The 57671-nt window shown below is 31.6% G+C and carries 53 protein-coding genes and 1 tRNA gene (2 of these 54 only partly in view); 38 read left to right on the top strand and 16 right to left on the bottom strand.

Annotation, left to right across the window (positions count from 1 at the left end; translation table 11 throughout):
* The 3 genes in view from MPF19_RS01060 to MPF19_RS01050 are tightly spaced (at most 56 nt apart) and all read left to right on the top strand, a layout consistent with a single transcriptional unit that may run on beyond the window.
* A protein-coding gene (locus tag MPF19_RS01060) for a LysE family transporter (RefSeq protein ID WP_249986800.1) crosses the window boundary here: on the top strand, positions 1-62 show its 3' portion. Its footprint begins 559 nt before the window's first position; 62 of the gene's 621 nt are visible here — the last part of the coding sequence; its start codon lies off the left edge, out of view; it ends in the stop codon at positions 60-62.
* A 56-nt stretch (positions 63-118) separates the two neighbouring features.
* A complete protein-coding gene (locus MPF19_RS01055) occupies positions 119-724 on the top strand; it encodes a LysE family transporter (protein ID WP_203395121.1) in 606 nt (201 codons plus the stop codon).
* 10 nt (positions 725-734) lie between these two features.
* Complete coding sequence (locus MPF19_RS01050; protein ID WP_249986425.1) at positions 735-1577, top strand: alpha/beta hydrolase family protein; 843 nt, start codon at positions 735-737, stop codon at positions 1575-1577.
* A gap of 269 nt (positions 1578-1846) precedes the next feature.
* On the opposite strand, the gene MPF19_RS01045 is transcribed toward MPF19_RS01050, so the two are convergent.
* From MPF19_RS01045 to MPF19_RS01035, 3 genes are all read right to left on the bottom strand, one after another.
* Complete coding sequence (locus tag MPF19_RS01045) at positions 1847-3418, bottom strand: S41 family peptidase (RefSeq protein ID WP_203395123.1); 1572 nt, start codon at positions 3416-3418, stop codon at positions 1847-1849.
* Positions 3408-3836 carry a deoxycytidylate deaminase gene (locus tag MPF19_RS01040; protein WP_203395124.1) on the bottom strand — a complete coding sequence of 143 codons (429 nt, stop codon included), beginning with the start codon at positions 3834-3836 and terminating at the stop codon, positions 3408-3410. The genes MPF19_RS01045 and MPF19_RS01040 overlap by 11 nt, the downstream gene beginning before the upstream one ends.
* Positions 3837-4024: 188 nt before the next feature.
* On the bottom strand, positions 4025-4606 hold the full coding sequence (locus tag MPF19_RS01035; protein WP_249986424.1) for a HupE/UreJ family protein: 582 nt from the start codon (positions 4604-4606) through the stop codon (positions 4025-4027).
* 227 nt (positions 4607-4833) lie between these two features.
* Here MPF19_RS01035 and nirB point away from each other — a divergent pair, with 227 nt between their 5' ends.
* The 10 genes from nirB (at position 4834) to MPF19_RS00985 (ending at position 20683) form a co-directional block, all read left to right on the top strand.
* The gene (nirB, locus tag MPF19_RS01030; protein WP_249986423.1) at positions 4834-7347 is read left to right on the top strand and encodes a nitrite reductase large subunit NirB; all 2514 of its coding nucleotides are present in this window, start codon (positions 4834-4836) and stop codon (positions 7345-7347) included.
* A 198-nt stretch (positions 7348-7545) separates the two neighbouring features.
* Entirely contained in the window at positions 7546-7923 is a 378-nt protein-coding gene (nirD, locus tag MPF19_RS01025; RefSeq protein WP_218759508.1) for a nitrite reductase small subunit NirD, read from the top strand.
* A gap of 9 nt (positions 7924-7932) precedes the next feature.
* Positions 7933-8517 carry a DUF4202 domain-containing protein gene (locus tag MPF19_RS01020; RefSeq protein WP_249986422.1) on the top strand — a complete coding sequence of 195 codons (585 nt, stop codon included), beginning with the start codon at positions 7933-7935 and terminating at the stop codon, positions 8515-8517.
* Between the two features lie 17 nt (positions 8518-8534).
* On the top strand, positions 8535-10343 hold the full coding sequence (locus tag MPF19_RS01015; protein WP_249986421.1) for an ATP-binding protein: 1809 nt from the start codon (positions 8535-8537) through the stop codon (positions 10341-10343).
* A gap of 324 nt (positions 10344-10667) precedes the next feature.
* Positions 10668-11327, top strand: coding sequence for a response regulator transcription factor (locus MPF19_RS01010; RefSeq protein ID WP_203393438.1), 660 nt, complete (start codon positions 10668-10670; stop codon positions 11325-11327).
* Positions 11328-11606: 279 nt separating this feature from the next.
* Positions 11607-13028: an MFS transporter gene (locus MPF19_RS01005; protein ID WP_203393437.1), complete on the top strand. Its 1422-nt coding sequence runs from the start codon at positions 11607-11609 to the stop codon at positions 13026-13028.
* Between the two features lie 195 nt (positions 13029-13223).
* The gene (locus MPF19_RS01000; RefSeq protein WP_249986420.1) at positions 13224-16745 is read left to right on the top strand and encodes a nitrate reductase; all 3522 of its coding nucleotides are present in this window, start codon (positions 13224-13226) and stop codon (positions 16743-16745) included.
* Positions 16742-18175 (top strand): rubredoxin, encoded by a 1434-nt coding sequence (locus MPF19_RS00995; protein WP_203393435.1) that lies wholly within the window; start codon positions 16742-16744, stop codon positions 18173-18175. Before MPF19_RS01000 ends, MPF19_RS00995 begins: the two co-directional genes overlap by 4 nt.
* Positions 18176-18320: 145 nt before the next feature.
* Positions 18321-19598, top strand: a complete 1278-nt coding sequence (locus MPF19_RS00990; protein ID WP_203393434.1) for an alginate export family protein — start codon at positions 18321-18323, stop codon at positions 19596-19598.
* A gap of 428 nt (positions 19599-20026) precedes the next feature.
* On the top strand, positions 20027-20683 hold the full coding sequence (locus MPF19_RS00985) for an HAD family hydrolase (protein ID WP_249986419.1): 657 nt from the start codon (positions 20027-20029) through the stop codon (positions 20681-20683).
* 498 nt (positions 20684-21181) lie between these two features.
* Here MPF19_RS00985 and MPF19_RS00980 read toward each other — a convergent pair.
* Positions 21182-21266, bottom strand: a tRNA-Leu gene (locus MPF19_RS00980).
* A 187-nt stretch (positions 21267-21453) separates the two neighbouring features.
* Here MPF19_RS00980 and MPF19_RS00975 point away from each other — a divergent pair.
* The 3 genes from MPF19_RS00975 (at position 21454) to pth (ending at position 23801) form a co-directional block, all read left to right on the top strand.
* Positions 21454-22395, top strand: a complete 942-nt coding sequence (locus tag MPF19_RS00975; RefSeq protein WP_203393391.1) for a ribose-phosphate pyrophosphokinase — start codon at positions 21454-21456, stop codon at positions 22393-22395.
* A 21-nt stretch (positions 22396-22416) separates the two neighbouring features.
* A complete protein-coding gene (locus MPF19_RS00970; RefSeq protein WP_249986418.1) occupies positions 22417-23025 on the top strand; it encodes a 50S ribosomal protein L25/general stress protein Ctc in 609 nt (202 codons plus the stop codon).
* Positions 23026-23171: 146 nt separating this feature from the next.
* Positions 23172-23801: an aminoacyl-tRNA hydrolase gene (gene pth, locus MPF19_RS00965; RefSeq protein ID WP_249986417.1), complete on the top strand. Its 630-nt coding sequence runs from the start codon at positions 23172-23174 to the stop codon at positions 23799-23801.
* 161 nt (positions 23802-23962) lie between these two features.
* Here the strand turns inward: pth and MPF19_RS00960 are convergent, their stop codons facing one another.
* The 9 genes from MPF19_RS00960 to lysM form a co-directional block, all read right to left on the bottom strand.
* Positions 23963-24490, bottom strand: coding sequence for a hypothetical protein (locus tag MPF19_RS00960; protein ID WP_249986416.1), 528 nt, complete (start codon positions 24488-24490; stop codon positions 23963-23965).
* A gap of 81 nt (positions 24491-24571) precedes the next feature.
* Positions 24572-25021, bottom strand: a complete 450-nt coding sequence (locus MPF19_RS00955; protein ID WP_249986415.1) for a 6-pyruvoyl trahydropterin synthase family protein — start codon at positions 25019-25021, stop codon at positions 24572-24574.
* Between the two features lie 204 nt (positions 25022-25225).
* Positions 25226-26725: a GH3 auxin-responsive promoter family protein gene (locus MPF19_RS00950; RefSeq protein ID WP_249986414.1), complete on the bottom strand. Its 1500-nt coding sequence runs from the start codon at positions 26723-26725 to the stop codon at positions 25226-25228.
* Positions 26725-27591: a M23 family metallopeptidase gene (locus MPF19_RS00945; protein ID WP_249986413.1), complete on the bottom strand. Its 867-nt coding sequence runs from the start codon at positions 27589-27591 to the stop codon at positions 26725-26727. The genes MPF19_RS00950 and MPF19_RS00945 overlap by 1 nt, the downstream gene beginning before the upstream one ends.
* Before the next feature lie 84 nt (positions 27592-27675).
* Entirely contained in the window at positions 27676-28257 is a 582-nt protein-coding gene (gene nadD, locus MPF19_RS00940; protein ID WP_249986412.1) for a nicotinate (nicotinamide) nucleotide adenylyltransferase, read from the bottom strand.
* 17 nt (positions 28258-28274) lie between these two features.
* Entirely contained in the window at positions 28275-28856 is a 582-nt protein-coding gene (gene gmk, locus MPF19_RS00935; protein WP_203393383.1) for a guanylate kinase, read from the bottom strand.
* 95 nt (positions 28857-28951) lie between these two features.
* Entirely contained in the window at positions 28952-29818 is an 867-nt protein-coding gene (locus tag MPF19_RS00930) for a YicC/YloC family endoribonuclease (RefSeq protein ID WP_249986411.1), read from the bottom strand.
* A gap of 36 nt (positions 29819-29854) precedes the next feature.
* Entirely contained in the window at positions 29855-30751 is an 897-nt protein-coding gene (locus tag MPF19_RS00925) for a DMT family transporter (RefSeq protein WP_249986799.1), read from the bottom strand.
* 121 nt (positions 30752-30872) lie between these two features.
* Entirely contained in the window at positions 30873-31343 is a 471-nt protein-coding gene (gene lysM, locus MPF19_RS00920) for a peptidoglycan-binding protein LysM (RefSeq protein ID WP_203393382.1), read from the bottom strand.
* Positions 31344-31441: 98 nt separating this feature from the next.
* Here lysM and upp point away from each other — a divergent pair, with 98 nt between their 5' ends.
* The gene (upp, locus tag MPF19_RS00915) at positions 31442-32095 is read left to right on the top strand and encodes a uracil phosphoribosyltransferase (protein WP_203393381.1); all 654 of its coding nucleotides are present in this window, start codon (positions 31442-31444) and stop codon (positions 32093-32095) included.
* On the opposite strand, the gene MPF19_RS00910 is transcribed toward upp, so the two are convergent.
* Positions 32090-33019 carry a DUF6427 family protein gene (locus MPF19_RS00910; protein WP_249986410.1) on the bottom strand — a complete coding sequence of 310 codons (930 nt, stop codon included), beginning with the start codon at positions 33017-33019 and terminating at the stop codon, positions 32090-32092. The two genes, upp and MPF19_RS00910, sit on opposite strands and share 6 nt — an antisense overlap.
* 41 nt (positions 33020-33060) lie before the next feature.
* On the opposite strand from MPF19_RS00910, the gene MPF19_RS00905 reads away from it, so the two are divergent.
* From MPF19_RS00905 to MPF19_RS00870, 8 genes are all read left to right on the top strand, one after another.
* On the top strand, positions 33061-33282 hold the full coding sequence (locus tag MPF19_RS00905; protein ID WP_203393379.1) for a DUF6341 family protein: 222 nt from the start codon (positions 33061-33063) through the stop codon (positions 33280-33282).
* A gap of 9 nt (positions 33283-33291) precedes the next feature.
* On the top strand, positions 33292-33963 hold the full coding sequence (gene trmB / locus MPF19_RS00900) for a tRNA (guanosine(46)-N7)-methyltransferase TrmB (RefSeq protein ID WP_249986409.1): 672 nt from the start codon (positions 33292-33294) through the stop codon (positions 33961-33963).
* A gap of 243 nt (positions 33964-34206) precedes the next feature.
* Positions 34207-34539 carry an MGMT family protein gene (locus MPF19_RS00895; RefSeq protein WP_249986408.1) on the top strand — a complete coding sequence of 111 codons (333 nt, stop codon included), beginning with the start codon at positions 34207-34209 and terminating at the stop codon, positions 34537-34539.
* Positions 34540-34699: 160 nt separating this feature from the next.
* Complete coding sequence (locus MPF19_RS00890) at positions 34700-35833, top strand: Mrp/NBP35 family ATP-binding protein (RefSeq protein WP_249986407.1); 1134 nt, start codon at positions 34700-34702, stop codon at positions 35831-35833.
* 10 nt (positions 35834-35843) lie between these two features.
* Positions 35844-36080 carry a NifU family protein gene (locus MPF19_RS00885; protein ID WP_203393375.1) on the top strand — a complete coding sequence of 79 codons (237 nt, stop codon included), beginning with the start codon at positions 35844-35846 and terminating at the stop codon, positions 36078-36080.
* Positions 36081-36322: 242 nt separating this feature from the next.
* Positions 36323-37378, top strand: coding sequence for an NAD(P)/FAD-dependent oxidoreductase (locus MPF19_RS00880; protein ID WP_203393450.1), 1056 nt, complete (start codon positions 36323-36325; stop codon positions 37376-37378).
* Positions 37379-37770: 392 nt separating this feature from the next.
* Complete coding sequence (locus MPF19_RS00875; protein ID WP_203393374.1) at positions 37771-38343, top strand: hypothetical protein; 573 nt, start codon at positions 37771-37773, stop codon at positions 38341-38343.
* Between the two features lie 12 nt (positions 38344-38355).
* Positions 38356-39804 (top strand): flotillin family protein, encoded by a 1449-nt coding sequence (locus MPF19_RS00870; protein WP_249986406.1) that lies wholly within the window; start codon positions 38356-38358, stop codon positions 39802-39804.
* Between the two features lie 839 nt (positions 39805-40643).
* Here MPF19_RS00870 and rseP read toward each other — a convergent pair.
* Positions 40644-41990, bottom strand: coding sequence for an RIP metalloprotease RseP (gene rseP / locus MPF19_RS00865; RefSeq protein WP_249986405.1), 1347 nt, complete (start codon positions 41988-41990; stop codon positions 40644-40646).
* A gap of 171 nt (positions 41991-42161) precedes the next feature.
* Here rseP and MPF19_RS00860 point away from each other — a divergent pair, with 171 nt between their 5' ends.
* From MPF19_RS00860 to MPF19_RS00840, 5 genes are all read left to right on the top strand, one after another.
* Positions 42162-42842: an SCO family protein gene (locus tag MPF19_RS00860; protein ID WP_249986404.1), complete on the top strand. Its 681-nt coding sequence runs from the start codon at positions 42162-42164 to the stop codon at positions 42840-42842.
* 51 nt (positions 42843-42893) lie between these two features.
* The gene (locus tag MPF19_RS00855; RefSeq protein ID WP_203393370.1) at positions 42894-43124 is read left to right on the top strand and encodes a FeoA family protein; all 231 of its coding nucleotides are present in this window, start codon (positions 42894-42896) and stop codon (positions 43122-43124) included.
* Positions 43124-45235 carry a ferrous iron transport protein B gene (gene feoB, locus MPF19_RS00850; protein WP_249986403.1) on the top strand — a complete coding sequence of 704 codons (2112 nt, stop codon included), beginning with the start codon at positions 43124-43126 and terminating at the stop codon, positions 45233-45235. Before MPF19_RS00855 ends, feoB begins: the two co-directional genes overlap by 1 nt.
* The gene (locus tag MPF19_RS00845; RefSeq protein ID WP_203393368.1) at positions 45235-45348 is read left to right on the top strand and encodes a FeoB-associated Cys-rich membrane protein; all 114 of its coding nucleotides are present in this window, start codon (positions 45235-45237) and stop codon (positions 45346-45348) included. Before feoB ends, MPF19_RS00845 begins: the two co-directional genes overlap by 1 nt.
* Positions 45349-45437: 89 nt before the next feature.
* Complete coding sequence (locus MPF19_RS00840) at positions 45438-46013, top strand: DUF2911 domain-containing protein (RefSeq protein WP_249986402.1); 576 nt, start codon at positions 45438-45440, stop codon at positions 46011-46013.
* Positions 46014-46171: 158 nt separating this feature from the next.
* On the opposite strand, the gene MPF19_RS00835 is transcribed toward MPF19_RS00840, so the two are convergent.
* Positions 46172-46540: an SPOR domain-containing protein gene (locus tag MPF19_RS00835; RefSeq protein ID WP_203393366.1), complete on the bottom strand. Its 369-nt coding sequence runs from the start codon at positions 46538-46540 to the stop codon at positions 46172-46174.
* A gap of 194 nt (positions 46541-46734) precedes the next feature.
* On the opposite strand from MPF19_RS00835, the gene MPF19_RS00830 reads away from it, so the two are divergent.
* From MPF19_RS00830 to MPF19_RS00795, 8 genes are all read left to right on the top strand, one after another.
* Positions 46735-48036, top strand: coding sequence for a c-type cytochrome (locus MPF19_RS00830; protein WP_203393365.1), 1302 nt, complete (start codon positions 46735-46737; stop codon positions 48034-48036).
* Positions 48037-48120: 84 nt separating this feature from the next.
* The gene (locus tag MPF19_RS00825) at positions 48121-51174 is read left to right on the top strand and encodes a TAT-variant-translocated molybdopterin oxidoreductase (RefSeq protein WP_249986401.1); all 3054 of its coding nucleotides are present in this window, start codon (positions 48121-48123) and stop codon (positions 51172-51174) included.
* A 70-nt stretch (positions 51175-51244) separates the two neighbouring features.
* Entirely contained in the window at positions 51245-52699 is a 1455-nt protein-coding gene (gene nrfD / locus MPF19_RS00820) for an NrfD/PsrC family molybdoenzyme membrane anchor subunit (protein WP_249986400.1), read from the top strand.
* A gap of 2 nt (positions 52700-52701) precedes the next feature.
* Positions 52702-53229: a DUF3341 domain-containing protein gene (locus MPF19_RS00815; protein WP_203393362.1), complete on the top strand. Its 528-nt coding sequence runs from the start codon at positions 52702-52704 to the stop codon at positions 53227-53229.
* Between the two features lie 10 nt (positions 53230-53239).
* On the top strand, positions 53240-53782 hold the full coding sequence (locus MPF19_RS00810) for a c-type cytochrome (protein WP_203393361.1): 543 nt from the start codon (positions 53240-53242) through the stop codon (positions 53780-53782).
* A gap of 27 nt (positions 53783-53809) precedes the next feature.
* Positions 53810-55246 carry a quinol:cytochrome C oxidoreductase gene (locus tag MPF19_RS00805; protein ID WP_249986399.1) on the top strand — a complete coding sequence of 479 codons (1437 nt, stop codon included), beginning with the start codon at positions 53810-53812 and terminating at the stop codon, positions 55244-55246.
* A gap of 38 nt (positions 55247-55284) precedes the next feature.
* A complete protein-coding gene (locus MPF19_RS00800) occupies positions 55285-56292 on the top strand; it encodes a cytochrome c oxidase subunit II (protein WP_249986398.1) in 1008 nt (335 codons plus the stop codon).
* A gap of 36 nt (positions 56293-56328) precedes the next feature.
* Positions 56329-57671, top strand: the 5' portion of a protein-coding gene (locus MPF19_RS00795; RefSeq protein ID WP_249986397.1) for a cytochrome c oxidase subunit I. Its footprint extends 439 nt past the window's final position; only the first 1343 of its 1782 coding nucleotides appear in the window; it begins with the start codon at positions 56329-56331; its stop codon lies off the right edge, out of view.

Raw genomic sequence — 57671 nt, 5'->3', positions numbered from 1 at the left:
TAATTTTGGCTATTTTAACAGGTTTAGTGGCTGTTTTTTCTCTTATAAAAGAGTTGTTTTAATTAGAATCGTAATTTTATACATAAATTTCGACTTAATTGTTACTAAATAAAGTAACATGATTTCTCTTTTTTTCTTTGGGTTTGTTTTTTCCTTTTTAGGATACACGTTACCAAGTGTTTTAAACATGACTGCTTTAAAAATTAGTTTAGAGACTAATAAAAGAGAGTTTACTAAGTTTACTTTAGGTGTTTCTTTGGTTGTTTTTGTACAAGTTTTTGTGTCCATTTATATTTTAGAGTACATTTTAGAAAACCCAACATTTATAGAAATATTAGAAAAAACTGGCATTGTTGTCCTTATTTTTTTATCAATTTATTTTTATAAACAGAATCAGAAAGAAAAGAAACAAGTAGAAGTTAAACAGAAAAACTCTTTTTTTACAGGTATTATTTTATCTTTATTAAACATGTTTGCAATTCCTTTTTTCTGCGGATCGGCAGCGCTTTTAATTACATTTAATGGTTTTAGTTTTAATCTTGCTTCAACATTTTTTTTTATGTTTGGTTCTGTAGTTGGTACCTATTTTATACTGTATTTATATGGTCGGTTTGCAAAATTAATTCAACAAAAAACAGGGAGTTTAACCAATAACATAAATTTGTTATTAAGTTTTATTACAGGTGGTTTTGCTTTGGTTACATTTCTTAAATTTGTAGTATAATTTACAAAAGATGAAAATAATTAAAAATATAGTTGTTAAAGGAAAACACAGTAAACCTATTGTAACAGATGTTTTTTACAAAGAAGATCATCAACCCAAAAAAATAGTAATTTTTTGTCATGGGTATAAAGGTTTTAAAGATTGGGGCGCTTGGAATTTAATGGCAAAATCGTTTGCAAAGGCAGGCTTTTTCTTTGTAAAATTTAATTTTTCTTATAATGGAGGAACTGTTGAACAACCTATAGATTTTCCTGATTTAGAAGCTTTTGGGAATAATAATTACACCAAAGAATTAGACGATTTAGAGTGTGTTTTGGATTGGATTTCATCCGAAGAAAAATATAAAAAGGAAGTTGATGTAAACGATATTTCTATAGTTGGTCATAGTAGAGGTGGTGGAATTGTACTCTTAAAAGCAAGTGAAGATGCAAGAGTAAAAAAGGTAATTACGTTGTCTGCAGTTTCAGATTTTGGCTCAAGAACTTCAACTATTGGCGATTTAGAAAATTGGAGAAAAACAGGTGTAAAATATGTTTTAAACGGACGGACAAAGCAGAATATGCCTCATTTTTATCAGTTTTATTTAGATTTTAAGGAAAACGAAGAACGCTTAAATATTCAGAAAGCTGTTGAGAATTTAAAAATACCGCAGTTAATAATTCACGGAAATAAAGATACTTCTGTTTCTATTGATGAAGGGAAAAATATACATTCTTGGAATAGGGAAAGTAAATTTGAAATTATCAAAAATGCAGATCATGTTTTTAATACTTCTCATCCTTGGAAAAAAGAAAACATGTCTAAAGAATTAGAAGAGGTAACTGAGCTTTGTATAGATTTTTTAAAGAGTTAGACTTAGTAAAGCAAATCTGTCATTTCTACGCTAGGAGAAATCCCGTAACAGTGATACCATAAGGCCGAGTAACTTTATGTAATTTCTCCCAAAAGGTCGAAAAGACAAAACTGAACGGATAAAGACACCTAATTTGTCATTTCTACGTTAGGAGAAATCTCATAACAGTAATCTCAAAACAACGAGCAACATTATGAGGTTTCTCTTTCTACATTAGAAAAGACAAGCAGCGTTAAAAAACACTGAATACTGCTACTGTAAACCGAATACTAATTACCGCTTTCTAACTCCAAAACTTTCTGAATCATCTTATCATCTTGATGCATAATTCTGTAAAAACCAACATCACCAAAAAGTGTGTTTGCAATAGCTGCGTTTAAGTATTTTTTTAAACTCTGTTTGGTTTTAAGAGACGGCTTAGAGGTTTCTTTAATGCTAGATAAAAAAGTATCAAAAACAGATTCATCTTTGTCAAAATCAGTAATAAAGCTATCTATAGTCCATTTTTGAAGTTTCTTTCTATTATTATCTACATAATCAAACGCAAAATTATTTACAGAATTAAAGTAGAAACTAGTCATGTAAGAAGTGGTGTCTATGGGTACAAAAACATCTGGAATAATACCACCACCGCCATAAACAACTTTTCCTTTTGGAGTTGTAAATTTTAATGAATCTACCACTTTTATGCTGTCTCTACTTAGCAACTCTCCGTTAGCAATTCTATTCTGAAAATCATTATAATAATTTTTATTTCCTTTATGGTTATAAGGTTTCTGAATAGATCTACCTGTTGGAGTATAATAACGAGCTGTTGTTAATCGCACTGCAGAACCATCACCTAAATCCATTTCTATTTGTACCAAACCTTTCCCAAAAGAGCGGCGCCCAATAATAGTACCTTTATCATTATCTTGTAAAGCCCCCGCAACAATTTCTGATGCAGAAGCAGAGTTTTCATCAATTAAAACATACAAACCACCTTTTTCAAAATCGCCTTTATCGGTTGCAAAAGACTCTTCAATTTTATTCTTATTGTTTTTGGTAAAAACAATGAGTTTGTCGTCTTCTAAAAATTCATCAATTATACTGGTAGCAATATCTACAAATCCACCACCATTTCCACGTAAATCTAACACCAAATCTTTCATTCCATCATCAATTAAGGAATGTAAAGAAGATTGGAATTCACGATACGTGTTTCTAGCAAAACGATCTAACTTAATATAACCAAGAGAGTCGTTAATCATATACGCTAAATCAACACTTTTAATATTTACATTGCCACGAGTAACGGAAACCGTAAACGTAGAATCGATACTTTTCCTATAAATTTTAAGAGCAACTTTGGTATCTGGTTTTCCTTTTAAATAACCAGGTACTTTATCTGTAAACATGTCTTTACCATACAAAGTATCTGCATTTGCCATTAAAATTCGATCTCCAGCCTTAATGCCTGCTTTTATACTTGGGCCACCTTTTATAGGCTGAATTACAGTAATAGAGTCATTTATCATTCTAAATTGAACTCCAATTCCCACAAAATTACCCTGCATATTTTCTGTAACCGCTTGCAAGTTTTCTTTAGGAATATACACAGAATGTGGGTCTAATTTACCTAACATTTGCGTAATAGCACCATCTAAAAGGCTCTCTGTGTTTACGGTATCTACATAATCTTTTTCAATAAAATTAATGAGTCTTTTTATCTTCAGTTCTTGAGAAGAATTCTTATTTAAAGACAGCATATTGGTAGAGCTTCCATTTAATGAAACACCAATTAGTAGGCCAAAAATAACAGCTAAAGCTAAATATATAGGTTGGTTGTTTTTATTTTTCATAAGGTAAATGCATAATTTCTACGCCTGCTTTTTCTAGAAAATCGATACCAGAAGTATCCTTGTAAGACTCTGCATACACAACACGTTTTATTCCTGCTTGGTGAATTAATTTGCTGCACTGTGTGCACGGAGATAATGTAATATATAAGGTAGCACCTTCTGCAGATTGGGTAGAAGAGGCCACTTTTAAGATGGCATTTGCTTCTGCGTGTAAAACTTCCCACTTTGTAACTCCATTACAATCTTCGCAAGAATTATCAAAACCAGTAGGAGTTCCGTTAAAGCCGTCAGAAATTATCATTCGGCCTTTTACAATTAATGCGCCTACTTGTTTACGTTTACAATGAGAGAGTTTTCCCCATTCGCGAGCCATTTTTAAATAAGCTCTATCGTATTTTAATTGTTTTTTTTCAGTCATACAGAACGAAAGTAAAAATATTTACAGAAATAGGACGTTAATAATAAGATAATTTTTTGGGCGTTACCTTGCAGGTCGGGCTTTCACTACTCGCTTTTTTTGTAAAAACAAAAAAGAGCTCAAACAGACCGTTCTATCCCTAACGCGACTAACTTGTTAACAAATATTAAAAACGGAAACTTTTTAGCTTACCAAAACACTCTATCTATCATCATTTGTATGGCAAAACCAATAACAACAGAAGAGCAAACTAAAATCCAGTCTCTTCTGGTAACTCTAAAAAAGTTTTGAAGAAGGGTCCCAATAATTAAAATCCCCAGAACAATAATAATTTGAGCAGCTTCTATTCCTAAAGCAAATTCTAATAGCGGAAACAATTTACTTTCTTCTTTGCCTACCATCATTTTAAAATAGTTAGAAAACCCCAAACCATGTATTAAACCAAAAAGAACAGCAAACAGTAAATTGATACTTTGTTTGCCAGAAGAAGCCTTTTTAGCGGTAAGCACATTTATAAGCCCGGTTATAAAAATAGTTACCGGAATAGCAAACTCAATAAGATCCATTTTTACTTTTAGAATTCCGTAAGCAGATAAAGCCAACGTAACAGAATGACCAATTGTAAATAAGGTAACCAACCATAAAACTTTTTTCCATTGGTTAAAGCTAAAAACTACAGCCAAAACAATTAAAAATAAAATATGATCGTATGCCAAAAAATCTAGCACATGGTTCAAGCCCATTTTAAAATACAGTAAAAAATCGTCCATTAATATCTAATATAGTTTGTGTAAGTGTCAAAGATATTAAAAACTGTAATTCAAATAAAGGTTAAATACACTATTAACAATTCTGATCGCTAAATTTTAAATAATATCAAATTTATAAGTATTCAATTCTTTAAATCAATAATAATTTGAATTATACGTAAATATTATAACTAAAAATACGTATAAATAAGTAATAATACTTAGTTTTGTGATTCAAATACGTAATTATGAAAACAGTTATAGTTGTCGGAAACGGAATGGTTGGTTATAAATTTTGTGAAAAATTTGCAGCAACTCCAGAAAGTAAAGATTTTAAAGTTATTGTTTTTGGTGAAGAACCAAGACCCGCTTATGATAGAGTTCATTTAAGTGAGTTTTTCGAAAATCAAGATGCAAAAGCACTAGAAATGGCGCCTGCAGAATGGTATAAAGAAAACAATATCGATTTAATTGTTGATGAAAGAGTATCTGAAATCAATAGAAAATCTAAAGTAATTACTACAGCAAACGATAGAGAGTTTTCTTATGATTATTTAGTGTTAGCAACAGGTTCTTCGGCTTTTGTTCCGCCAATTAAAGGCGTAGAAAAAGAAGGGGTTTTTGTATACAGAACTATAGAAGATTTAGAAGGAATGTTGGCGTATGCTGCAAAACTGAAAGAAAAGAATCCGAATGCGAGAGCTGCTGTTTTAGGTGGAGGATTGTTAGGTTTAGAAGCGGGTAAAGCGGTTATGGATATGGGTTTAGAGCCTCATATTGTAGAGTTTGCCTCTAAATTAATGCCAAGGCAATTAGATTCTAGAAGTAGTAATGTATTGCAATTAAAATTAGAATCTATAGGATTAAATATTCATTTAAACAAAGCAACCAATCAAATTTTAGGTGATAAAGCTATTACTGGAATGGAGTTTGGAGAAGATGATGTTTTAGACGTAGAAATGTTAGTCGTTTCTGCCGGAATTAGACCAAGAGATGAGCTAGGTAAAGTATCTGGTTTAGAAATGGGCGTTCGTGGTGGAATTGTAGTCGACAATAAAATGCAAACTTCCGATCCAAGTATTTTTGCAATTGGAGAAGTTGCCTTGTATAATCAAATGATTTTTGGTTTGGTGGCGCCTGGTTACGATATGGCGGGTGTTGCCGTAAATCAAATTATTGGAAATGTAGAAGAATTAATGCCTGCAGAAATTGACATGTCTACCAAATTAAAATTAATTGGTGTGGATGTAGCAAGTTTTGGAGAGCCTTTTATGCCGGCATCTAAAGGACATTCGGTTATTTTTGAAAACAAAACACAGCATTTATATAAAAGAATTAACGTTAGTTTAGATGGAAAGTCTTTATTAGGAGGAATCTTAGTAGGAGACGCATCAGACTATAATATGTTGCATCAAGTGTATTTAAACGGAATGCCAATTCCAGAAGATGCAGCACAATTAATATTACCAGCAACAGAAGGCGGCGCTTTTGGTAGTGCCTTAGATTTACCAGACGAAGCGCAAATTTGTTCTTGTGAGAATGTAACGAAAGGTCAGATTTGTGGCGCCATAAAAGACGGTTCTTGTGAGGATTTAGCCGGAGTTATATCATCTACAAAAGCAAGTACAAGTTGTGGTGGTTGTAAACCAATGGTTACAGATTTGGTAAACGAAACGTTGAAATCGCTTGGTAAAACGGTTAAAAATGTAATTTGTGAACATTTTGAATATAGCAGACAAGAGTTATACGGAATTATAAAAGCTAAAAAACTGACTTCCTTTAACGAGGTCTTAGATGCTTGTGGAACCGGACATGGTTGTGAAACGTGTAAGCCATTAGTTTCTTCAATTTTTGCAAGTTTATATAATGACACTCCAAATAAAGAAGATGTTACCCAAGATACAAACGATAAATTTTTAGCGAATATTCAACGTAACGGAACCTATTCTGTGGTGCCAAGAATTGCAGGTGGAGAAGTTACTCCAGAAGATTTAATTGTTTTAGGTCAGATTGGTTCAAAATATAATTTATACACCAAAATTACTGGTGGAGCGCGTATTGATTTCTTTGGAGCCGAATTAAATGATTTACCTGCCATTTGGAAAGAGTTAATTGCTGCTGGTTTTGAAAGTGGACATGCATACGGAAAATCTTTACGAACTGTTAAAAGTTGTGTCGGTTCTACATGGTGTCGTTATGGTTTAGATGAAAGTATCACGTTTGCCATCGAATTAGAAAACAGGTATAAAGGCTTGCGTTCTCCGCATAAAATTAAAGGAGGAGTTTCTGGTTGTATCCGTGAATGTGCAGAAGCAAGAGGTAAAGATTTTGGAATTATAGCTGTAGAAGGTGGTTGGAATCTTTATGTTGGTGGAAACGGTGGAGCAACACCAAGACATGCACAATTATTAGCAGAAAAAATAGATAACGAAACGGTTATAAAATATTTAGATAGATATTTAATTTATTACATACAAACGGCTGCTCCGTTAATGAGAACTGCTGCTTGGTTAGATAAATTAGAAGGTGGAATTGAGCAATTGAAAAAAGTGGTTATCGATGACAGTTTAAATATTGTCGAAGATTTAGAAAAAGAAATGCAATTCTTAGTAGATGCTTACGAATGTGAGTGGAAACAAGCAATTGAAAACGAAGAAACAGAAAAACGTTTCCAACATTTTGTTAATTCAGAAGATAGAGATGATAACTTGGTATTTGTGCCTTTACGTGATCAGAAAATGCCAGAACTATGGAAAAATTAATTTTTCAGCTATAAATGATAACGTACAGTTTTGTCATTTCGACGTAAGGAGAAATCACATAAAGTTGCTCAACATTATGTGTTCACCGTAATGCGACTTCTCTTAAAATCAAATTGACAGAACGTTTTAAAATAACATTTTAAATCTCAATTATTTTCAATAAGACCACTTAGTTGAACAGAAATAACAAATATAATTATGGATACATTACTTTTAAAATACAAAACAGTAAAAGAAGCAGATGTAAAAGTTTGGTTTAAAGCAGCTCCTATTAGTGCATTTCCAAAAGATGGTGGTGCCTGTGTAAAGTATAAAGATTTACAAATTGCAGTTTTCAATTTTTCGAGATTAGATAAATGGTATGCTTGCCAAAATTTATCACCAGAAAAACAAGAAAACGTATTGTCTAGAGGTATGTTGGGCGATCATAAAGGGATTCCTAAAATTGCATGTCCGTTGCATAAAAAAACATTTTCATTAGAAACGGGCGAAAATTTAAATGCAGATTTAGCACCTATTGCGGTCTACCCAATTAAGATTGAAGCAGAAAATGTGTATATTGGCTTCTCAGAATAAACACACAAGATGAAGCCAACAAGATTTGAAACTGCCATTGCATTAATAGATAAAAAAAACGCTGAAGATCCAAACACCTATCAAGTTTCTGGATTAGAGTATCCTAAAGAGTTATTGTACTCGCAAAGGATGACGAGAAAGTTGCTTCAGTTTGATCCAAATGCATCAAAGGCACTTCAAATTTCTGTAAGAGGTCATCATATTTGTCGTTGGAAAATTGGTAGAAAAGAATATCCTATGGATAGAGTTGGGTATTTAAAATGGCGTGAAGAACTAAAAAAGATGCACGCAAGTACTACTGGAGAAATTTTGGAAAAAGTTGGTTTTGATAAACAATTTGTAGACAGAGTAGAAAAAATTATCTTAAAAAAACTCATAAAGAAAAACGAAGAATCTCAAACTTTAGAAGACGTTATTTGTCTGGTTTTTCTAGATTATTATTTTGATGAATTTGCAGCAAAACATACCGACGAAAAAATTATTGATATTTTAAAGAAAACGTGGGTAAAAATGTCTGACAATGGACATGCAGTTGCCTTAAAAATTCCATTTTCAGAAAAAAGCTTGGCTTTGGTAAAACAAGCTATCTCATAAACAAAATGTAATTTAAAATGACTAAAAACGGCAATTCATTAGACCAAAGAACGTTTGATAAATTAAGCCGTTTATATATTATTGCATTAAGTACTATTGCACTTTCGGTTATTATAAGTCAGATTTTTGTTCGTAATCATTTAGAGACTCAAAAAAGTGATTCTACCGTAATTAATGTTGCTGGTAGACAAAGAATGCTGAGTCAGAAATTAACTAAAGAAATTGTTTCCCTTTCTGATTATTCTGATAAAAAAAATAGACTCCGACTTAAAAAGAATATCTTAGAAACCCTTTATTTATGGCAGTTATCTCATTATTCGCTTCAAAAGGGGAATGACAGTTTAGGGCTTCCTGAACAGAATAGCGATAAAATTAAAAGCAAGTTTATAGCAATTAACCCTGTTTTTGAGACTATTCAGAAAGCATCAAAATCTATTTTAAAAAAGTTAGAAAACCCTACTATTTCTATTGATGAATTATCATCAGAAATTGAAAAAGTAACCCATAATGAAGGTTCTTTTTTATTGATGATGGATGAAATTGTAAATCAGTATAATGTAGAGGCTGATAAAAAAATAGATTGGTTAAAAAAATTAGAATTTCTTTTAATGTCTTTTACATTAATAATTCTTTTAGGCGAATTTTTATTCATCTTTTGGCCAACAGCAAAATCGGTAAAAGCAACACTCTCAGAATTATTATCAGCAGAAAAAAGAGCTAAAAAAATGGCTTTTGATGCCGATGAGTTAAGTCTTTCTAAAGAAAAATCAATAAAAGAATTACGTGCTCTAAGTCATGCAATGGATGAAACGTTGTTGTTTGCAAGAATTTCTCCAAGTGGAAGTTTAATTCATATGGGAAATAAGTTTTCTCGTTTGTTTAAATTATCAAAAACGAATCAAGAAACATTGATTTGGAAGGTTTTATCTGATAATGAAAACGAACAATTATTAATTGAAAATTTGATTAATAAATATAAAAAAACAGGTTGGCAAGGAGAAGTAAAAGCAACCATAAAAGGAGCTGTAGCTGTTTGGTTAGAAATGTCTTTAGTGCCTTATAGACCAACAGAAGATAGATCTGAATTGTTAATTATTGCCTCCGAAATTACAGATAGAAAAGCAGCTCAAATTGAAGTTGAAAGACTTACAGAAGAAAGTTTTGAAGAGAAAATGAGTCAGCAAAAAATAATCTCTAGTAAGATTATTGAAAATCAAGAAAAAGAGCAAAATAGAATTGCTAAAGATGTGCATGACGGAATTGGGCAAATGCTTACTGGGTTGAAGTACAATCTAGAAAGTATCAATATGAATGATATTGAGAAAACTACATTGAAAATTGAGCACCTAAAAGAGTTAACCACCAATATTATAAAAGGTGTTAGAACCGCTACTTTTAATTTAACGCCACCAGAATTATCAGATCACGGAATTGTGCCAGCAATTACCAAGTTAACTCATGAGTTAGGTAGATTAACGGGAAAGGAAATCATATTTTTTAATAAAACAGATTTTAATGAGCGTTTAGATTCCTTAATAGAAATTAATATTTATAGAATTGTACAAGAAGCCATTAATAATGCTATTAAATATGCAGATTCTTCACATATTTTAGTATCACTTTCTCACAGCCAAAATATTTTAAGTATCAATATTGACGATGATGGAAAGGGTTTTGAACCTGCTAAGGTAAAAAAAGTTAAAAACGGAGATGGTGGTATGGGAATGACTTTTATGAAAGAACGTATTAAATATATTGAAGGCAGATTGTTTTTAAATTCTGAGTTGGGAAAAGGAACTAGAGTTACATTGAATATTCCTATTTAGAAGATTAATCACTAATTGTTAGCGCTCGTTTGTAACGAGAGCCACCAAAGATTGATGGTACAAAGTAGTTACGGTATTCGTTACAAACGAGCACTAGCGTGGCTTGGGGGCGAAAAGATAAACTGAGTTCAAAATAATCACTCTACTTGTCACTTCGAATGTAATGAGAAGTCGCATAACCGTGATAACGCAAACGGGAGTAACCTTATGTGATTTCTCCCAAAACGTCGAAAAGACAACCTCAATGTTAAAAACTCCAGGCCAGATAAATACGTAGTTTTACTTAAAAACCTTATTTTTGTAAGTATAAAAATAGTTACAAGTATGATAAATGTAGTTTTAGCAGACGACCATGTTTTGGTACGAGACGGAATAAAAGCACTTTTAGAAGATCAAACAGGAATTACTGTGATTGATGAAGCTTCTAATGGAAAAGAAGCGCTAGAAGTTATTGCTAAAAACAAACCACACGTTCTTATTGTAGATATTCGTATGCCGGAAATGAACGGAATTGAAGTAGTTGCAGAAATTACTAAAAACAAGATTGATGTGAAAACATTGGTGCTTTCTATGCACGATTCTGAAGAATACGTAGTAAAATCGATTCAAGCAGGAGCAGATGGCTATTTATTAAAAGGGGCGAGTAAAGAAGAATTTTTAAAGGCAGTAAATAATGTAGCTGCAGGAGATAAGTATTTTACCGGTGATGTTTCTACAATTATCATGAACAACTTTGTAAACGGAAATACAGCCAGAAAAGAAGAACAAAAAACAGCAATAAAAGAGCTTCCTTTTAAATTGACAAAGAGAGAAAGACAAATATTGACTTTAGTTTTAGAGTTAAAGAATAATAAAGATATTGCTGATGAGCTTTCGATTAGCAAACGTACTGCAGAAGTGCATCGTTTTAACTTAATGAAGAAACTAGAAGCTAAGAACCTTCAAGAATTAACCAATAAAGCAAAAGAATACCAGTTGATTTAGAACTAACCGCAAAGTTCGCAAAGTATTATCGCCAAGGGCGCAAAGGGAAAAGCTCTGTGTGTGTCTTCATTTCTCTTTGAATGTCAGTGAAATAACTCTTTTGTCAGTAAATTTCTATTTAACAACTTTACACTCCTTTCATTTTTTAACCCCAATTTTATCAAATTCATAAATTCGATACTACGTAATTATTAATCTAGTAAATTTTAAATAATACGTATTTTTTAGATAGTTAATTAAGTATTTATACTTAGTTTTGTGTATCTAAAAATATGTATTATGATAAATTTAGCTCAAGAAAAGTCAACAAAATTAAGTCTATTCGATTTTAAAAATGTAGCAACTCGTACATTCTGGATTACCTCAATATCATTCTTTTTATGCTTTTTTGCATGGTTTGGTATTGTCCCTTTTATGCCAGATGTTGTAAAAGATTTAGGATTAACACCAGACCAAAAATGGAACTCAATTATTTTAGCCGTTTCAGGTACTGTTTTTGCCCGTTTACTAATTGGTAAATTATGTGACAAATACGGACCAAGAATATGTTATACTTGGTTGTTAATGTTAGGTGCAATTCCTGTAATTTTATGTGGGTTGGTACAAACACCCACTCAATTTTTAGTTTGTAGACTATTTATTGGTTTTATTGGTGCATCCTTTGTAATTACACAAGTACACACTTCTTTAATGTTTGCGCCTAATATTGTAGGTACTGCAAATGCAACTTCTGCAGGTTGGGGAAATTTAGGTGGTGGAGCCAATAGATTAGGGATGCCATTAATAGCAGCAGCAGTTGTTGCTTTTGGTGTTGCAGATGGTGAGGCTTGGAGATATTCTATGGTAATTGCTGGTATTGTTTGTTTTGCAATGGGAATTGTATATTACTTCTTTACAACAGATACGCCAAAAGGAAATTTTAGCGAGTTAAAAGAAGCTGGAGAAATGGTGGTTACTAAAAAAGACCAAGTTGGTTTTTTAGAAGTATTAAAAGATTATAGGGTTTGGATTCTTTTTGTTGTCTATGCAGCAAGTTTCGGAATTGAATTAACGGTATATGGTACCATGGATGATTATTTGCAAAATACTTTTCAATTACAAAGAGTTACAGCTGGTAACATTGTATTGTCATTTGCATTGATGAATATTTTTGCAAGAACTTTAGGTGGTTTCTTTGGTGATAAATTTGGAAAGTTAAAAGGCTTAAGAGGTCGTGTTTTATTCTTATCTTTCATTTTAACATTACAAGGAGTAATGTTGATATTTTTCTCTGGAGCTACAAGTTTAGTTTTAGGAGTTGTTTTATTGATTTTATTTAGTTTAAGTGTTCAAATGGCAGAAGGAGCAACATTTTCTGTAGTGCCATTTATCAATAAAAAAGCAATAGGTTCTGTATCCGGTATTGTGGGAGCAGGAGGAAACGTAGGAGCTTTTTTAGCAGCAATGTTATTAAAATCGAAATCTGCATTGGCAGAAAAATCAGCAATTTTATCTAGTGAAGGTTTAAGTGCAGAGGTTGTGAAAGCAGCACAATCTGCCGCTTCTTCAAGTGCTGTTTCTAGCGGATATTTACTAATTGGTTTTGTCGTTGTAGTTACAGGTATTGTGGCATTAACAATAAGATTTTCTACGGAAGAGGAAGAAGAGCAAATTCCAGAAGGTGTAAATCCAGTTTTAGTTCCTATAAATGTTAAAGGATAATAAAAAGGATTAAATATTGTCATACTGAACTTGTTTTAGTATGACAATTTGTTGAAATTCAAAAGAATTTGAAATAAATTCAGATTGATAATAAATTTCCTTTTTAGATACTTTTTTTAGTGTATTCAGAATAATAAAATGGAATTTTGGTAGGTATAATTATAATGTCGTATTTAGTATAAAATATTGGTCTACATGATTAAAAATGAAATTAAAACAACGTGTTCTTATTGTGGAGTGGGTTGTGGAATTATCGTAAAAAAAGACATCAATAACAAGGTTTTTGTTGAAGGTGATAAGGATCATCCTGTAAACAAAGGAATGTTGTGTTCTAAAGGGATGAATCTTCATTACGTTGCCAATGATACTTCAGACAGAATTTTATATCCAGAAATGCGATGGTCTCGTTCGCATCCGCGTGAGCGTGTATCTTGGGATACGGCTTTAGATAGAGCTGCGAACGTTTTTAAATCCATCATAAAAAAACATGGTCCAGATTCAGTAGCATTTTATGTATCAGGACAAAGTTTAACCGAAGAATATTACATAGCAAATAAGCTAACAAAAGGGTTTTTAGGAACCAATAATATAGATACCAACTCACGTTTATGTATGAGTTCTGCGGTGGTTGGTTACAAGAAAACATTCGGAGAAGATAGTGTGCCAATTTCGTACGATGATATAGAATTAGCAGATTGTTTTTTAATAACAGGTGCAAATCCTGCTTGGTGTCATCCAATTTTATTTAGACGAATAGAAAAACACAAAGAAGAAAATCCGAAGGTAAAAGTTATAGTAATTGATCCACGTAAAACAGATTCAGCAAAATTTGCAGATTTACATTTGCAATTAACACCAGGAACCGATGTTGTTTTGCACAATGCCATTGGTAGGTGTTTGTATAAAAGTGGTTTAATTGACGAAGATTTTATCAAAAAACATACGCAAGGTTTTGATGGTTATAAAGAAGTAATCTTTGGAACATCTTTAAAACAAGCTTCCAAAATTTGTGGAGTTCCGGCAAAAGAAATTCAAAAAGCCGCAGAAATGATTGGTCTTGCAAAAGGATTTATCAGCATGTGGGCAATGGGTTTAAACCAGAGTGTAATTGGTACAGACAAAAACACCTCACTTATAAACTTATCTTTAATAACGGGGCAAGTTGGTAAACCAGGTGCTGGTCCATTTTCGTTAACAGGGCAACCAAACGCAATGGGCGGACGAGAAGTTGGCGGAATGGCAAACTTATTAGCAGTTCATAAAGATTTAGGAAACGAAGAACACAGAAGAGAAGTTGCTCAGTTTTGGGGAGTAGATAAAATATCTGCAAAACCAGGCTTAACAGCAACAGAATTATTTGATGCTTTAGAAAGCGGAAAAGTAAAAGCTGTTTGGATTGCAAGTACAAATCCGTTGGTGAGTATGCCAAACTCTCATCAGATAGAAAAAGCCATGGCAAAATCTAAATTTGTGGTGGTGCAAGAGATTTCTCACAAAGCAGATACTTTAGCTTTTGCAGACTTGGTTTTACCAGCTGCAGCTTGGTTAGAGAAAGAAGGTACCATGACAAATTCTGAACGTAGAATTTCTTATTTACCAAAAGAAATAGAAGCTCCAGGAGAAGCAAGACCAGATGTAGAAATTTTCTGTGATTTTGCACAAAGAATGGGCTTTAGAGGTTTTGATTTTAATGGAGCAGAAGAAATTTACGACGAATATGCGTCAATGACTAAAGGAACAAATATTGATGTTTCTTTTTTAAATTATGATCGATTAAAAAACGAAGGTACTTTTCAGTGGCCTGTAAATGAATATAGAAGTAAAGGAACACCGCGTCTTTTTGAAGATAAGAAGTTTTATACACCTTCTCAGAAAGCAATTTTTAATGTTCCATCTACCATAGAAAATACATCGGTAAAAACAAACGATGAATTTCCTTTAATTTTAACCACGGGTCGTATTAGAGATCAGTGGCACACCATGACAAAGACAGGGAAAGTAGCAAGATTAAAAACACATTACCCAAAACCTGTTTTAGAAATTAACCCTGTAGATGCTTTTTTAAACAAAATTAAAGAAGGAGATATTACCGAAATAAAAAGTGCAAACGGAGTTGTGAGAGTTCGTGCAAAAATTACAGAAGATATTAAGGTAGGAGTTGTTTTCTTGCCAATGCATTGGGGTAAAGTGCTAAAAAGTAATTTAAATAGAGCTAATAATTTAACAAATACACATGTAGATCCGGTTTCTAAAGAACCCGATTTTAAGTTTACATCTGTAAGTGTTTCAAAATATAAAAAACCGAAAGACAAAATTATTATTGCAGGTGCAGGTGCTGCCGCTTTTCGTTTTTTACAAAATTATAGAGATTATAATGAGGTTGATGAAATTCATGTTTTCTCTATGGAAAAGAACCTGTTTTACAACCGTGTTTTATTACCAGAATATATTATAGAAGAGCTTTCTTGGGAGCAATTATTAAAGATTAAAAATACGGAGTTAGGTAAATTAAATATCAAAATTCACCCAGAAACAATTATTTCTAAGATTGATAAAGAAACCAAAGTAGTTACAGATTCTAACGGAGAAACACATTCGTTTGATAAATTAATTTTAGCAACCGGAAGTAGACCTTTTATTCCGAAGGATGTACAAATAGATTTACCAGGTCGTTTTACCATGCGTAATAAAAGTGATGCAGATAGCTTTAAAAAATATTTAGATAATACTGGTTTGCCGCCAGAAGAACAACATGTTGTAATTGTTGGTGGTGGTTTATTAGGATTAGAGCTGGCTGCTGCCATGAAACACAAGAATGTAAAAATTACAATCATTCAACGTGCATCTCGATTAATGGAACGTCAGTTAGATAAAATTTCTAGTAAATTATTATCTCTAAATGTACAAGAAAGAGGTATTCAAATTTATTTTGATAATGAAGTAAGTACTGTTTTTGATGATGAAGATACAGGTGAGTTAACGATCAACCTAAAATCTGGAAAATATATAAACGCAAATGCAATTGTGTATGCTATTGGTACCAGACCAAATATAGAAATTGCTAAAAATAACGGAATACTTTGCGGACGAGGTGTAAAAGTAAATCAGCATTTACAATCTTCTCATCCAGATATTTTTGCCATCGGAGAAATAGCCGAATTCGAAAATAAATTATTCGGAATTACCTCTGCAGCAGAAGAGCAAGCAGGAATTTTAGCGAACTTTATTGCGGGAGATATTAGTGAAGCTTACAAAGGTTCTGTGTTGATGAATATTTTAAAATTCAGCGATTTAAACTTGTGTAGTATTGGTGAAATTAAAGTACCCGAAAATGATCCGAGTTACGAGGAAATTATTTTCACAGATATTTCTAAAGGATATTATAAGAAGTGTATTGTAAAAGACGATTTATTAATTGGAGCAGTTTTAGTTGGTGATAAAAACGAATTTGCAGAGTTTAAAACTTTAATAGAAAGTAAGATAGAAATGTCTGACAAGCGAGACACTTTGTTAAGAGGTGCTTCTAACGATACGCCTATGTTGGGTGAATTAGTTTGTTCTTGCAGTCAGGTTGGTGCTGGTAATATAGAAGAAGCCATTGCAAGTGGTTGTACAGATTTTACAGAATTATGTAACAAAACCGGAGCCGGTTTAGGTTGTGGAAGCTGTAAAACAGAAGTAAGAGATATTTTGAATAATGCAAAAGTAACGGTATGAGCAAGCAATTAAATAGATTAATAGTTAGAGGTGGTGTTTTATCTCCAGGAGAGCTAAAATATATTTGCGAATCTGTAGAAAGTTTAGGAGAAAAAACGATTTCTTTTGGTTCTAGACAAGATATTTTATTACCCAAAAAAATAAATCAAGATGAATTATCTCAATTTGATAAATTAAAATTAATTGAAGCCGATGAAACTGGTGTAGAAAATATTGTATCGTCTTATGTTTGTGCAGATATTTTTCCGAGCACTTCTTGGTTAACGGGAGATCGGTACTTGTATTTATTAGAACAGTTTCGTTCAAAATCAAAATTAAAAATAAATTTAACAGATCCAAAACAACGTTTGGTTCCGCTTTTTACAGGGAATATAAATTTTATAGCTTCAGAACATGAAGATTATTGGTATTTGTATGTAAGGCTTCCAGAATGGAAAAAGACACAAATGTATCCTGCTTTAATTTACAGTTGGGATTTAGATAAAATTGAAACTGCTATAGAAAACATCCTTCAGGAAGAACCAGAAACCATAGAAATGATTTTTGACTTGGTAAGTGATGCCATAGATACCAATAATAGAACGGTTGATAAACCTTTAGAAGTGCCTTTTTATCCTTTTCCTTATTTTGAAGGAATGAACAAAATTGGTATGGATAAATATTGGTTGGGCTTGTATTGGAGAAATAATAAATATGATATTTCTTTCTTAAAAGAAATGTGCGAATTGTGCTCTGAAAATAAGATAGGAAAAATTTCTATTACACCTTGGAAATCTTTTGTGGTTAAAGGGATTCCGAAAGAATCTAAACTGGTTTGGGAGAAGTTTTTAGGCAAGCGAGGAATCAATGTTCGCCATTCTATGTTAGAGTTAAATTGGCACATTCCGGTAGCAAATAAAGATGCCTTAAATTTAAAGAAATACTTGGTTTCTAACTTCGATCAGAATGATATTAGTACCTATGGTTTAACCTTCGGAATTACAGATTATAGCAAAGCGGCTTATTATTTTACATCCATCGTAGTTGAAAAAAATAAGCAACCAGAAATGATTGGTAATTTTCAGACAAGAGATACGTATAACCTGTTATATGCTAAAAATTTCGATCCAAATACTAGGCAATATATTATGCACGTACAAGATGTGGATAAGGTAGAGTTACCAGGTTTGTTAATGGAATTAAGTCAGTTGTATTTTGATCAATTAGGTAGCGAAAAAGAAGATGAAAAAGAGGTTGCATCTAAGAAAGAAGCAGTTGAATTAGAAGTATATCAATGTACAGATTGTTTAACCATTTATGATGAATCTTTAGGAGATATTACTCAAGATATTCCTCCAAAGACGTTTTTTAACGACCTGTCAGAAAGTTATGAATGTCCTCTTTGTGAGGCTTCTAAAAGTAGTTTCCAGAAAATAGTACTCGTTAAATAACATCAATTTATACAACATACAAAAGTTTAAAATAAAGATGTTTTTCAACAGGATAATATGAGTTTTATCATAAAAAAGATATTTTTGTCTTTTTATATTGCGTGCTCAAATAAAAATTAAATTAGAACTTAAAATAGAATTAAAAATGAAAAAACAATACATAGTTTTAGCGTTATTGTTAGTGAGTTTCCAATTTGTAAACGCACAACTTACTTTAGACGGAGAGTTTAGACCACGTACAGAATACAGAAACGGATTTGGAAGTTTAATTCCGGATGCAGCAGATGCAGGGTTTGGAATTTCTACAAGAGTACGGTTAAACACAAGCTACATGACCGATAATTATTGGGTATATGTTAGTTTACAAGACGTAATGGTTTGGGGAGAAAATAGACAAATTTTACCTTATGATCAAAACAACTCATTTGCTATTTTTCAGGCTTGGGCAGAAATTAAATTAGGAGAAAATACATCTACAAGAGTTGGTCGTCAGGTTTTATCTTACGATGATCAAAGAATTTTAGGAGGCTTAGATTGGGCACAACAAGGTAGAAATCATGATGCTGCTTTAATTAAGTATAAAAAGAACAATTTTATGTTAGACTTTGCACTAGCATTTAACCAAGATTATTCAAATCCAACAGGTTTTCAATCCGCAGGAACTGCGTATAATACAACAGGTTATTTCTCATATAAAACAATGCAAATGTTATATATGAAGCAAAAATGGGAAAAATTATCTGGTAGTTTATTAATATTAAACAACGGTTTTCAAGAATTTGATGCTACAACAAATGAAGCAGATGGAGTTAGTAATTTACAAACTTTAGGAACGCATTTAGAGTATAAAGACGGAAGTTTTGGGTTGTCTGCAAATGCATTTTTACAAACAGGAAAACGTCAGGGAGATGTTGATGTAAAAGGTGCTTATTTAGTAGGTTTAGATGCAAGTTATAAAGTAGCACCGAAAGTAGGTTTAGGAGCCGGTTTAGAGGTTATAAGTGGTAATGATGGAGCTGCAGGAGAAACCGGAGCATTCTTTCCTTTATATGGAACAAACCATAAGTTTAATGGTTTTATGGACTATTTTTATGTGGGTAACCACGCAAACTCTGTTGGTTTGGTAGATGTACATGTAAGTGCCAACTTTACCATAGATAATTCTTCTAGTTTAATGGTAAAAGCATTAAACTTTAGAGGAGAACAAGAATTAGCAAGTGGAGAAAAAAATTTAGGAACAGAAATAGATTTAGTTTATAGCAAGAAATTTAAAGGCTATTCTTTAGTACTTGGTTATTCTCAAATGTTTGCAAGTGATGGTATGTACGAGTTAAAAGGAGTTACAGAAGCGGCTGCGGCAAATAATCAAAATTGGGCTTGGGCAATGTTAGTAATTAAACCTAAGTTTTTAAGTGGAAAATAAAAAATAGTAAAGTAAATTATTAGTATTATAGTTCCTTTTAGTGTTAAGAATTATAACTTCTAATGTTTTTAATCCCTCTAAAAGAGGGATTTTTATTTTGAGTAAAGTCAATACTAGTCTACTAAAAATATTTTTAACACACAGTTTTTCTTTTCTACCGCAGGAAGAAATCACATAAAGATTGTAAATTGTTGTGTTTTTACTTTTATGCGACTTCTCCTAAACTCGAAGTGACAATTGGTGTGTTATTAACACCTAGTTTGTCATTTTCTGCCTGTTGGTAAAATCTTGTTTTGGTCATTAAGAGAAACGGTTTTTACATCTTTTTAACGAACTCTAATGATGATATATTATTTGAAAAATATAGAGAAATTTAGTGCGTTTTCGTCCGAGAATCATGAGATTATTAGTAATTTTATCAAAAAAAAATGAAGTATAAAGCTGTTATTTTCGATTTAGATGGTACACTCGTAAATTCTATAAAGGATATTGCGGATGCGATGAATATTGTTCTTAAAAAACGCAACTATCCTACATACAATTATGAAACTTACAAAACTTTTGTGGGTAGTGGGGTTAGGAGTTTAGTAGTGAGTGCGCTTCCAAAAGAGAATCCTAAAAATGAAGAAGTAGAAGTGTGTCTTAAAGATATGATGCAGGTATATAGTGAGGTTTGCACAGTTAAAACAAAACCTTACGAAGGCATATTAGAATTATTAGAAAAATTAAATGCTAAAAATATTAAAGTAAGTGTGCTTTCTAATAAAGAAGATACATTGACTAAAAAAATAGCGGCCTTTTTATTACCAGAATTCTTGAGTCCGGTTTTGGGATTGAAAGTTGAGGTTGATAAAAAACCAAATCCCAAAGTAGCTTTGGAAGTCTGTGAGGAGATCGGTGTAAAGCCCGAAGAAACCATTTTTATTGGTGATACAGATGTAGATATTTTAGTGGCCAAAAATGCAAATATGCTTCCCGTAGGTGTTTCTTGGGGATTTAGAGATAAGGAAAGTCTTGTTAATGCTGGCGCTGCACAGGTATTACAGCATCCTTTAGATTTAATGAAAATTATAGATTTCATATAAATAGATGATAGATACCTTGAATTTAATTTTTCATTTTGATATTTATTTGTATTACTAAGGCATAACATGCTGAAACAATTTCAGTGTGATTCGTTTTGGTAATTTTAAGAAAGTTTATTTATTTACTATTCGTTTTTAAACAAGAATAGGTGTTACAGTGCGTTATTTTGGATTTAGTAGAAATATCAACAAGGACTTCTGTTGAGTGAAAAAGGAGAATAGTGGGGTTTAATGAAAAAAATATATCAGTTGTAAAAAAGTAAGATACCCCGTTGTGTATTATCACTTAGATATCTTTTCTGTAGTGTTAGTTTATTATCTCAGGTTTTTATGTGAAATTGTATAAAGGTTGATAGGTCTGTTGATGGTACTCATAAATATTAGTTTTTATTTTTTGTAACTTCTATTAATATTTAAAAGATGTTTTCGGGCTATTTTCGGAATTTTACAAAAAAAAAGAGCTAAAACGTTTTATATTAACGTAATAACTCTTTTAAATGGTACTCAAGGCGGGAATCGAACCCGCACTTCCGAAAAAACTGGATTTTGAATCCAGCGCGTCTACCAATTCCGCCACTTGAGCATTTATGAGGTTTTTGAAAAACAATCACCTTTTTTTTGATAGTAGCCTCTTCATTTAGAAACACAAATTAAAGAGGACTGCAAATGTATAAAATTATTTTATTTTAAAGTCAATAAATATATTTCAAAGTCAATAAATAAATTCTACTTTTGTTCTCTTACAACAACACAACAAAAAAAACAACTAAATGCCTACAAATCAGTTAGCACCAAAGCTATTTACCTGCAGACAAAGCTCAGTTTTAGCAGAGAAAATTGCAAAAGAATACAATACTACCTTAGGAAAAGTGAAAACAACCTACTTTAGTGACGGAGAATTTCAGCCAGCTTTTGAAGAATCTGTTCGTGGAAGACGCGTTTTTATTATAGGCTCTACATTTCCGAATGCAGACAATTTAATGGAGATGTTGTTGATGTGTGATGCTGCAAAAAGAGCATCAGCAAGACATATTACAGCTGTTATGCCTTATTTTGGTTGGGCAAGACAAGACAGAAAAGATCAGCCTAGAGTTGCTATTGGTGCAAAATTAGTAGCAAAACTTTTAGAATCTGCCGGAGCAACTAGAATTATGACGATGGATTTACATGCAGATCAAATTCAAGGTTTCTTTGAAAAACCAGTAGATCATCTGTTTGCGTCAACAATTTTTATGCCTTATATAGAAAGCTTAAAATTAGACAATTTAACAATTGCATCTCCAGATATGGGTGGTTCTAAAAGAGCGTATGCTTATTCTAAACATTTACATTCAGATGTTGTTATTTGTTATAAACAGCGTAAAAAAGCAAATGTAATAGGACACATGGAGTTAATTGGTGATGTAAAAGGAAAGAATGTGATTTTGGTAGATGACATGATTGATACTGGAGGAACATTAGCACACGCTGCAAATTTAATGATGGAAAGAGGTGCTTTAAGTGTGAGAGCAATTTGTACGCATCCAATACTTTCTGGAGACGCTTATGAGAAAATAGAAAACTCAGGATTAACAGAGTTAATTGTTTCAGACACAATTCCTTTGAAAAAGGCTACTTCTAAAATAAAAGTGGTATCTTGCGCGCCATTATTTGCGGATGTTATGCATAAAGTGCAAGACAATACTTCAATTAGTGGAAAATTTTTAATGTAAATAAATAATAGAAAAAAAGTAATGAAATCAATTTCAATTAAAGGATCAAAAAGAGAAAGCGTAGGTAAAGTAGCAACTAAGGCCTTACGTAATGCTGGTATGGTTCCTTGCGTTATATACGGAGGAGAAAACCCAATACATTTTTCAGCAGAAGAAAAAGCGTTTAAAAAGTTGGTATTCACTCCAAATGTGTATACAGCAAGTTTAGATATTGATGGTCAAAAAATTCCAGCAATTTTACAAGACATTCAGTTTCACCCAGTAACAGACAAAATTATTCATGTAGATTTTTATCAATTATTTGATGATAAAGAAATTACAATGAAAATTCCTGTACAATTAACTGGTACTTCTCCAGGAGTATTAAATGGTGGTTCTTTACGTTTTACAAACCGTAAATTAAGAGTAAAAGCATTACCTGCTAACTTACCAGATTTTGTAACTGCAGATATTTCTAAATTAAAAATTGGAAGTAAATTAGTAGTAACTTCATTGGCAACAGATGGGTATACGTTTATGCACCCAGACAATACAGTTGTTGTTCAGGTTAGAACTTCTAGAAATGCAAGTGTAGAAGAAGGAGAAGAAGAAGAAGAAGGAGCAGAAGCAACAGAAGCTGCAGCAGAATAAATTTTATTCAAAACATAAATTTCAAAAAGCGTTACAATTCTGTAACGCTTTTTTTATGCTCTAAATTTATTATCATTGAATTTATTTTGAGGCTTATAATTATATTTTGCAATCTAAATTTGTATAATTCTTCTTATTTTTGAAGAATGAAATTCAAAAACTTTTTTTCTAAAATAGTTGGTATAAAAGTTGAATATAAAGAAGAGTTGATGAAGAAATTTTTAATTATTGGTTTAGGTAATATTGGTGAAAAGTATGTAAATACGCGTCATAATATTGGGTTTAAAATTGTTGATGAAGTTGCAGAAGAGCACAACGTAACTTTTGAGACTGAAAAGCTTGGAGATGTAGCTACGTTTCGTTTTAAAGGAAGAACTTTTGTTTTGCTAAAGCCAAGTACATTTATGAATTTAAGTGGTAAAGCAGTAAAGTATTGGATGGATAAAGAAAATATATCCGTAGAAAATATTTTAGTGGTTACAGATGATGTAAATATAGATTTTGGTGTTATCCGTGTAAAAGCAAAAGGTTCTGCTGGCGGACATAATGGACTTAAAGATATTCAAGAAAAGTTGAATTCGCAGCAATACGCTCGTTTTAGATTTGGTGTTGGTGGTAATTATAGTAGAGGTAGGCAAGTAGATTATGTACTTGGCGAGTGGAATAAAGAAGAAACTAGTGAGTTAATAGAACGTTTGCCAATATCAGCTAAAGTAATTACTTCTTTTGGTACCGCTGGCCTAAATAATACGATGAATACGTTTAACGGTAAGTAATTCTTAAAAGTAGCTCCTTGTCAACCTGAATTTATTTCAGGTTCTTATGGTTTTAATTATTATTGTATTAAAATTCTAAAATAAGGTTAGTGTAAAAATAAACTTTAATAAAAAAGGTATCTAGAAATAGATACCTTTTTTATTAAAGTTTACTTACTTTTTTAATTTCTTTCTAAAGTAATGTCTGTAATAGTTTTGATCTCAATATTTCCTGCATTAGTATTAGTTTCTTGTTTTAATACTAAGCTGTTTACGTTAAAAGACTTAATTTCAAAATTACCAATGATAAGTTTTTTACCTTCTGATTCCGTTAGGGTAAATGTTTTAGGTTCTACGTTTGAAAAAGCATAAGTTCCTTTAGTATCATTTAAATCGTTAATTTCATCGTCGTTTTTATCATTACCCGTTTTAGAGTCCAAAACAAGGATACCCTCTATACTATATGTGTTATTTGAGTTTAATGTTACAACGATAGTAGAAGAACTTCTGTTTTTTGTTGTTGTACTACTACCAATAACTGTCCCCGCAGTATTTTTTGCAGTTTCTGTTTCTACAGATTTATACGATGTAATTTTAAATGTACCTGCTAAATTTTCAGATGTTAACTCAAGAGAATTGTCATCGTCACTACTACAGCTTGTAATAGAGATTGCGATAAATAATACTAAAATAGATTTTAATAATTTCATAATATTTTGATTTTTGGGCAAATATAAGCCATAAATTAAAATGGTACTATTAAAAAATAGCACTTTTTTAAGTATAGAATGTTAATTTTCACTAGCATACCATTCTGCAAAGCTAGAATCTGTTTCTTGTAGTTTTATAGAATATAATTTGATGTTTTTTGGTAATCTATTTTTAATCTTTGCAGCAAAATCTATCACCATCATTTCACTTGTTGGCTGATAATCAACTAAAATAACATGATGATCTCTTGCCTGTAATTCTTTTGCTAACTCAATATGAGGTGTGTTTTTATTAAAAACCGTTGCGTGGTCAAAAATATCTACAACCTCTTCATTTACAATCTTTTTTAAATCACCAAAGTCAATCACCATACCATATTTTACATTAGTATTGTCTTTAATTGGTTTTCCAGAAACAGTTACAGAAAGTTTGTAAGAATGTCCGTGAACGTTTTTACATTTTCCATCATAACCATATAAAGCATGGCCTGTTTCAAAACTGAATTGTTTTGTAATTCTAATTGTACTCATCTGTATTTTCTATTAGTTTGTCATTTCGAAATAAGGAACGATTTAGAAATCTAATTAATGTAAGAGTTCTTCTCATTCGTTATTCGAAAGGATAAATCATTATAATTATCTTCTGTTTCTAAATTTGTTGTAAAAATAAACAATAACCAAAGCTATGGCCAATCCTAAAAATAAAAAATTTCCTCCCATTTTGTGTGTATTTTGTTACTCTTTAATTAAAAAATTATTTAAAACATCAGCAATTTTTCTATTATCAGATAATTGCGGAATCTTATTCTGTCCTCCAAATTTACCAATAGATTTCATATATTCATGAAAACCACCTTTTTTAACTTTTCTAATAATTAAAGGACGTAAAACTTTTCCTTCAATTAAGTCTATATAATAAATATTTTGAGCTTGCATAGATGCATCAATCTTAGCAGCAAAAGCCTCTAAATTTTCTGGCTCATTTTCAAACTCTATAAACCACTCATGATACGGCAAACCACTTTCCGGACTCACTTGTGGAGCTACAGTAAATTCGCTAATATTTATATTTGTACCTGTAATAGAGTCGTTTAATGCTTTTTCTACTTCTTTACCAATAACGTGTTCGCCAAAGGCGGATATAAAATGTTTTATTCTTCCGGTAACTTTAATTCTATAAGGTTTTGTTGATGTAAACTCTACGGTATCACCAATATTATAGCCCCAAAGACCTGCTGTAGTGTTTAAAATGATGGCATAATTAACGCCTATTTTTACCTCTTTTAAAGAAATTCTTGTTGGGTTATCATTAAAAAATTCATCCGCAGGAATAAACTCATAGAAAATACCAGAATCTAATTGCAATAACATTCCCTTTTCTGTTTGAGAATCTTGATACGCAATAAACCCTTCCGATGCAGGATATAATTCTATATAATCTATTTTTTTACCAATTAAACTTTCAAATTTGTTTTTATATGGTTCAAAATTTACGCCTCCGTAAATAAAGAAATTAAAATTTGGAAACAATTCTGAAACCGATTTACCTGTTTTTTCAATTAGTTTTTCGAAATACATTTGCACCCAAGAAGGAATTCCGCTAATTACAGACATGTCTTCATTAATGGTTTCTTCTACAATGGCATTTACTTTGGTATCCCAATCTTCTATGCAGTTGGTTTCCCAACTTGGTAACCTGTTTTTTAATAAGTATTGAGGTACATAATGCGCTACAATTCCACTTAATCTGCCTAGTTTTACACCATTTTTATCACTTAAAATAGGGCTTCCTTGCAAAAAAATCATTTTTCCATCAACAAAACTCGCGTCATTTTTTTCTTTAATATAAAATAACAGTGCATTTCTAGCTGCTTTAATATGCGTAGGCATAGAATCTTTGGTAATCGGAATAAATTTTGCGCCAGAAGTTGTACCAGAAGTTTTTGCAAAATAAAGAGGTTTTCCGGTCCAAAGAACATCAGATTCACCAGCTACAATTCTATCTACATAAGGTCTTAATCCTTCGTAGTCAGTTACCTTAACTTCTTTTTTAAAATCACCATAATTAGATATAGAAGAAAAATTATGATCTTTTCCAAAAGCAGTTTTACTTCCTACAGCAATTAAGTTTTTAAAAACTTTTTCTTGCGTTTTATGAGGGTTATTTGCCCATTTATAAACTTTCTTAGTTGCAATTTTAGCAAATGGAATTGCAAAAAGTGATTTGATACTCATTATTTAAAATCTATAAAATTTGTTGGGTTTACGGCATAACCACCGCTCCAGAGTTCAAAATGTAAATGTGGTCCTGTGGTTAATTCTCCCGTAGAACCTACGCTGGCAATTACTTCGCCAGATTTTACAAAATCTCCTTGTTTTTTTAGTAAATTTCCATTGTGTTTGTATACAGAAATATAATCTTTAGCATGTTTTAAAATAATAACGTAACCTGTTTCTGTGGTCCAACCAGAAAAAATAACAGTACCATCTGCAGTTGCTTTAATTGGTGTGCCTGTTTTTGCGGTAATATCTACGGCAAAATGCTTAGAGGTAGCGTCGAAACCTTGAGAAATAGTACCGTTTAAAGGTGCAAAAAATACAATTTTAACATTGCTTTGTGCATTTTGTTCAATGGCAAAACGAGTCTCACTTTCTACTTTTTCTCTAAATAAAGAGTCTTCTTTTGTAGCACTTAACGCACTTTCATCTATCAATCGATGTCTTGTTTCGTTTTGTATAGAATCGATGCTTTCAGGTTCAATTTCACCTGTTAAAACAGGTTTTAATGCTTTTGTATAGTTTTCTAAAACAGATAATTTAATTTTTAAAGAATCGGCTTCAAAAGTTAAATTGGCAGCCTTTCTTTTTAAAGAAGTAGAAGAGTAACCCGGAATATATTCTTTTAAGGGAGTAAAAGCAATTAATAAAATAGTACCAGCAATTAACAATATAGAGAAAAATCCACCGAAAACAAATACATTTAATCTTGATAGTTTTAAAGAAAAACGCTCTTCAAAAGTGTCTTCATTTAAAACCACCAACCGGTATTTATCAGTTAGTTTTTGTTTAAGTTTTCCTTTCTTTTTATTCTTATTCCCCACAAAAAATTATTTGATTTTTAATAAATATATAACGAAACCCTTATAGAAATTAGTATCTCTAATAGTGGTATAAATATAATTTAATTATTTTCTATAAAAGTTCATTTCATCAACATATTCCCAAACCTCTTTAGATAAGAGAGGTTGTACGTTTTTTTGATTTTTTATTCCGTTTCTAATCGCAGTAGAAGAAATCTGTACAATGGGTGCTTCTACTTTATGAATTTTAGGGTGATTTTTAAATTGATGCTCTACTTTTCCTTCAGCAATTCTTGGGTATACATAAATGTGATGATGCTCCAAAATAGTTTCATAATTTTTCCATTTATGCAGACTTTTTAAATTGTCTTCACCCATAATTAAACAGAATTCTTTATCTGGATAATTTTCAGAAATATGAGCTAATGTATGAACAGTATAGTTGGGTTGTGGTAATTTAAACTCAATATTAGAAGGTTTAATCTTCGGGTAATTTTCTGTTGCTCTATAAGCCATTTCAAAACGATGATGATTGTCTAGTAAAGAGCTTTTCTTCTTAAAGGGATTATGTGGCGTTACAACCATCCAAATTTCATCTAAATCTGCATATTCTACCATGTGATTGGCAATAATTAAATGCCCTATATGGATTGGGTTAAATGTACCAAAATATAAACCTATTTTCATTTCTATGCTTTTCGCCTTTAGTTTAACTCTAAAAAATCACTCATTAAATCTTCTGCTTCTTGTAAAGCATCTTCTAAAATGTAATTCTTTATAATTTTATCAAACTGTGGTGCGGTTGCTAATTCTACAGAAGCTTTTGCAATACGCATGTTTATTTTATCTTCACTTTCTGTAGAACGTTTTTTTAAACGAATTTTTAACTCATCTACACTTGGTGGTTTTACAAAAACAGACAATGTTTCGTTTGGGTATTTCTTTTTAATACGTAAGCCTCCAACTACATCAATATCAAAAATAACATGTTTTTTTAACGCCCAAATGCGCTCAACTTCACTTTTTAAAGTGCCGTAAAAGTTATCTCTGTATACTTCTTCCCATTCTAAAAATTCATCAGCCTTAATTTTATCCTTAAATTCTCTTAGGTTGATGAAATAATAATCCTCTCCGTCTTTTTCTTCACCTCTAGGTTCTCTAGAAGTAGCAGAAATAGAAAATTCTAAATTAAATCTTTCTTGCTTTAATAAATGGCGTACAATAGTTGTTTTTCCTGAACCAGAAGGTGCCGAAAAGACGAATAATTTTCCTTTAAAATCTGACATAAATTTTTAGTTTTTGTCATGCTGAACTTGTTTCAGCATCTTATCGTTAGAATATTGTAGAGAGCTACATGGTTTTTAAAACCTTGCAGAAAACCTTACAATACGTTTAAAATTTGCTCTTTAATTTGCTCTAATTCGTTTTTCATTTGAATTACTGCTTTTTGCATCGGGGCAAAATTAGCTTTAGAACCAGTAGTGTTTATTTCTCTACCCATTTCTTGCACTATAAAGCCTAATTTTTTACCATTAGAATCTTCAGACTCCATGGTTTGTAAGAAATAATCTAAATGATTAGCCAAACGAACTTTTTCTTCATTAATATCTAATTTTTCTAGATAATAAATCAATTCTTGTTCAAAACGATTTTCATCAGTATCTACTTTTAAATCGTCTATAGCCTTTTTTAAACGTGTTCTTACGTTTTCTACTCTATCACCATCAAAAGCTTTTACTTCTTCTAAATATTTTTTGATATTGGCAATTCTTTCTTTAAAATCTATTTCTAAAGAAGCAGCTTCATCAATTCTATATTGTACAATATCTTTAATAGCAATATCTACACTTTCGTTGATAAGATTCCACTCGTTTTCATCTAATTCTTCACGTTCTGTTTTTAAAGCATCAGGCATTCTTAAGGCCATTTTTAACAACTCAACATCATCAGAAGTACCAGTTTGTACAACATTTCTTAGTTGTTGCATGTATTCTTTTACAACTCCGTGATTAATAGTAGTAGAAGTTTCATCTGCAGTCATTTCTACAAAAATTGAAAAATCTACTTTACCACGAACTAAAGCACTAGCCAATTTTTTACGAACTGCCAATTCTTTTTCTTTGTAGTAAGAAGGAATACGAACGTTTAAATCGAGATTTTTACTGTTTAAAGATTTAATTTCTATGGTTACTTTTTTTGTAGGTAATTGTAATACAGACTTACCATAACCAGTCATAGATTGAATCATAAAAGGTACATTTTATTTGAAAGGCAAATATAGTTTTTATTTAGCAGAATTTTCTACTTGCTTGGTTACTAAATACACGCCAGAAAAGATAAGTAATGTAGCACTAATTTTTACAAAGTTTAAAGAGTCGCTACCCACAATTAATGCAAAAATAGTTGCAATTACTGGTTGTAAATAAATAAAAACACTTACAGTTGTTGGTTTTAATTTTGATAAACCATATAAGTTGAAAAGATAGGTGATGCAAGAGGTAAAGACAACCACATAGCCAATATTCCAATATATGTTTGTAGGCATTTCTTGCCATTTGACAGCAGTTAATTCGTTGTAACCAAAAGGAATTGTAAAAATTAGTCCAAATAAGTATAACCATTTTACCAGAACTATTGGATGGTATTTTGCAGTTAAATTTTTAGAAATCACTAAATATAGTCCATAAGAAGCAGCATTTACAAATACTAAAAAATTACCCCAATTGCTGTTAGTGGCATTTGTGTCTGATGAATTACCATACGTAATTAGTAAAACGGTACCTATTAAACCGATGATAACTCCTACAATTCTTTGTTTACCAATTGCTTTTCGTATTAATATACTAGAGAAAATTAGCACCAAAATAGGAGAGGTAACCATCATTACAGAAGCGCTAATAGGAGTAGTTAGGCTTAATCCTTTAAAAAAGGAAAGCATATTTAAACCAACTCCAAAAAAGGAAGCCAAAAGTATTTTTAGATAATCTTCTTTTTCTATTTTTTGTGAGGTAATAAACAAGCCAAGAATCCAGAAAATAGTAGTTGCTCCAAGAACTCTTATTAAAATAAAACCAAATGGTTTTACATAGATGGGCATTACTTTTTTGGCAATCGTATAATTAAGTCCGTAAATTAATGTAGCTATAGAAACAGCAATTAATGCTAATGTTCTTTGATTTATTTTCAATATTAAAATTCTAAAATGAGCAAGCAAAGTTGAGGATAAATTTTAATTTATAGCACAAAAAAAGAGTTTCAAATTTTTTTGAAACTCTTTTAAAGTTGGTTGGTTGATTTTGAAATTAATCCACTAAAGGTGGTATTCTTAAAACTTGACCAGGATAAATTTTATCTGGATGCGATAACATAGGTTTGTTAGCTTCAAAAATTACAGGGTATTTCATTGCGTTACCATAATAAGTTTTTGCAATTTTACCTAAAGTATCTCCGCTTTCTACAGTGTGAAATTGAGCCATTGCAGCCTCTTCAATAACTTCTACTTCTGCAACAGTTAAATTGTCTTCTACAGATGCAACACCATTGGTGTTACCTACTACTAAAACTACTTTTTCTTTGGTAGCTAAATCTGCAGTTTCTCCCCAAAGTTTTACAGCATCATCTTCTACTTCAATAGATAAGTCTGTAACCTCTAAATCTAAAGCCGCAATAGCGTTTCTTAATTGGCCAGATTTGTCAGCATTTTCTTCCTCTGTAGTTTTTCCAATACCGAAAACTTTTGCTCCAGCATTTTTAATGAATGAAAAAATTCCCATTTTTTTAAATGTTTTTGTTAAAATTTTAATTTTTTGTACTGATGCAAGATACAAATTTTAGACAATTGTTTTACTTTTGTTTCCAAAAAAATATCAAAATGATTATTCATTACCTACAAGAAAAGAATTCTATACTTAATAAGTTCATCGCTGAAATTAGAGATGTAAATATTCAAAAAGACTCCCTTCGTTTTAGAAGAAATATTGAGAGGATAGGTGAAGTTCTGGGGTATGAATTAAGTAAAAACCTTTCTTATGCAGATGTGTCTGTTAAAACTCCTTTAGGTGAAGAAATAGTGCAACTATCTAATAATGATGTTGTTCTGTGTTCAATTTTAAGAGCAGGTTTACCTCTGCATCAAGGGCTATTAAACTATTTTGATGATGCAGAAAATGCTTTTATCTCTGCGTATCGTCGTCATCCAAATAACGATGCAGAATTCGAAATTGTGGTAGAATATTTTGCAGCACCATCTGTAGAAAATAAAACATTATTATTAGCAGACCCAATGTTGGCAACAGGTCAATCTTTAGTTTCTGTTTATGAGGCAATAAAAAAACAAGGAATCCCCAAAGAAATTCATATTGTAGTGGTGATTGCTTCTAAAGAAGGAATAGAATTTATTAAAGATAAATTTCCGGAAAACACCCATTTATGGATCGCTGCTATTGATGATAAACTAAATAGTAAAGGGTATATAGTTCCTGGTTTAGGAGATGCAGGCGATTTAGCTTTTGGATCTAAATTATGATAAGAAAAAAGTTAGAATTGTTCCTATTAATAACAATACTGCTAAAATATTTTTAACCATCATTTTTTCAATAACTTCAAATCCGTTTGCAATAATTATGGATGTTGGAACCAATAAAAAAATAATTTCCGATCCATCCTTTTTAGGTATAAGTAAAGCAAAAACTACCGCAATAATTGAGTTTATAATTAAAAGAATCCAACTCTTTTTAAAAGAATTGTTTACAGATAATGCTTTCGGAGATTTTAAGAAAATAGCACATATAGTTAATAAAAGAATCGTTCCAGAAATCCAAATAGTGCTATCTTTTGCATAAATAAGTACGTTATTTATTTTATTAAAAATAAATAATTGATGAGATTCTTCGATAGAATCGTTCCAAAATAAGTATGCAAAATAGATTATTAAGGGAGAAATAAACCCAAAAATTGGAGTTAATAAAGTGTGAAATGAAACTTTTTTCCGCAATAAAATAGCAGCATAAATTAAGAAGATAAAAACCAAGGTAAAGGGTTCTAGAATAAAAAGAACACCCAACCAAAAACCACTGTCAAATAATTTCTGAATTACCTTTTTAGGAGAACGTAAACTATATATTTTTCTTAAAAAAAGAAGGTAAATTATTAGCATTATAAAGGTTTTAAGCTCAAGTAGCTTAGGAATAAAAAGTATGGTTGCTAATACATAAATGAAGAAAGCATAAGAATGATCAAAAGTTAGTTTGTTTTTTGAAATAATAAAATTAAAAAAGAAAAAAACAATCAAAAAAAGCAATAAAAAAGAGAGGTTTTCTAGTGCACTTAACCAAGTAAAAGCGTCTGTAAAAAAGCTAGAAAAAATAGTAATTAAAAAGAAGCAAAAAAACAGCCCTAAATAGCTTATAAAATTGATTGGTTTAGATTTCTCTAAAAAATTGGCTAGCATGGTTTCTTTTGTTATTTTTGCAGCGTAAAGATAATTAAGTTATGATAGCAAGCAATATTTTTAGACTGATTGGTAGTTTATTTACTGATTTTTTATTCCTACCTTTTAACTGGTTACGCACAAGTGTAGCACAAGCAGATTTAGGTTGGTGGATTTCTAATGCAGTAAACTGGGGTTTTCTAGTAGTTTTATTATGCTTATTAGCATATTGGATGAAAGAATCTCTTAAGTTTAAGAGAGAAGGAACAGAAGATAAAGCTTAAAATAATAACTTGGGAAGCAAAAACAAACTAAAACGTTTCAAAGAAAATGAAACGTTTAAAAATGTCATTCAGCCAACTAGAGAAGAAGTTGTAACAGAATTCTCTTATAAAGGTAAATGGCATTCTTTTTTTGGTAACAACAATCCTATTGTTGTAGAGTTAGGGTGTGGTAAAGGAGAATATACCATTGCTTTGGCTAGAAAAAATCCGAATAAAAATTATATTGGTATCGATATTAAAGGCGCTCGCTTTTGGAGAGGCGCAAAAACTGCAATAGAAGAAAATCTAGATAATGTAGCTTTTGTAAGAACTCAAATAGAGTTGGTCGATTTTATTTTTGCAGAAAATGAAGTTTCAGAAATTTGGATTACGTTCCCAGATCCTCAAATAAAATTTCAGCGTACAAAACATAGGATGACTAATGCTAGTTTTATGAAAAAATACCATCATATTCTTAATGAAGATGGTATCATGAATCTAAAAACAGATTCAGAATTTATGCATGGTTATACTTTAGGTTTATTGCATGGAGAAGGCCATGAAATTTTATATGCAAACCATACTGTGTATAAAAATGAAGGCGCGCCAAAAGAAGTTACAGAAACTCAAACTTTTTACGAAAAGCAATATTTAGAAGTAGATAAATCTATTACCTACATAAAATTTAGATTAAAGTATTAGGTTACGCATGCTGTCATTCCGAAAATGAGCCTTTTCGGCGATTGAGGAATCTCATTGCAGCATAATTGTTAATGTTCGTTTTCAACTCCGTGAATGGCTGTTTTACTCCGTGAAACTCTGTGTAATAACTTTGCACCACAGTCATCAGTGATAATCCGTGAAATCTGTGTCTTTTTTTTGAAGCCTCCGAGTATCTCTTTGTTATCTCTGCGAAACTCCGTGTAATAATGCTATCTTCACAATGTGAAAGAATCCGATAATTTTTTTGATAAAGTTTACAAAGTCGCTCGACTAATTCCGTATGGTAGAGTTACCAGTTATGGCGCAATTGCCACGTATTTAGGAGCAGCAAGATCTGCAAGAATGGTAGGTTGGGCTATGAATAAAGCACATAATTTAGAAGATATTCCTGCACATAGAGTAGTAAATAGAAAAGGATTACTTACAGGTAAGCATCATTTTGATGGTACAAACCTAATGCAACAATTACTAGAAAATGAAGGAATTATGGTTGTAGAAAATCAAATTCAAGACTTAGAAAAAGTGTTTTGGAATCCTATAGAAGAATTGTCTTAGTTTTTCTAAACCTATCTAAGATTTATCAATAATTACAAAACCATTGGTGCAATTTGTGTATATAATATCCAACTATCAAAACATAAATAATCACAATCTACAAACTTTCTATTCTAATCAGTAAAACGTATATTTGCAAGTAAGATTAAATAAAAATAAAGTGAGTTTTAAGAAACAAGATATATACAAGGCATTAGAAACAATTACAGCTCCCGGAGAAGGTAAAAGTTTAATAGAAAACAACAATGTAACAAATGTAGTTACTTTTGGAAATGATGTTGAAATAGATGTTACCATTAGTAACCCTACTTTACAAGCAAAAAAGAAGATTGAAACGGAGATTGCCAAGGCAATTAAAACCCATGTTGGAGAAGAAATTAATGTAAAAATACATTTAAAAGTAGAAAAGCCTGTAGCAAAAGTAAATCCAAACCAAATTAAAGGAAAAGCAATTCCTAATATTAAAAATATTATTGCAATTGCATCTGGTAAAGGAGGCGTTGGTAAATCTACAATAACATCAAATACAGCAATTTCTTTAGCAAAAATGGGCTTTAACGTTGGGGTTTTAGATGCCGATGTTTACGGGCCATCACAACACATCATGTTCGATGTAGAAAAAGCAAAACCACTTTCTGTACAAGTAGATGGCCGTTCTAAAATGAAACCCGTAGAAAACTACGGAGTAAAATTATTGTCTTTAGGTTTTTTTACAAATCCAAATCAAGCAGTAATTTGGAGAGGGCCAATGGCATCAAAAGCATTAAATCAATTAATTTTTGATGCAGATTGGGGAGAATTAGATTTTTTATTAATCGATTTACCTCCAGGAACAGGAGACGTACATTTATCAATAGTACAAGCCTTACCAATTAATGGAGCAGTTGTGGTAAGTACACCGCAAAACATCGCATTAGCAGATGCTAAAAAAGGTGTAGCAATGTTTCAACAAGAAAATATTAACGTACCTGTTTTAGGAATCATAGAAAATATGGCATATTTTACACCAGAAGAATTGCCAGATAATAAATATTATATATTTGGTAAAGACGGAGCAAAAAATTTAGCAACAGATATTAATACCAAGTTTTTAGGAGAAATTCCTTTAGTGCAAAGTATTCGTGAATCTGGAGACGTTGGGCATCCGGTAGCTTTACAAAACGGAACTGTTTTAGAAAAAGCTTTTAATGATATTACCAAAGAAATGGTTTCAGAATTATTAAAAAGAAATGCAGATTTACCGCCAACAGAAGTAGTTAGAATTACAACCATGAGTGGTTGTAGCACAAAATAAATTTGATTTTATGACAGCACAAGAAACATTAAATAATGTTGAAAAAGCATTAGATGAAATTCGTCCTTTTTTAATAAGCGACGGAGGTAATATCAAACTACTTTCTATAGAAGAATCTATAGTAAGAGTACAATTAGAAGGTGCTTGTACAGGATGTTCTGTAAATCAAATGACCTTAAAAAACGGGGTAGAAGCAACTATTAAAAAGTATGCGCCACAAATTATTGAAGTGATAAATGTAGCGTAAACTGATAAAAATCAGTTTTTAAACATTTGTAAAAATATAATTTTGGGCGTTACCTAAAAAGGTCGGGCTTTTCGCACTCGCTTTTTTTACTCGAAAAAAGTAAAAAAGAGCTCAAACAGGTGCTTCAATCCCTAACGCGCTCATCAGCATAAAAAATAAATAGCGTTATAAAGAACCAAGTAATTTGCTTAAATAAGCAGAATGCTTGGTTTTTTAAAATGATAAAATTAAAGAAACAAAAAGTGATTACAACAGATATCTTAATTATTGGTGCTGGTCCAACAGGATTATTCACCGTTTTCGAAGCAGGTTTATTAAAATTACGTTGTCATTTAATAGATGCATTGCCACAAGCAGGCGGACAATGTTCTGAAATTTATCCGAAGAAACCTATTTATGATATTCCTGCATATCCAGAAATTTTAGCGGGCGATTTAACCTACAAACTAATGGAACAAATTAAACAATTTGAACCAGGTTTTACACTAGGAGAGCGCGCAGAAACCATAGACAAGCAAGAAGATGGTTCTTTTATTGTAACTACCAATAAAGGTACAAAACATCAGGCTAAAATAGTAGCTATTGCTGGTGGTTTAGGTTCTTTTGAGCCAAGGAAACCGCCAATTCCTAATATTACAGATTTCGAAGACAAAGGAGTAGAATACATTATTAGAGATCCAGAATTTTACAGAAATAAAAAAGTAGTTATTTCTGGTGGTGGAGATTCTGCCTTAGATTGGTCTATATTTTTAACAGATGTAGCTTCTTCAGTAACATTAATACATAGAAGAAACGAATTTAGAGGGGCTTTAGATTCTGTAGAAAAAGTACAAGAATTAAAAGACGCTGGTAAAATTACCATGATTACGCCTGCAGAAGTTAAAGGAATTGTGGGTACAGATAAAGTAACCGGAGTTTCGGTTGTTAAAAAAGGAGAGGAACCTTTTATCGTGGAAACAGATCATTTTATTCCTCTTTTTGGTTTATCACCAAAACTAGGTCCAATTGCAAATTGGGGATTAGAAATAGAAAAAAATGCTATTAAAGTTGATAATTCTTTAGATTATCAAACTAACATTCCAGGAATTTATGCCATTGGAGATGTAAATATCTATCCAGGAAAATTAAAGTTGATTTTATGTGGTTTTCATGAGGCAACCTTAATGTGTCAAAGTGCGTATCAAAGAATTTATCCAGATAAAAAATATGTAATGAAGTACACAACCGTGGGTGGTGTAGAAGGTTTTGATGGAACTAAAAAAGAAGCGCCAAAAGCCGTTATAAAAAAGATAGAGTAATCAATGTATCATTCTAAACTTGTTAGAATCTCATTTTATAAATAACTAAATCAGCCCCTTTAGGTTTCAAAAACCAGAAGGGGTTTTTTAGTATTCTTTTTATCTTAGTTAATAGGAGTAAAATAGTAATGATAACAAAATTGCACTCTATTTTATTTGATTGTTAATATTTTTTAAAATTTATGTAACAAAATACCTTTTTAGGTTACTAATAGGTAAACTCAGTAATTTTTAATGCTATATTTTTTATCAATTAAAGGTTAAAATCAATTTATAAAAGCACATTTATAAAAGTTGATTTTCATAAAATTGAGTTTCTCTTTATATTGGTGGAATAACGTGGTTATTCAGTCATTTTTTTTTATATTTAATCTCTTTTAAAACGAACACCTATGATGGAATGGTTTCAGGAATTAACTGCTTTTCAAAAAACGTATTGGATAATTACAAGTATTTCTACCTTTATGTTTTTGTTGGTCTTAATAACTACAATATTTGGTGCAGATACAGATGATATTGGCGATGTAGATGCAGAGATTGATGCAGATACCGGTGCAGGATTTCAATTTTTTACCTTGAAAAACTTAGTCGCATTTTTTACTATTTTCGGATGGAGTGGAATTTCAAGTATCGATGCCGGAAATTCAAAACCTACCACTATTATTATTTCACTTCTTTGTGGTTTAGCAATGATGTTTGTAATGGCAGCAATGTTTTATTACATCAGTAAATTAACCTCTAGCGGAACTTTAAAAATGAAAAATGCTTTAAATGCTATTGGAGAAGTGTATTTAACCGTGGGGGCAAATAGGTCTAAAATTGGAAAAGTACAAGTAAAAGTACAAGGAGCTTTAAGAGAATTAGAAGCTTTAACAGATTATAATGAAGACTTAAAACAAGGAAATGTTATAAAAGTAATTGAAGTAACAAACAATGGAATATTAATAATAGAACCTCAAAAATAAATAAAAAATACTATGCAAAATTTTATAACATTACAAATTGAATCCTTTGGTGCATTGCCAGTAATTGCTTTTGCTATTTTAGCAATTATAATTGTGTTTGTCACTTTGGTAAAACGATATAAAAGATGTCCTTCAGACAGAATTTTGGTGGTTTATGGAAAAGTTGGAGGAGGAGAATCTGCCAAATGTATTCATGGTGGTGCTGCATTTATTTTTCCTGTAATTCAAGATTATCAATTTTTAGATTTAACACCAATTTCTATAGAAGTAAATTTGGTAAACGCCCTTTCTAAGCAAAACATTCGTGTAAATGTACCTTCTAGATTTACTATTGGGGTTTCTACAGAGCCAGGAATTATGCAAAATGCTGCAGAAAGATTGTTAGGTTTAGACCAAGATAGCATTCAAGATCTAGCTCAAGAAATTATATTTGGTCAGTTACGTTTGGTGGTAGCTTCAATGGATATTGAAGAAATTAATAATGACAGAGATAAGTTTTTGACGAATATTTCTCAATCTGTAGAAACTGAGTTAAAGAAAGTAGGTTTAAAATTAATCAACGTAAATATTACAGATATTGTTGATGAATCTGGTTATATAGAAGCACTTGGTAAAGAAGCTGCAGCACACGCAATTAACGCAGCACGTAAATCTGTAGCAGAAAAAAATAGAGATGGTTCTATTGGAGAAGCAAATGCAGTACAAGATGAAAGAACGCAGGTTGCAGCAGCAAATGCACAAGCAGTAGCTGGAGAAAATACCGCAAAAATTAATGTAGCCAATTCAGATTCTTTAAGAAGACAAAGAGAGGCGGAAGCGGAGCGTACAGCAATTGCATCAGAAAAAGTACAAACAGCAAACGCATTAAAAGAGTCTTATGCGGCAGAGCAAGAAGCAGAAGTTGCAAGAGCAGAAAGAGAACGTTCTTCTCAATTAGCAGATATTATTGTACCTGCAGAAATAGATAAACGTAAAGTAGAAATAGATGCAGAAGCAAGAGCAGAAAATATTAGAAGAATTGCAAAAGGAGAAGCGGATGCAATTTTGTTTAAAGCACAAGCAGAAGCGCAAGGTTTATTTGAAGTTTTAACAAAACAAGCACAAGGTTTAGATCAAATAGTAAAAGCGGCAGGAAATGATTCTCAAAATGCTGCATTGTTATTAATTGCAGATAAATTACCAGAATTGGTAAAAATACAAGCAGAAGCTATTAAAAATATTAAGATTGATAAAGTAACTGTTTGGGAAAATGGAGGGGGTGCAGATGGTAAGACATCAACGTCTAACTTTATTTCTGGTATGTATAAAGCAGTGCCACCATTACAAGAAATGTTTAATATGGCTGGTATGGAGTTGCCAAGTTATTTAAAAGGAAAAGATATTTCTGCTGAAGATGTTAAAGAAATTGTAGAGGCAGCCGAGGTTATTGAACCTAAAGAAGATTTACCGTCTAAAAAATAAGTGTTCTAATAAACGAGCATATTCTATTTATATAATTTTTATAAAACCATCATTCATTTATTTTGAATGGTGGTTTTTCTTTGTTTGATAACAATTTGTTTTCCTTTTATTGGTTTTAAAGTACTGCATATTAAATAATTATTAAATTGAATATGACGGTATATGATATAATTTTTGTTTGTTGTAGATTGCAAGTCTAAATCAAATATTTCCTCAACAATGAAAGCTTGTCCAAAGTGTAAATCTAAATCAAACCATAGAATGAAGAGAGGTGCATTTATAAGATTAATACCAGGTACAAAAGCTTATGCTTGCGATAAGTGTAATACAGAGTATACTTGGTTTTCTTTTATCAATCGTTCTTTTAAAATATAAAAATACCCTTACAATAATAACATTGTGAGGGTTTTTTATGAACTGTTATGTAAATTAAATAGTACTTTTATTTACAGGAAGCAGTAAATAAATTAGTAGGAGTAAAGTTTTTTTTAATTAATTTATACTAGTAAAAGTATAAAAAATAGATGCATTAACAAATATAGAGCATATAAATTAGTTAATTTAGAGTAGCTTTAATGTGTTGTAAATATCTATATTTCAATATTCTAACTCTAAACTATAAATTATGAAAGCTTGTCCAAGATGTAATTCTGTGTCTAGGCATAGAGAAAAAAGAAAATTTATTATTAGGTTAATACCAGGAACTAAGACATATGGTTGTAATAATTGCTATACGTATTATACTTGGTTTTCTTTTATCAATCGTTCTTTAAGAGTGTAAAAAAAAGCCTCACTTTTTATAAAAGTGAGGCTTTTTGGTTTCTTATGTTTTGTTTACTTTACTTAAACAATCTAAATATATCGTTTCCGTTAGCGAAAAGTAATAAGGCTATTAATAAAATAAAGCCTGTTACTTGTGCATATTCTAAAAATTTATCTCCTGGCTTTTTTCCTGTAATCATTTCCCAAAGGGTAAAAACTACGTGTCCACCATCTAAAGCTGGTATTGGTAAAAGGTTCATAAAACCTAACATAATAGATAAGAATGCTGTAATGTTCCAGAAGGTTTCTGCGCTCCATTCAGAAGGGAAAATACTTCCTATAGAAATAAAACCACCTAAACCTTTATAAGCTCCTGTGCTTGGGTTAAAAATTTTCTTTAATTGTTTTATGTAGTCTGTAAGTGTTTTTACAGATTTGTTCCATCCTGCAGGAATTGCTTCTGCAAAAGAATACTCAATATTAGCTAACTTGTAATAACCTAGTCGTTCTAAATCTTTAGAAGGTAATTGGCCTAAACTAAGGCCTAATTTTCCTTCATTAGTAACTTTTACGGCTACGTCTTTTGTTTCTGATCCTCTTTTTACAGTTAATTTTATATCTTGATTTTTAAATTTATCTAAAGGAGCTTTAGCTTCATCAAAATATTTTATTGCATCTCCGTTAATAGAAACAACAATATCATTTGGTTTTAAATCAGAATTTATATTAGGTGAATCTGCAGAAACAGCACCAATAACAAAGGGATATCTAGGGAGTACAATTAACCCAGCATCTTTACCTCTATCTACTAGTTGAGAGATGAAATCTTCAGGAATTACTTTGTCAATAATTTTCCCATTTCTTTCTATTTGAAAATTATTTCCGTTTACAAAGCCTAAAGTTAATTCATTAAACTTTTTAATTTTTTCACCATCAATCGTCAATACTTTATCTCCGGTTTGTAAACCTAGATTTATTGCCAAAGAATCTTGTACCCAAACTCCGTCTGTTACGTTTTCATTTGGTAGAAATTTTTCTCCGTAGGTATACATTAACATAATGTAAATAAATATCCCTAATACAAAATTCACAAAAACTCCACCTAGCATAATTATTAAACGTTGCCATGCAGGTTTAGATCGGAATTCCCAAGGTTGTGGCGGTAAAGCCATCTGTTCGGTATCCATACTTTCATCTATCATACCAGATATTTTTACATATCCACCTAAAGGAATCCAGCCAATACCATAAACGGTATCACCAATTTTTTTCTTAAAGATTGAGAATTTATAATCGAAGAATAAGTAGAATTTTTCTACTCTCGTTTTAAACAATTTTGCAGGTATAAAGTGCCCTAGCTCGTGCAATACAATCAATAAAGATAAACTTAAAATAAATTGCGATGCTTTTATTAATATTTCCATTCAGTGTTAAATCATAATTAAAATAGTGGCAAATGTACGTTTTTAAAGAGAGTTGCAAAAGAACAAATTGAGCTACCTTTTTATTTTAACAAAGATTTTGGGTAGTATTTACTTTTATTAGCTTTTCTAAGGGGTTTTTAAGTCGTAAATTTGTACTTATAAAATTATTTTATGGAGTTCAAATTCTTTAAAAAATCGTTGCCAACTCTTATTTTTTTAGTAGTTTTTTCGGCAATTTCACTTCCCGTATTTTATCATTTACTAAAGGTTGATAATCGCCTTAAAATTTATAATCCTGTAGATGTAAACCCGAGGTTGGTAGATGAAAGTATGTTGCATATTCAAAAAAATCACACCGTCGCAGATTTTAAATTGATCAACCAAAATGGAAAAACCATTACAAATGATGATTATAAAGATAAAATTTACATAGCAGATTTCTTTTTTACCCGTTGCCAAACTATTTGTATTGCCATGGCTTATAATATGAGTGAGTTGCAGGAATATTATAAAAATGATACGGATATTATGTTTTTGTCTCATTCTGTAACCCCAGTAATTGATAGCGTTTCAGTATTAAGAGCCTATGCAGATAGAAAAGGTGTTATAGATGGAAAATGGAATGTTACTACAGGACCTAAAAAACATATTTATGAGCTTGCCAGAAAAAGTTATTTCGCTGTAACAGATGAAGGTACTGGAGACGAAAATGATTTTATACATACAGAGCAATTTGTTTTGGTGGATAAAGAAAGACGTATTAGAGGATATTACGATGGTACAGAGAAAAAAGACATGGAAAAGCTAAAAAAAGATATTGTTTTGTTAAAAGAGGAATATGCTTCCAAATAACTTGTTTAGAATGATTCTAAATGAGTATATTTGCCTTCCAAATAAAATTCATTGAGCACAATAGCCACATTACGTAAGGGAGAGATAGGATATATTTCTGAAGAGTCTTTAGATTTTATTCCTTTAAAGTTGTTAGAAATGGGCTGTCTACCTGGGGCAGAGGTTCAGTTGGTTCAAATAGCGCCTTTAAAGGATCCTATATATATATGTGTAAATGGAAGCCATTTGGCAATAAGAAAAGAAACAGCTGCTAAAATTCGAATACTTAAAGTCCATTTATAATGTCTAAAAACGATATAAAAGTTGCTTTAATAGGGAACCCAAACACTGGGAAAACCTCTCTTTTTAACCAACTTACAGGTTTAAACCAAAAAGTTGGTAATTATCCTGGAATTACGGTTGATAAAAAAGAAGGTATTAGTAAATTATCTGCTACACAAAATGCTATTATAACAGATTTACCTGGTACTTACAGCATAAACCCTACTTCTATGGACGAAAGTATTGTTTTAAAAACACTACTTAAAAAGGATATAAAAGAATCTCCAGATGTTATATTGGTGGTTGCAGATGTAGAAAATTTAAAAAGAAACTTACTGCTTTTCTCTCAAATTAAAGATTTAGAAATTCCAACGGTTTTGGCAATCAATATGGTTGACCAAATGAACAGAAAAGGAATTACTATTGATTTATCATTATTAAAAAAGGAGTTAAATACAGAAGTCGTTTTAATAAGTGCCAGAAAAAATGAAGGTATAAATGATGTAAAAGCAGCAATTATTCGATGTCATGTTGCAGCAAAAGCATCTCCTTTATGTGGTATTAATCATCAGATTGATCCAGATTATTTTGATAAGTTAAAAGAAATTAGCCCTAATTATTCTTTGTATGAATTATGGTTGATGGTAACACAGAATAATTACCCAGACACTATTTCATCAGAAGAAAAACAAAAGCTGCTTAGTTTTAAAAAGGATGTTTCTAAGTTAAAGAAATATCAACATAAAGAAACCATATATCGTTATCAAGAAATTAATAAAATTCTTAAAAAGACCTATATAGTTGATAAAACAAAAGCCAAAGACCTACGTGGTAGATTAGATAGAGTTTTTACACATAAATTTTTTGGGTACTTTTTCTTTGTGTTCTTATTGTTGGTGATTTTTCAATCTGTTTTCGATTGGGCTTCGGTACCAATGGATTTTATAGATACTACTTTTGCTAAAGTAGCCGATTTTACAAAAAGTAATTTACCCCCCGGAGTGCTTACAGATTTGTTAACAGAAGGAATTATTCCAGGTATAGGTGGGGTATTAATCTTTATTCCACAAATTGCTATTTTGTTTCTATTTATTTCGGTATTAGAAGAAACTGGGTATATGAGCCGCGTAGTATTTTTAATGGATAAAATTATGCGACGTTTTGGTATGAACGGTAAAAGTGTAATTCCATTAATTTCTGGTACCGCTTGTGCTATTCCTGCAATTATGGCAACTAGAACAATTGCTAGTTGGAAAGAGCGCTTAATAACCATTTTAGTAGTGCCTTTTACTACCTGTTCTGCACGTTTACCAATTTATGCAATTTTAATTTCGTTGATAATTCCTAGTAAAAAAATATTTGGATTTTTAAATTTACAAGGTTTAGTGCTCTTGTCATTATATGCTTTGGGGTTTGCAACGGCAGTGATAGCTGCGTATATTTTACATAAAACATTAAAGATAAAAACGAAGTCTTTTTTTGTGGTAGAGATGCCTAATTACAAGTTGCCTTCAGTAAAAAATGTATTTTTTGAAGTGGTAGAAAAAACAAAATCATTTGTTTTTGAAGCAGGAAAAATCATTTTAGCCTTGTCTATTGTCTTATGGTTTTTAGCATCTAACGGACCAAGTTCTTTTGATGATGCCGAAAAAAATACTATTGAAAAAGTGGCGAATCAAAATTTATCAGACCAAGAGTTACAACAAAAAGTAGCTTCTGCAAGATTAGAAAGTTCTTATATTGGTATTTTAGGGAAAACAATTGAACCGGCAATTAGACCATTAGGGTATGATTGGAAAATAGGAATTGCTCTAATAACATCTTTTGCTGCCAGAGAAGTTTTTGTAGGTACTTTAGCTACTATTTATAGTGTAGAAGCAGATGATGAAAATACATCTACGATTAAAGAAAAGATGAGGTCTGAAATAAATCCAGATACTGGAGAAAAAAGATTTAATTTTCCTGTAGGAATGTCTTTAATGGTTTTTTATGCCTTTGCAATGCAATGTATGGCAACTTTAGCCATTGTTAAACGTGAAACCAAGTCTTGGAAATGGCCGTTAATTCAGTTGTTTGGTATGGGCTTTTTAGCTTATATGGCTTCGTTTATAACCTATCAAATTTTAAGTTAATGCAAGAAATTATAGCATACATATTAGTTGTAGTAGCCGTTGCTTTTTTGGTGAGAAAATATATTTTCCCTTCTAAGAAAAAGAAAGGGTGTAGTTCGGGTTGTGGTTGTTAAAAATTCTTTAACACAAAATTAGGATTTTCACTGTGTAAGGTTTTTTATTTTTGATGACTGATTTTTAAATCATATCTTAAAATATAAAAATGAAGAAAACAATTTTATCCTTTGCCGTTTTTGCAATCACCATTATTTCAGCAAAAAACACTTTCGCTCAAAAATTCCCAAGATTAGACGTAAGTCCTATGGATGCTGCTTCCTATCCATCTGATTGGAGAAATTCTGATAAACTAGTAAAAGTAATTTATAGTAGACCACAATTAAAAGGAAGAGAATTGTCTTCTTTAGCGGCGGTTTCTGATAAAGGTGTGTGGAGAACAGGTGCTAATGAAGCTTCTGAAATTACTTTTTTTAAAGATGTTTTATTTGGTGGGAAAAAAGTAAAAGCGGGTACCTATACTTTATTTACAATTCCTTCAGAAAAAGAATGGACTTTTATTTTAAGTGCTGTTAGAAATGTTTGGGGTCATTATACGTATGATAAGAAAGATGATGTTCTTAGAGTATCTGGTAAAGTTTCTGAAGCAGAAAAACCTATTGAGTCTTTTTCAATTGTTTTTAATGAAAATAAGGATGATTTGGTTACTATGTATTTAGGTTGGGGAAATACAGTGGTTTCTGTGCCTTTACAAGAAGTAGTTTTAGAAGCGCAAGGAAAATAAGAATTCTTTTTAGAACCTTAATCATTGGTGGTTTAGAGTTTTTGTTTAGCTATGTAGAGTTTTAAATATATTATATTAAAAAGCTTCAAATTTTTCACTATCTAAATACAGATGGTAAAAAATTTGAAGTTTTTTCAATTACTTGTAATATAGTCTCTTTACTTGCCCATTGGAATCACTATAATTCCAGAGAATTTTTCTTGAAATTTCACTATATCTTTATCTGCTTCTAACTTTGTTTTATAATTACCCACATGTACTTTCCAATCGGGTGCTTTATACACTAGTTTAGAGAAGTTTTCTGGAAACTCTACTTTAAAACGAGCTATAATGCTTCTTGCTTTAGATTCATTTCCATTATAAAGTTGAATTCTATAACCAAATCCGTAGGTACTATTAAAACTTCTTTTTTTAGAAATTATACTTTTAATTTCTGCAGTTTCATTTGTTTTATTCTGAGAGAAAGAAGTGTAACTTGTTGTTAATAAAACAATCAAAAACGAGAGTACTGTAAATTTACTTTTCATGCCTAATTTAATTTTGTACAAAAATAACGACTAGTTTAGGAATAAATTAGTGAAACCTCTTATTTAGAATAATTATAAATTAAGTTTAACATTCTTTTAGCTTTTCAAACTTTAGGAAGAAGTAGTACTTTTGTCAAACGGAAAAAAATGACTTTTATCATTTTATATTAGATATTTTTAAACAAAGTTTAAATATGAAAAGTGTAGAATTGCACAATAGACTAACCACATTACTTTTAAAAAGTATTACTTTTCTCCTAATTTTTGCATTTAGCGTGTCTGCTTATTCTCAAGATATAGATGAAGCTCGTCAAAAAGAAGGAAAAAAATTATTTAAATCTTTATGTGCTTCTTGTCACAAGTTAGATAAGAAATTAGTAGGCCCTGCTTTAGGTGGTGTTGAAGAAAGAAGAGAGAATGATTGGTTAAAATCTTGGATTAAAAATAATGCCGAGTTTAGAGCTTCAGGAGATAAAGATGCAAATGCAATCTTTGATGAGTACAAAGGTGCTGCAATGACTGCTTTTCCTCAATTATCAGATCAAAATATAGATGACCTTTTATATTACACCACGGTAGGTGAGTTAAAAAAGGTAGAAGCTGTTGCGAGTGCTACTGCTAATACTTCTACTGCAGCTGCTCCGGGTTGGTTAATATACATATTAGCAGGTGCAATTATTGTTGCTTTTTTAATGATTGCTAGTTTGTTAAAACAGGTAAGTGAATTAAAAGGGAATACTGTACCAGGAGAAGATTCTAATCTTAAAAGAGATTTACATGAACTTTGGGCAGGTTTAAAACAAAATACATTCTTAAAAGTGTTATCAACCATATTTTTATTATTGGTTGGCGCATATTTGTTTTTCGGAACCTTATTTAAAGTAGGTGTAGATGAAGGATATCAACCAATACAGCCAATTGCATTTTCTCACAAAATACATGCGGGAGATAATAAAATAGATTGTCAATATTGTCATTCATCAGCTAAACATAGTAAAACATCTGGTATTCCATCTGTTAATGTTTGTATGAATTGTCATAAAAATATTTCTGAAGTTGCAGATGATACTGTTGTAGAATTAGAAGATGGACTTGTTCTTGGAAAAGAAGAGTTAGATCTTGAGATTGCAAAAGTATACAAAGCTGCTGGTTGGGATGCTGATAATTTAGAGTATACAGGTGAAACGGCTCCTATTAAATGGGTAAGAGTTCATAATTTACCAGATTTTGTTTACTACAATCACTCACAACACGTTACGGTTGCAGGGGTAGCATGTCAAAAATGTCATGGTCCTGTAGAAGAAATGGAAGAAGTATATCAATACTCTCCATTAACAATGGGTTGGTGTATCGATTGTCATAAACAAACTAAAGTGGATTTAAAAGGTAATGATTATTACAAAAAAATTCATGAAGATTTGGCAAAGAAATACAACGTAGATCAGGTTACCATTTCACAATTGGGTGGTAAAGAGTGTGGTAAATGTCACTACTAATCAAAAAGAATTAAAAATTAAAAGATTAAGAGACTGAATGTTTTTTTAGTTTTCAATCTTTCAATCATTAAATAAAAAGTATAAATGGCTTCAGACAAAAAATACTGGCAAAGTGTTGAGGAACTTAAAGGTAGTTCTATTGTTGAAACGTTAAGTAAAAACGAATTTGTAGAAGAACTTCCTACAGATGAGTTTTTAGGTGATAAAGAAACTTTAGAGAATTCTTCTACTTCGCGTAGAGACTTTTTAAAATATGTTGGTTTTACTACAGCTGCTGCTTCTTTAGCCGCTTGTGAAGGACCGGTTAGAAAGGCTATTCCTTATGTTGTAAAACCAGACGATATAACTCTTGGAGTTGCAGATTGGTATGCAACATCTATGGCAGATGGATACGATTTTGCAAATGTGTTGGTTAAAACACGTGAAGGTCGTCCTATTCAAATAATGCCAAATAAAGAAGCAAACGGAACAACTAGTGCAAGAGTGCAAGCTGCTGTTCTTTCTTTATATGATGAAAAATTACGTTTAAAAGAACCTCAAGATAAAGAGTCTTTCTTAACTTGGGCAGATGCTGATGCTAAAATTGGTGCAAAATTAAACGAATTAAAAGAAGCAAATAAACCTGTTGTGTTATTAACAGGTACAATGGCTAGTCCATCTACAGATAAAATTATTGAAGGATTTATTGCTGAAAATCCAAATGTAAAACATGTGGTTTACGATGCAGTTTCAGAATCTGGAGCGGCAGATGCTTTTATGGCAATGTACGGTAGACGTGTATTACCAAATTATCATTTAGAAAATGCAAAAACAATTGTTTCTTTTGGAGCAGATTTTCTTGGAGATTTCCACGGAGGTTTAGAAAAGCAATACATTGCTGGTAGAAAACCAGAAAAAGGATTTATGTCTTACCATGTACAGGTAGAAAGTAATATGTCTTTAACAGGTGCTAATTCTGATAAAAGAGTGGTTGTAAAACCTTCTGATCAGGTATTTGCATTGTTAAATTTATACAACGCTATTACAGGAGCTAACGTTTCTTCTAAAGCAACTTCTATAGATGCAAAAATTAAAGTACTTGCTTCAGATTTAAAGAAAGCGGGTTCTAAAGGTGTTGTGTTAACAGGTTTAAATGATAAAAATGCACAACTAATTGCTTTGGCAATTAACAAAGCATTAAATAGTGAAATTATTGATACAACAAATACGCTAAACATCCGTAAAGGAAATGATGCGGAAGTTGCTCAATTAGTTTCAGATATGAAAGCTGGTAAAATTGCAGGTTTAATAGCTTACAATGTAGATCCAATTTATTCATTATCAAACGCAGCAGATTTCTCTGAGGGATTAGAGAAATTAGAAATTTCAGTTGCATTGTCTACAGAAAATAGTAGTACAGCGGCTGCTATGGATTTTGCATTGCCAATGGCACACTTTTTAGAATCTTGGGGAGATACTCAATTCGATGAAGTAACGTATGGTTTAATGCAACCAACAATTCAACCATTATTTAATACACGTCAGTTTCAAGATACGTTATTAAAATGGTCTGGAGATACTACAAAATATTACGATTATTTAAAAACGTATGCTACTACCAATGTTTTAGGTGGAAGCTCTTGGAATAAAGCTTTACATAACGGTTTCTTTACAAAAGAAGCAGTTGTTTCTGAGGCTACTTTAGCTGAAGTATCTATTTCTGATGCTGCATCTAAACTTTCTAGTGCTGCTAAACAAGCTGCTGGTTTTGAATTAAACTTATATACTAAAACGGGTTTAGGAGACGGTAAACAAGCAAACAATCCTTGGTTACAAGAATTTCCAGATCCTATTACAAGAGCTTCTTGGGATAATTACTTAATGATGTCTATGGCAGATGCCAGAGAATTAGGTTTTTCTAATCCTATAAAAGATAATGGAGCTATCAATGGAGATTATGCCAAAGTAACTGTTAATGGTGTTGATGTTGTTGTTCCGGTTATGGTGCAACCTGGTCAGGCTGTTGGTTCTGTAGGTTTAGCTTTAGGTTATGGTAAAACTTTTGGTTTAAAAGAAGAAATGCAAGTTGGTGTTAATGCTTATCCATTATATGCTAACGGAAACAATATACAATACGGAGTTACTATAGAAAAAGTATCTGGGACACATAAATTTGCTTGTACACAAGTACAAAAAACAATTGCTGGTCGTCATGATATCTTAAAAGTGGCTTCTTTAAAAGAGGTAGTAAGTAGTGCAGATCCAAAAGAGTCTTGGAACAAACCTGCTTTTGTATCTTATGATCATAAAGAAGTTGAAGCAAATACCATAGATTTATGGGATGAGCATAATAGAGAATTAGGACATCATTTTAATTTATCTATAGATTTATCATCTTGTACTGGTTGTGGTGCGTGTGTAGTTGCTTGTCATGTAGAGAACAATGTACCTGTAGTAGGGAAAAGAGAAGTAAGAGTTGGTAGAGATATGCATTGGTTGCGTATCGATAGATACTATTCTTCTGAAATTGCAACTCGAGAGGAAGCAAAAGCGCAGGGCTTAAGTGGAGGAGACTTGTATAAAGCTATAGAAACTGAAGCAGAAAATCCAGAGGTTACTTTTCAACCAATGATGTGTCAGCACTGTAATCATGCTCCTTGTGAGACGGTTTGTCCAGTTGCAGCAACTTCTCATGGTCGTCAAGGGCAAAACCAAATGGCATATAACAGATGTGTGGGTACAAGATATTGTGCAAACAACTGTCCGTATAGAGTTCGTCGTTTTAATTGGTTTCAATATCCAAATAACAATGAATTTGATTTCAATATGAATAATGACTACGGTAAAATGGTGTTAAACCCAGATGTTGTGGTTCGTTCTAGAGGAGTTATGGAAAAATGTTCTATGTGTATTCAAATGACACAAGCAACTATTCTAAAAGCGAAGAAAGAAGGAAGAGCTGTAAATACTGATGAGTTTGAAACAGCGTGTTCATCAGCTTGTACAACTGGAGCTATGGTTTTTGGAGATGTTAACAATAAGGAAGATGAAGTTGCTGCTTTAGCTGCAGATGACAGATCTTACCATGTGTTAGATTACCTACAGACCAAACCGAATGTAGTATATCAAGTAAAAGTTAGAAATACAAACGAAGCGTAAGAAAATTTAAAATTCAAAGTTTAAAATCTTTGAAAGTTTAAAAACTATAAATAAACTAAGTAATAAAAATATGTCTCATTACGAAGCACCCATAAGGGAACCTTTAGTATTAGGTGATAAAAGTTATCACGATATTACAGAAGACATTGCAAAGCCTATTGAAGGAGCTGCAAATAAAAACTGGTACATCGCGTTTTATATTTCTTTAGCAGGTATGCTATGGGGATTTGGATGTATTTTTTACACCGTAGGAACCGGTATTGGAGTTTGGGGATTGAACAAGAACATTGGATGGGCTTGGGATATTACAAACTTTGTATGGTGGGTTGGTATCGGTCACGCAGGAACATTAATTTCTGCAGTACTTTTACTATTCCGTCAAAAATGGAGAATGGCAATTAATCGTTCTGCAGAAGCAATGACAATTTTCGCCGTTTTTCAGGCAGGATTGTTTCCTATTATTCACATGGGTAGACCATGGAATGGGTATTGGGTATTGCCAATGCCGAATCAATTTGGTTCGTTGTGGGTAAACTTTAACTCACCATTATTATGGGATGTTTTTGCTATATCAACGTATTTATCTGTATCGTTAGTTTTCTGGTGGACAGGTTTATTACCAGATTTTGCAATGATTAGAGATAGAGCTGTGAAGCCTTTTCAAAAGAAAATATATGCTTTGTTATCTTTCGGTTGGTCCGGTAGAGCAAAAGATTGGCAACGTTTTGAAGAAGTATCTTTGGTTCTTGCCGGTTTAGCAACACCATTAGTACTTTCTGTACACACAATTGTATCTATGGATTTTGCTACTTCTATTAACCCAGGATGGCACTCAACTATTTTTCCTCCTTATTTCGTAGCAGGAGCAATCTTTTCTGGATTTGCAATGGTACAAACGTTATTAGGAATTATGAGAAAGGTTACGAATTTAGAAGACTACATTACACGTATGCATATTGAATATATGAATATGGTAATTATCTTAACAGGTGGTATAGTCGCTGTAGCGTATGCAACAGAGTTCTTTATTGCTTGGTATACAGGTTCACCTTACGAAAATTATACATATTTATCTGTAGGTGCAGCAACTGGTCCTTATGCTTGGGCATTCTGGTCGCTGATTATATTTAATATTATTACGCCTCAGTTACTTTGGATTAAGAAATTTAGAAGAAGTTTTATAATTACTTTTATTATTTCTATCGCGATTAATATTGGTATGTGGTTTGAACGTTTCGATATTATTGCAATTGTATTAAGTAAAGGTCATTTACCATCTACATGGTGGCGTTTTGAACCTACGTTTGTAGATGTTGGTATTTTTGTAGGAACAATAGGATTCTTTGGTGTATTATTCTTATTATATGCAAGAACATTCCCAGTTATTGCACAAGCGGAAGTAAAAACAATTTTAAAATCTTCTGGTGAATTTTACAAGAAGAGAAGAGAACAAGGTATACCAACTAAGCCAGCTATTAATGTAGCAAACGTAGCAGGTACAACTGATAAATCTAATAAAGAATAATTATGGAATCATCAAAAGTTATTCACGCATTTTATAATGATGACGAAGTTCTAATGGACGCAGTGAAAGCTGTAAAAGCAGAACATCTTCATATAGAAGAAGTATTTTGTCCTTTTCCTGTACATGGTTTAGACAAAGCAATGGGATTAGCACCAACAAGATTGGCAATTACTGCATTTTTATACGGAATTGTAGGATTATCATTTGCAATTTGGATGACTAATTACATGATGATTCAAGATTGGCCGCAAGATATTGGTGGTAAGCCTAACTTTTCTTGGTGGGCTAATATGCCAGCATTTGTACCAATTTTGTTTGAATTAACAGTGTTTTTTGCAGCCCATTTAATGGTAATTACTTTTTATATGAGAAGTAGAATATGGCCATTTAAAGAAGCTGAAAATCCTGACCCAAGAACTACAGATGATCATTTTTTAATGGAAATACCTGTAAATAATAATGAAGCTAAGATTACTGCTTTATTAGCAAAAACAGGAGCTGTAGAAATTAATGTAGTAGACAAGCACTAATATATAGATAATGAAGAATTTTAAATTAATTATCGCTTTATTTACTCTTACAAGTATCATTTCTTGTAATGATAAACGAACGCCTCAATTACAATATATGCCAGATATGTATGTGTCTGTACCTTATGATGTAAATGGTGCTAAAAGTATTGATGGAGAACCTGTAAACCGAGAGCCAGTTGCTGGTACAATTCCAAGAGGTGGTCATCCGGCATATGATATTCCTAATACTAATGAAGGTTATGAGTTGGCAAAAGCAACAGGAACAAATCCGTTAGAGGCTACTGAAGAAAATTTAGCAAACGGAAAAGCGATGTACGATATTTACTGTATATCTTGTCATGGAAAAAAAGGTGATGGAAATGGAGTTTTATCTCAAAGAGATAAATTTTCAGGTATTCCAAACTATAAAGATAGAGATATTAACGCAGGTAGTATTTATTTTGTAATTATGCACGGTAAAAACTTAATGGGTTCACATGCATCTCAAACAACGTACACAGAACGTTGGCAGATAGTACAATACGTAGAAAAATTACGTTCAGAATTATAATTTCAATAAGAAAGAATACGAAAAGATATGTATCAATTCTCAGGTAAATTAAAAACATTCTCATTAGCACTAATACTTGTTGGTTTAGTGGGAATTGGTTATGGTTTTTATTCAGCACCTAAAACGGTAGAAGAAGCTAAAGAAATTATTTCACATCAAGGAGCACATGGCGATAGTCATGCTACTTCACATGAGGAAGTTAAAGTTGATGAACATCATAGTTCAGAAGGTGTTGAAACTCATGGTGCAGTGGCAGAAACTCATGCTTCAGCAGATGCTCATGGTGAACATCATGATGATGCACATGCAGAACATGTTTTACATCAATTAAAAAATAAGCCTTGGTCGGCATTATATGTATCGTTATTTTTCTTTTTAGGAATAACGTTATTAGTATTGGCTTTTTATGCGATTCAAAGAGTTGCTCAAGCAGGTTGGTCTATTTTACTTTTTAGAGTAATGGAAGCAATAACAGCTAATTTAGTACCAACATCTATTGTAATGTTAATAGTTATTGGTTCGGCAGTTATGCATTGGAATCACATGTTCCCTTGGATGGCAGAAGGTACTTTTGATCCTACAAGTCCTAATTATGATCCTATTATAGATGGTAAATCTTGGTGGATTAATCTTCCAGGTTGGGCTATTAGAAGTGTTGTCTATTTAGCAATATGGAATGGATATAGATGGTTTATCCGTAGAAACTCTATTAAAGAAGATACGGTTAATGATAATCATAAAACATATAAGTTAAGTTATAACGTTTCTGTAGGTTTTATTTTCTTATTTATGATTACAGAAACTTTAATGTCTTGGGATTGGATTATGGGTCTAGACCCTCACTGGTTCTCTACATTATTTGGATGGTATGTATTGGCTAGTTTACTAGTTAGTGCATTAACTGTAATTGCATTTGTAACAATTTACTTACGATCTAAAGGTGCTTTACCTGGTGTAAATGATAGTCATATTCACGATTTAGCGAAATACATGTTTGGTTTTTCTATCTTTTGGACCTATTTATGGTTTGCACAATTTATGTTAATTTGGTATGCAGATATTCCAGAGGAAACTACATACTTTGCAATGAGATTTAATGAATACAATTTACCGTTCTTGGCAATGGTAGTTATGAACTTTGTTTTTCCTATATTGCTATTGTTAAATAGTGACTTTAAAAGTATTCCTTGGTTTGTAGTTATTGGAGGTGTTGTTATCCTTTTAGGTCATTATATAGATATTTTTGTAATGGTAATGCCTGCTACGGTAGGTGCTCAATGGTCATTTGGAATTCCTGAAATTGGTTCGTTATTGTTCTTCTTAGGAATCTTTATTTATGCTACATTTAGTGCATTCGCAAAAGCAAATCCAATACCAACAGGAAATCCATTCTTAGAAGAAAGTGAACATTATCACTATTATAATATTGAACACAGAGGTGAAGGTTCAGGAGATCATCATTAATATATAATTTAAATCAAAACAATTAAGACGAGATAAATATGCTAGCTCTATTTTATATTTTTATAGCTGTTGCAATCGGTGTAAGTTTCTGGCAAATAACCAGAATAATGAACTTAAGAAGCGTAATTGCTACTGATAAGGACAATGCTACTCAAGGTAGAAATGCCATTTACTTTATGGTATTCTTATATGCAATGATGATTTATTGCTTAATTTTTATGAATGTTGTTTTATTACCAGAGTCTGCTACCTATGAAGGGGAGCATGACGATAACCTTTTTGATATTACATTTTGGTTAATAGGTATAGTACAATTTTTAATGCAATTCATACTTTTCTATTTTACTTTTAAATATAAAGGTGAAAAAGGTAAAAAAGCAAAATTCTATTCAGATAGCCATAAATTAGAGGCTATTTGGACTATTACTCCAGCTGTAGTTTTAGTTGTTTTAATAGGTTATGGATTATGGCAATGGAATAACGTAATGGATTTATCTGACTTAGAAGATCCTGTTGTTATAGAAGTATATGCACAACAGTTTAGATGGGATGCACGTTATGCAGGTGAGGATAACACACTTGGGTTAGGTAATGTAAATTACATCAAGGGTATTAACACATTGGGTGTTGATATGACAGACAAAAATGCACAAGACGATAAACAAGTAACTGAATTGTATTTGCCGAAGGGTAGAAAGGTTCATTTCAAATTTCGTTCGCAAGACGTACTTCACTCAGCATATATGCCTCACTTTAGAGCACAAATGAATTGTGTTCCTGGTATGGTTACTCAATTTGGTTTTACACCTAAGTACACAACCGAAGAAATGAGACAACAGTCTGAAGTTATTGAAAAAACTGCAGGAATTAATAAAATAAGAAAAGCTAAAGGAGAAGATCCTTATGTGTTTGATTATTTATTATTATGTAATAAAATTTGTGGTGCTTCTCACTATAACATGCAAATGAAAATTACAGTTGTAGAGCCAGCAGAATATGAGAAATGGATTGCAGAGCAACCTACGTTAGCATCAGTTATTAAATAATTATAATTAAAAAATACACTACAAATTAATAAGATTATGTCAGAACATCATCATAAAGAAACATTTGTAACAAAATATATTTTTACTCAAGATCATAAAATGATTTCTAAGCAGTTCCTAGTAACTGGTATGTTTATGGGAATTATTGGGGTGTTAATGTCTATGTTATTTCGTATACAAATAGCGTGGCCAGAACAATCATTCTCTATTGTTGAGGCATTTTTAGGTCATCATCAAACGGATGGAATAATGGATCCAGATATGTACTTAGCATTGGTAACAATACATGGTACTATAATGGTGTTTTTTGTATTAACTGCTGGTTTAAGTGGTACTTTTTCAAATTTATTAATTCCATTGCAAATTGGGGCTAGAGATATGGCTTCTGGTTTCTTAAATATGGTTTCATACTGGTTATTCTTTTTATCAAGTGTAATCATGGTGTTTTCTTTATTTCTTGAAGCAGGACCAGCATCTGCAGGATGGACTATTTATCCACCATTAAGTGCTTTACCACAAGCAATTCCAGGTTCTGGAATGGGTATGACCTTATGGTTGGTTTCTATTGCAATCTTTATTGCGTCTTCTTTAATTGGATCTTTAAACTATATAGTTACTGTATTTAATTTAAGAACAAAAGGAATGAAAATGACTAGATTGCCTTTAACAATTTGGGCTTTCTTTATTACCGCAGTTATTGGGTTAGTTTCTTTCCCAGTATTATTATCTGCAGCGTTATTATTGATTTTTGATAGAAGTTTTGGAACTTCATTTTATTTATCAGATATCTTTATTTCTGGAGAAGTTTTACATTACCAAGGTGGATCACCAGTATTATTTGAACACTTATTTTGGTTCTTAGGTCACCCGGAAGTATATATTGTAATTTTACCTGCAATGGGTATTGTTTCTGAAATTTTAGCGATTAATTCTCGTAAACCTATTTTTGGTTACCGTGCAATGATTGGTTCTATTATAGCAATTGCGTTTTTATCTACGATTGTTTGGGGACACCACATGTTTGTTTCGGGTATGAATCCTTTCTTAGGTTCTGTATTTACGTTTACAACTTTATTAATTGCAATACCTTCTGCGGTTAAATCTTTTAACTGGGTTACTACCTTATGGAAAAGTAATCTGCAGTTAAACCCAGCCACGTTATTTTCTATCGGATTAGTTTCTACGTTTATAACAGGAGGTTTAACAGGAATCGTTTTAGGAGATTCTGCATTAGATATTAATGTGCATGATACTTATTTTGTAATAGCGCATTTTCACTTGGTAATGGGAGTATCTGCAATTTTTGGGATGTTTGCTGGTGTATATCATTGGTTTCCTAAAATGTACGGTAGAATGATGAATAAAACATTAGGATATTG

This window comes from Polaribacter sp. Z014 (assembly GCF_023555435.1).
GTDB lineage: Bacteria > Bacteroidota > Bacteroidia > Flavobacteriales > Flavobacteriaceae > Polaribacter.
Note: the sequence above shows the minus strand (reverse complement) of the source record. Positions and strands in the feature narration are given on the sequence as shown.

Bases quoted from the DNA above. Each gene is read 5' to 3' on its own strand.
- MPF19_RS01040 (WP_203395124.1), bottom strand. From the start codon at position 3,836: ATGACTGAAAAAAAACAATTAAAATACGATAGAGCTTATTTAAAAATG.
- gmk (WP_203393383.1), bottom strand. From the start codon at position 28,856: ATGTCAGATTTTAAAGGAAAATTATTCGTCTTTTCGGCACCTTCTGGT.
- MPF19_RS00870 (WP_249986406.1), top strand. From the start codon at position 38,356: ATGCAAAATTTTATAACATTACAAATTGAATCCTTTGGTGCATTGCCA.
- lysM (WP_203393382.1), bottom strand. From the start codon at position 31,343: ATGGGAATTTTTTCATTCATTAAAAATGCTGGAGCAAAAGTTTTCGGT.
- MPF19_RS00830 (WP_203393365.1), top strand. From the start codon at position 46,735: ATGAAAAGTGTAGAATTGCACAATAGACTAACCACATTACTTTTAAAA.
- nrfD (WP_249986400.1), top strand. From the start codon at position 51,245: ATGTCTCATTACGAAGCACCCATAAGGGAACCTTTAGTATTAGGTGAT.
- MPF19_RS00960 (WP_249986416.1), bottom strand. From the start codon at position 24,490: ATGAAATTATTAAAATCTATTTTAGTATTATTTATCGCAATCTCTATT.
- MPF19_RS01015 (WP_249986421.1), top strand. From the start codon at position 8,535: ATGACTAAAAACGGCAATTCATTAGACCAAAGAACGTTTGATAAATTA.
- upp (WP_203393381.1), top strand. From the start codon at position 31,442: ATGATTATTCATTACCTACAAGAAAAGAATTCTATACTTAATAAGTTC.
- pth (WP_249986417.1), top strand. From the start codon at position 23,172: ATGAAATTCAAAAACTTTTTTTCTAAAATAGTTGGTATAAAAGTTGAA.
- MPF19_RS00990 (WP_203393434.1), top strand. From the start codon at position 18,321: ATGAAAAAACAATACATAGTTTTAGCGTTATTGTTAGTGAGTTTCCAA.
- MPF19_RS00985 (WP_249986419.1), top strand. From the start codon at position 20,027: ATGAAGTATAAAGCTGTTATTTTCGATTTAGATGGTACACTCGTAAAT.
- MPF19_RS00835 (WP_203393366.1), bottom strand. From the start codon at position 46,540: ATGAAAAGTAAATTTACAGTACTCTCGTTTTTGATTGTTTTATTAACA.
- MPF19_RS00825 (WP_249986401.1), top strand. From the start codon at position 48,121: ATGGCTTCAGACAAAAAATACTGGCAAAGTGTTGAGGAACTTAAAGGT.
- MPF19_RS00800 (WP_249986398.1), top strand. From the start codon at position 55,285: ATGCTAGCTCTATTTTATATTTTTATAGCTGTTGCAATCGGTGTAAGT.
- feoB (WP_249986403.1), top strand. From the start codon at position 43,124: ATGTCTAAAAACGATATAAAAGTTGCTTTAATAGGGAACCCAAACACT.
- MPF19_RS00995 (WP_203393435.1), top strand. From the start codon at position 16,742: ATGAGCAAGCAATTAAATAGATTAATAGTTAGAGGTGGTGTTTTATCT.
- MPF19_RS00810 (WP_203393361.1), top strand. From the start codon at position 53,240: ATGAAGAATTTTAAATTAATTATCGCTTTATTTACTCTTACAAGTATC.
- MPF19_RS01045 (WP_203395123.1), bottom strand. From the start codon at position 3,418: ATGAAAAATAAAAACAACCAACCTATATATTTAGCTTTAGCTGTTATT.
- MPF19_RS00815 (WP_203393362.1), top strand. From the start codon at position 52,702: ATGGAATCATCAAAAGTTATTCACGCATTTTATAATGATGACGAAGTT.
- MPF19_RS01020 (WP_249986422.1), top strand. From the start codon at position 7,933: ATGAAGCCAACAAGATTTGAAACTGCCATTGCATTAATAGATAAAAAA.
- rseP (WP_249986405.1), bottom strand. From the start codon at position 41,990: ATGGAAATATTAATAAAAGCATCGCAATTTATTTTAAGTTTATCTTTA.
- MPF19_RS00905 (WP_203393379.1), top strand. From the start codon at position 33,061: ATGATAGCAAGCAATATTTTTAGACTGATTGGTAGTTTATTTACTGAT.
- MPF19_RS00840 (WP_249986402.1), top strand. From the start codon at position 45,438: ATGAAGAAAACAATTTTATCCTTTGCCGTTTTTGCAATCACCATTATT.
- MPF19_RS00930 (WP_249986411.1), bottom strand. From the start codon at position 29,818: ATGATTCAATCTATGACTGGTTATGGTAAGTCTGTATTACAATTACCT.
- MPF19_RS01055 (WP_203395121.1), top strand. From the start codon at position 119: ATGATTTCTCTTTTTTTCTTTGGGTTTGTTTTTTCCTTTTTAGGATAC.
- MPF19_RS00885 (WP_203393375.1), top strand. From the start codon at position 35,844: ATGACAGCACAAGAAACATTAAATAATGTTGAAAAAGCATTAGATGAA.
- MPF19_RS00955 (WP_249986415.1), bottom strand. From the start codon at position 25,021: ATGAGTACAATTAGAATTACAAAACAATTCAGTTTTGAAACAGGCCAT.
- MPF19_RS01050 (WP_249986425.1), top strand. From the start codon at position 735: ATGAAAATAATTAAAAATATAGTTGTTAAAGGAAAACACAGTAAACCT.
- MPF19_RS01010 (WP_203393438.1), top strand. From the start codon at position 10,668: ATGATAAATGTAGTTTTAGCAGACGACCATGTTTTGGTACGAGACGGA.
- MPF19_RS01035 (WP_249986424.1), bottom strand. From the start codon at position 4,606: ATGGACGATTTTTTACTGTATTTTAAAATGGGCTTGAACCATGTGCTA.
- MPF19_RS00805 (WP_249986399.1), top strand. From the start codon at position 53,810: ATGTATCAATTCTCAGGTAAATTAAAAACATTCTCATTAGCACTAATA.
- MPF19_RS01005 (WP_203393437.1), top strand. From the start codon at position 11,607: ATGATAAATTTAGCTCAAGAAAAGTCAACAAAATTAAGTCTATTCGAT.
- nirB (WP_249986423.1), top strand. From the start codon at position 4,834: ATGAAAACAGTTATAGTTGTCGGAAACGGAATGGTTGGTTATAAATTT.
- MPF19_RS00950 (WP_249986414.1), bottom strand. From the start codon at position 26,725: ATGAGTATCAAATCACTTTTTGCAATTCCATTTGCTAAAATTGCAACT.
- nirD (WP_218759508.1), top strand. From the start codon at position 7,546: ATGGATACATTACTTTTAAAATACAAAACAGTAAAAGAAGCAGATGTA.
- MPF19_RS00910 (WP_249986410.1), bottom strand. From the start codon at position 33,019: ATGCTAGCCAATTTTTTAGAGAAATCTAAACCAATCAATTTTATAAGC.
- MPF19_RS01000 (WP_249986420.1), top strand. From the start codon at position 13,224: ATGATTAAAAATGAAATTAAAACAACGTGTTCTTATTGTGGAGTGGGT.
- MPF19_RS00970 (WP_249986418.1), top strand. From the start codon at position 22,417: ATGAAATCAATTTCAATTAAAGGATCAAAAAGAGAAAGCGTAGGTAAA.
- MPF19_RS00975 (WP_203393391.1), top strand. From the start codon at position 21,454: ATGCCTACAAATCAGTTAGCACCAAAGCTATTTACCTGCAGACAAAGC.
- nadD (WP_249986412.1), bottom strand. From the start codon at position 28,257: ATGAAAATAGGTTTATATTTTGGTACATTTAACCCAATCCATATAGGG.
- MPF19_RS00860 (WP_249986404.1), top strand. From the start codon at position 42,162: ATGGAGTTCAAATTCTTTAAAAAATCGTTGCCAACTCTTATTTTTTTA.
- MPF19_RS00845 (WP_203393368.1), top strand. From the start codon at position 45,235: ATGCAAGAAATTATAGCATACATATTAGTTGTAGTAGCCGTTGCTTTT.
- MPF19_RS00875 (WP_203393374.1), top strand. From the start codon at position 37,771: ATGATGGAATGGTTTCAGGAATTAACTGCTTTTCAAAAAACGTATTGG.